Annotated in this window: 23 protein-coding genes (2 of these 23 cut by a window edge); 8 read left to right on the forward strand and 15 right to left on the reverse strand. The window is 41.4% G+C overall.

Annotation, left to right across the window (positions count from 1 at the left end; all coding sequences use genetic code 11):
• The 3 genes from H5203_RS01495 to H5203_RS01505 form a co-directional block, all read left to right on the forward strand.
• Positions 1 to 1,313, forward strand: the 3' portion of a protein-coding gene (locus H5203_RS01495; protein WP_182819244.1) for a TonB-dependent receptor. It extends 1,660 nt beyond the left edge of the window; the window shows 1,313 of its 2,973 coding nt (coding positions 1,661-2,973); its start codon lies beyond the left edge, outside the window; the stop codon is at positions 1,311 to 1,313.
• A 106-nt stretch (positions 1,314 to 1,419) separates the two neighbouring features.
• A complete protein-coding gene (locus H5203_RS01500) occupies positions 1,420 to 2,955 on the forward strand; it encodes a tryptophan halogenase family protein (protein ID WP_182819245.1) in 1,536 nt (511 codons plus the stop codon).
• A gap of 7 nt (positions 2,956 to 2,962) precedes the next feature.
• On the forward strand, positions 2,963 to 4,453 hold the full coding sequence (locus H5203_RS01505) for a tryptophan halogenase family protein (RefSeq protein WP_182819246.1): 1,491 nt from the start codon (positions 2,963 to 2,965) through the stop codon (positions 4,451 to 4,453).
• 66 nt (positions 4,454 to 4,519) lie between these two features.
• Here the strand turns inward: H5203_RS01505 and H5203_RS01510 are convergent, their stop codons facing one another.
• Complete coding sequence (locus H5203_RS01510) at positions 4,520 to 7,096, reverse strand: exo 1,3/1,4-beta-D-glucan glucohydrolase (RefSeq protein ID WP_182819247.1); 2,577 nt, start codon at positions 7,094 to 7,096, stop codon at positions 4,520 to 4,522.
• Positions 7,097 to 7,417: 321 nt separating this feature from the next.
• On the opposite strand from H5203_RS01510, the gene H5203_RS01515 reads away from it, so the two are divergent.
• The 3 genes from H5203_RS01515 to H5203_RS01525 are packed head-to-tail and all read left to right on the forward strand — an operon-like array spanning position 7,418 to position 11,376.
• A complete protein-coding gene (locus H5203_RS01515) occupies positions 7,418 to 8,746 on the forward strand; it encodes a GH1 family beta-glucosidase (protein ID WP_182819248.1) in 1,329 nt (442 codons plus the stop codon).
• A 43-nt stretch (positions 8,747 to 8,789) separates the two neighbouring features.
• Positions 8,790 to 10,316, forward strand: a complete 1,527-nt coding sequence (locus H5203_RS01520; RefSeq protein ID WP_182718893.1) for an MFS transporter — start codon at positions 8,790 to 8,792, stop codon at positions 10,314 to 10,316.
• 58 nt (positions 10,317 to 10,374) lie between these two features.
• Positions 10,375 to 11,376, forward strand: a complete 1,002-nt coding sequence (locus tag H5203_RS01525; protein WP_145233053.1) for a LacI family DNA-binding transcriptional regulator — start codon at positions 10,375 to 10,377, stop codon at positions 11,374 to 11,376.
• Positions 11,377 to 11,414: 38 nt separating this feature from the next.
• On the opposite strand, the gene H5203_RS01530 is transcribed toward H5203_RS01525, so the two are convergent.
• Positions 11,415 to 12,380, reverse strand: coding sequence for a LysR family transcriptional regulator (locus tag H5203_RS01530; RefSeq protein WP_182819249.1), 966 nt, complete (start codon positions 12,378 to 12,380; stop codon positions 11,415 to 11,417).
• A gap of 130 nt (positions 12,381 to 12,510) precedes the next feature.
• On the opposite strand from H5203_RS01530, the gene H5203_RS01535 reads away from it, so the two are divergent.
• The gene (locus H5203_RS01535) at positions 12,511 to 13,458 is read left to right on the forward strand and encodes a sodium-dependent bicarbonate transport family permease (protein ID WP_182718891.1); all 948 of its coding nucleotides are present in this window, start codon (positions 12,511 to 12,513) and stop codon (positions 13,456 to 13,458) included.
• Positions 13,459 to 13,503: 45 nt separating this feature from the next.
• Here H5203_RS01535 and H5203_RS01540 read toward each other — a convergent pair whose 3' ends face one another.
• From H5203_RS01540 to H5203_RS01550, 3 genes are all read right to left on the reverse strand, one after another.
• Positions 13,504 to 16,425 carry a UvrD-helicase domain-containing protein gene (locus H5203_RS01540; RefSeq protein ID WP_182819250.1) on the reverse strand — a complete coding sequence of 974 codons (2,922 nt, stop codon included), beginning with the start codon at positions 16,423 to 16,425 and terminating at the stop codon, positions 13,504 to 13,506.
• A gap of 86 nt (positions 16,426 to 16,511) precedes the next feature.
• Positions 16,512 to 17,021: a M23 family metallopeptidase gene (locus H5203_RS01545; protein WP_182819251.1), complete on the reverse strand. Its 510-nt coding sequence runs from the start codon at positions 17,019 to 17,021 to the stop codon at positions 16,512 to 16,514.
• Positions 17,022 to 17,041: 20 nt separating this feature from the next.
• Entirely contained in the window at positions 17,042 to 17,986 is a 945-nt protein-coding gene (locus H5203_RS01550; RefSeq protein ID WP_145233048.1) for a Gfo/Idh/MocA family protein, read from the reverse strand.
• A gap of 301 nt (positions 17,987 to 18,287) precedes the next feature.
• Here H5203_RS01550 and H5203_RS01555 point away from each other — a divergent pair, with 301 nt between their 5' ends.
• Positions 18,288 to 19,457 carry an MFS transporter gene (locus H5203_RS01555; protein ID WP_145233047.1) on the forward strand — a complete coding sequence of 390 codons (1,170 nt, stop codon included), beginning with the start codon at positions 18,288 to 18,290 and terminating at the stop codon, positions 19,455 to 19,457.
• A gap of 75 nt (positions 19,458 to 19,532) precedes the next feature.
• Here the strand turns inward: H5203_RS01555 and H5203_RS01560 are convergent, their stop codons facing one another.
• The 10 genes from H5203_RS01560 to H5203_RS01605 form a co-directional block, all read right to left on the reverse strand.
• Positions 19,533 to 19,940 (reverse strand): hypothetical protein, encoded by a 408-nt coding sequence (locus H5203_RS01560; protein ID WP_182718887.1) that lies wholly within the window; start codon positions 19,938 to 19,940, stop codon positions 19,533 to 19,535.
• Between the two features lie 258 nt (positions 19,941 to 20,198).
• Complete coding sequence (locus H5203_RS01565; RefSeq protein ID WP_145233046.1) at positions 20,199 to 21,311, reverse strand: prohibitin family protein; 1,113 nt, start codon at positions 21,309 to 21,311, stop codon at positions 20,199 to 20,201.
• Positions 21,308 to 23,011 carry a cyclic peptide export ABC transporter gene (locus tag H5203_RS01570; RefSeq protein ID WP_259401886.1) on the reverse strand — a complete coding sequence of 568 codons (1,704 nt, stop codon included), beginning with the start codon at positions 23,009 to 23,011 and terminating at the stop codon, positions 21,308 to 21,310. The genes H5203_RS01565 and H5203_RS01570 overlap by 4 nt, the downstream gene beginning before the upstream one ends.
• Positions 23,012 to 23,118: 107 nt before the next feature.
• A complete protein-coding gene (locus H5203_RS01575) occupies positions 23,119 to 23,292 on the reverse strand; it encodes a hypothetical protein (RefSeq protein ID WP_182731271.1) in 174 nt (57 codons plus the stop codon).
• Between the two features lie 87 nt (positions 23,293 to 23,379).
• Positions 23,380 to 23,937 (reverse strand): YcjF family protein, encoded by a 558-nt coding sequence (locus tag H5203_RS01580; RefSeq protein WP_145233045.1) that lies wholly within the window; start codon positions 23,935 to 23,937, stop codon positions 23,380 to 23,382.
• A gap of 271 nt (positions 23,938 to 24,208) precedes the next feature.
• On the reverse strand, positions 24,209 to 25,576 hold the full coding sequence (locus H5203_RS01585) for a serine hydrolase (RefSeq protein WP_145233044.1): 1,368 nt from the start codon (positions 25,574 to 25,576) through the stop codon (positions 24,209 to 24,211).
• 96 nt (positions 25,577 to 25,672) lie between these two features.
• Entirely contained in the window at positions 25,673 to 26,626 is a 954-nt protein-coding gene (locus tag H5203_RS01590) for a TauD/TfdA family dioxygenase (protein WP_182819252.1), read from the reverse strand.
• Positions 26,627 to 26,683: 57 nt separating this feature from the next.
• On the reverse strand, positions 26,684 to 38,845 hold the full coding sequence (locus tag H5203_RS01595; RefSeq protein ID WP_182819253.1) for a non-ribosomal peptide synthetase: 12,162 nt from the start codon (positions 38,843 to 38,845) through the stop codon (positions 26,684 to 26,686).
• A complete protein-coding gene (locus tag H5203_RS01600; RefSeq protein WP_182819254.1) occupies positions 38,845 to 48,822 on the reverse strand; it encodes a non-ribosomal peptide synthetase in 9,978 nt (3,325 codons plus the stop codon). Before H5203_RS01600 ends, H5203_RS01595 begins: the two co-directional genes overlap by 1 nt.
• 1 nt (position 48,823) lies before the next feature.
• Positions 48,824 to 57,671, reverse strand: the 3' portion of a protein-coding gene (locus H5203_RS01605; RefSeq protein WP_182819255.1) for a non-ribosomal peptide synthetase/type I polyketide synthase. Its footprint extends 1,211 nt past the window's final position; the window shows 8,848 of its 10,059 coding nt (coding positions 1,212-10,059); its start codon lies beyond the right edge, outside the window; the stop codon is at positions 48,824 to 48,826.

Here is a 57,671-nt window from a genome sequence, read left to right on the forward strand (position 1 = left end):
AAATTGGTTACTGGGCGGCAGATCAATACGGGTTCAATTTTGCGGCTGATGGCGCGTTTGCAACAAATCGCACTATTGAAGAAGATATTCAAGCGGCATTTGTACAATATAATTACAGTAACGAAATCAATGGCATGGTATTTAACCTTGTGATTGGTGCGCGCTACGAAACAACCGATATTACCTCAACTGCTAATATTGATTTACCTGATGCAGTTGCATGGGAAGGTAACAACGACTTTAATGTGCGTTACGGCACCAATAAAGATGACTATTCCTTGAGCTCAAGCTATAACCATTTTTTACCTAGCTTAGATTTTAACATTAACGTTATTGAGGATGTGACTCTTCGCGCCTCTTACAGTACCACTATTGCCCGCCCTACTTACGACAATTTAAGTTCTGCGGCAACAGTAGGTGTACCTACCGGCCCTTCGATCATTCCAGGCACCACTAATGCACCAGCAGCAACTGGTAACCCTAGCCTTGTCCCACTTGAATCGAATAATTTTGATGTATCTGCTGAGTTGTACTTCACTGATCTAAGTTATGTGTCGATTGGTTACTTTAATAAAAAAGTAGATAATTTTATTGGTCTATCACCAATGACTCAAAACTACTACGGCTTACGCGATGCATCTGCGGGTCCAAGAGCACAAGCAGCCAAAGCAGAGCTTGAGGCACAAGGTATTGCGTTTACCGATTCAAATTTATTCCAAATGGTTGCTGCAATGGAAAATGGTGTAGCATTTGACTCGATGAGCTATGAAGAATTTGAAGCCGCTTACGACGTTCTACCAAACAGTGATGACCCACTGATGGACTTTACGGCACAAGTACCAACCAACAGTAAAGATGCCAAAATTGATGGTTATGAATTTGCTATACAACACTTCTTTGGCGACACGGGTTTTGGCTTACAAGCTAACTACACCATAGTAAATGGTGATATTGATTATAATGTAGCCGCTGATCCAACCGTCACACAATTTGCCCTTGTTGGCTTAAGCGACACAGCTAACTTTATAGCCATGTACGAAAACGATAAGTTTCAGGCGCGTATCGCCTATAACTGGCGTGATAAATTCTTAAACAGTGCTGCCCGTTACGTTAACGAGCCGGGCTTTACAGAAGAGTATTACCAAATTGATTTTAATATTGCTTACAACTACAGTGAACAAATGTCGTTCTTTGTCGAAGGGCTTAACATTACTGAACAAAATATGCGCCAACATGGCCGGTATGAAGCACAGTTATGGAATTTAGAACAAAATGGTGCACGCTATAATATTGGTATGCGTTATAACTTCTAAGCAAGGGTTATTGACTCATTAACGCCATGAGTATTAAGCCGCTAGTTGTTAGCGGCTTTTTGCGTTGCAGGTTAATAGCAATTTTATTAAAACAACAGAGCACACAATGAATAATAAAATACAACACATTGTGGTATTAGGTGGTGGCGCAGCAGGTTGGCTAAGTGCAGGGCTATTAGCCGCTGAACACCCTAAAAAAAAGATTACCTTAATAGAGTCTGCAAACATTGCTATTTCAGGTGTAGGCGAAGGCACTTGGCCGTCTATGCGCAATACGCTCAAGCGAATTGGTATCGAAGAAATAGATTTTATACGTCACTGCGATGCTTCATTTAAGCAAGGTTCAAAATTCATAAACTGGCGTAACATAAATATAGGCGAAAACTACTATCATCCGTTTATGACTCCCGAAGGCTATTTAGAAACCGATTTACACGCTTACTGGCAACATCATGCAAGCACTCAAAAATATGCCGACGCCGTTAATATGCAAAGTTTTGTTTGCCAAGCAGCACTTGCACCTAAGCAGTTACACACACCAGAATACGCGGCGGTCACTAATTACGGCTATCATCTTGATGCCGGTAAGTTTGCCACATTTTTAAAACACCACTGCGTAAAAAAACTCAATGTGCATCATATTATTGATGACGTCATCGAAGTAAAAAATAGTCATGACGATTATATTCATTCACTCACCACCATAAAGCACGGTGACATAGACGGCGACTTATTCATTGATTGTACCGGTGCTCGGGCGCGTTTGATTGGTGAGCACTATGGCGCAACGCTTATCACACAAGAGCATATTCTTTTTAATAATAGCGCTATCGCTGCACATCTCCCTTATAACGATAATCAACAAGAGATCGCCTCAGCCACTTTATCAACGGCGCAGCCACATGGTTGGATCTGGGATATTGGTCTACCGAGTCGTCGTGGTATTGGTTATACCTATAGCGATAAATACTGTGATGAACAAACCGCTGTGAACACCTTAAAAAGCTATGCTGCGCTATCTGTTGGTGAACAAGTCGCCGAGCAAATACAAACTCGCAAGCTGAGTTTTATTCCTGGTTACCGCACACAGTTTTGGGTAAAAAACTGTGTTGCTGTTGGTATGTCGCAAGGTTTTATAGAGCCACTTGAAGCATCAGCACTGGCGATGGTGGAGCTTTCAATCAGCATGTTAAGCGAACAAATGCCGCAAAACCGTACTCATATGGACTTGCTGGCTAAACGGTTTAATGAGCGCTTTAGTTATCGCTGGCAGCGAGTAATCGACTTTTTAAAGTTACACTACATATTAAGTGAACGTGATGATAGTCAATACTGGCGTGATATAAAAAAACCATCGAGCATTCCTACTCGTTTGAATGAATTGCTGGCAATTTGGCAATATCAACCACCAAGCAGGTTTGATTTAATTGAAAACGAAGAGGTATTCCCCTCTGCCAGCTATCAATATGTATTGTATGGAATGGGCTTTCACACGCAAAATACAACAGCAGAAAATACCTTTAATAACTCTAAAGCTGGGCAGTATTTTTATCAGCAAAACCGTGAAAAAATTGCCAAATACTTACAAGGGTTACCAACAAATCGCGCATTATTAAATCAACTTTTAAACAATAAGGCTTAACCTGACAATGACACACAACAAACCTATAAAAAATGTGGTGATCGCTGGCGGTGGTACAGCTGGTTGGATGGCTGCGGCTGCGTTGAGTAAACTCGTTGGTAAAAATATCAATGTCACCCTTATCGAATCCGACGACATTGCTACGGTTGGTGTTGGTGAAGCTACTATTCCACCGATCCGCACTTTTCATAAATTACTTGGCATAAATGAGCAAGCATTTATGAAAGCTACCCAAGCAAGCTTTAAATTAGGGATCAGTTTTGAAAACTGGGGCGAAAAAAACACCGATTATATTCACTCATTTGGCATGACGGGCAAAGAATGCTGGGCAGGTGAATTTCATCATTTTTGGCTACACAGCTTAACATTAGGACTTGAATCCGAGTTTGGTGATTACTGTTATGAACTGCAAGCAGCTAAACAAGGTAAGTGTGCTTTTAATCAGCAAAATCCAATTAATTATGCATTTCATATGGATGCGAGTCGTTATGCATTATTCCTACGTGAATTTTCAGAACAACTAGGGGTTAAACGTCTAGAGGGAAAAATAATCCACGTTAATAAATGCGCCACTTCGGGCTTCATAAACAGCCTAACTCTTGCAGATGAAAGTATCATAAATGGTGATTTTTTTATTGATTGTACCGGCTTTAATGGACTACTTATTGAACAGGCTTTGCATACCGGCTATGAAGATTGGTCACACTTACTGCCGTGCGATAGCGCAATTGCAGTACAAACTAGAGCCATTAGCGATGATATAGTGCCTTATACCCGCTCAATAGCACATGATGCAGGCTGGCAGTGGCAAATTCCTCTGCAACAGCGCGTAGGTAATGGTCTAGTGTATTGTAGCCGTTATTTAAACGATACTGATGCAAAGCAGCTTTTACTCAGTAATATTCAAGGTGAAACTCTCACTGAACCCAGAGTAATTAAATTTAAAACTGGCCGCCGCCGCAAAGGCTGGAATAAAAACTGCCTTGCTCTGGGGCTTGCCAGTGGCTTTGTTGAACCACTTGAATCTACCAGTATTCATTTAATTATGTCGGGCATTATTCGCTTTATCCGGCTATTTCCATTTGATGGTATTACCGAACAAGCAATCCACGAATACAACAAACAGCTAAAAAGTGAAATTGAAAATATTCGTGATTTTATTGTCTTGCATTATAAAGTCACTGATCGCACTGATAGCGAATTTTGGCGTCATTGTAAAAATATGGAAGTGCCTGATACCCTTGTTCATAAAATTAGTTTATTCAAAGAAACTGGGCGGGTATTTTTAGATGACGGCGATATTTTTAGAGTCGACTCATGGGTGCAAGTAATGTTGGGTCAAGGTATCAAACCTAAACAATACCATTTAATTGCAAGCCTGATGAGTGATGATGAGTTAAGCCACTTTCTGATCAGTATCAAACAGCAAATTACTCAACGCGTGGCACAATTGCCAACACATAAAGCGTTCTTACAACAATATTGTTCTGCGGAGTAATCTGAGTGAGCAAAAAAAGCCCTTTAATCACTTAAAGGGCTTTGCACAACAAAATCAAAGACTAAGTTAACTATCTGGGCAGATAATTGTTGCCTGTTTTGATCCCTCTGGCACAAAGTTGATATTCGCCACAGAAACCGAACCGTTACCCGTGCTCTGTAATGAAAATGGGCTAATCACTCTTGAAAAATCAACGCCTTGCTCAGTAAAGCAGGTTAAGTCTATGCTGAATGTTTGCCATCTATTTAATGTAGCCTTTTTGAGTTCTGCGCTGATATCAACACGTCCACCACAACCATGCTCGCAACTCATAGCAACAAATAATGGAGCAGCAAATTCGCTATTTATCTTGTAATCAAAACTCAGCGCTGAGTTTGCTTCGATATAAGCCACTTTATCTTCAGTGAAGTTACTATTGATTTCGGCTGTAGTAAGGCCTATACCTGTAAATACAAATGCCATTGCATCTTCTTGAATATTTTTATCTTCAGTACGATAACTAATACCAGCTAATTCAACGCTATTGCTAGCTACTTGAACTTGCTGCTGTGCTGACTTTAAAAACAATCGCCATGGATCAGTCAGCACGCCATTAAAAATAGCCATATTAGGCAAACTAGCTATATCAACACCTGAGTCTTCATTTAAATTATCTGCCAGGGTATTTTTATCTGTATAGGTTAAACCAAAGCCATAAGGAAATAGTGGCGAATAATCTACATCATCTCTATTTACTGCGGTTTGCAGTGGTGATTTTGGCCATGAAAACGACAATTTACCAGTAAAGTCATGCTGAATATCACCTCCTGCGTCAGTTAATAATACATCGGCCACACCTTGTCCTTCTGTACCCGGTAGCCATGCGGCGACAAACGCATCAGAGGCATTTAACTCAGCGTTAACCCACATTGGTCGACCTGAAATGAATACCGATACGACCGGCACGCCTTTTGATTTAAGCTGTTTTAATAACGCTAACGACTTTTTATTATTACGCTCAAACTCAAGATTATCCCTGTCACCGTGGCCTTCTGCATAAGGTTCTTCTCCAAACACCACAATCGCCACATCAGGTTTTTGTGTAAAGTGTCCATCAGGACTTAAAATGGCCTCTCCACCTGCGGCCGTGATCTGCGCTTTTAAACCCGCAAAGATTGACGTAGCACCAGGGAAATCGGTATTTTCGTTATTGGTGCCTTGCCAAGTAATACTCCAGCCCCCCGCTTGCTTAGCAATATTATCTGCGCCATCTCCGGCAATTAATACTCGTGAATTAGCCGCTATCGGCAAAGTATTGTTGTTGTTTTTTAATAACACCAGTGATCCACGCACAGCTTGTCGCGCAATATCGCGGTGCGCTTGCGCGCCAATTAACTGCGTTTTACCTGAGAACTGACGTTTTGCAGGGCTCGGTTTATCAAATAAACCCGCTCTTAGTTTGACTCTTAAAATACGCGCAACAGCATCGTCAATTCGGCTCATGGCAATTTCACCGGCTTTCACTTGCGCTATCGTATTTTCATAAAGTGGTTTCCACGCCCCCGTAGGAACCATAAAAATATCAAGCCCCGCGTTTACAGCCTGTGGGCAGCTTTCGTTACTACAACCTACAACTTGTCCGTGGCCATTCCAATCACCAACAACAAAGCCATCAAAGCCCATTTTCGTTTTCAGTACATCGGTAAGCAGGTATTTATTGCCATGATTTTTCTTACCATGCCAGCTATTAAACGACGCCATAACAGATTGACTACCAGCCGACAAACCACCAATGTAGCCTTGAGCATGAGTATCAAACAAGGCTTGCTCTGAATCGATATTGTTACCTTGATCGTCACCATCGACGGTACCGCCATCACCTAAAAAGTGTTTAACTGTGCTAATGACTCGCTTATTACTTAAAAAATCACCATCGGCATGGCCTTGCAAGCCGTTAACAATGGCAACTGAGTACCGGCGGACAATCTCTGGATCTTCAGAATACCCTTCATAAGTTCGACCCCAGCGGTCATCACGTACAACAGCAACAGTCGGCGCAAATACCCAATCAATACCAGTAACCATCACTTCGATTGCCGTCGCAGCGGCTATTTTTTCTATTAAAGCGGGATTATTTGCTGCGCCTAAGCCAATGTTATGTGGAAATAACGTTGCACCAATCACGTTATTATGACCATGTACAGCATCGGTGCCCCACATGGTAGGAATATCGATGCCATCAAGAGAATCGTCAACCGATGCTTGATACATCTGTTCAGCAAGTGCAATCCAATCTTGTGGTGTGGCATGTTTATTCGCGTTCGGAAATGAGCCTCCGCCATTTAAATACGAGCCAAAACCATATTTACGCATATCATCAGTCGTTATATCGCGGATCTCAGGTTGAATCATCTGCGCAACTTTTTGCTCTAATGTCATCGTCTGCAAGTACTGAGCAATCTTAGACTCAATTTGCGGATCAGCTCGAACCACATTATTCAGCTTTGGCCAAATAGCTAGCAATTGTTGCTGCTGCGTTTGTTCAACAACTCTATTATTTTGAGACGTATCTTTATTTTCGCTTGCTGAACAACCAGCCAGAGTAACTAATCCAGCTAACAAACTTAGTGTAGGTAACTTAGCTGTGTGTAAGTGTGTTTTCATTTTTATATACCTATCTATTATCAACTCATTGCTGCTTAAAAGACTCTAAGTACCTGCTGTATTACAAAAGCGAGACCAAGCGGTTTATTCATCTAAGCAACGGTAGAACTATTTTTTGTCATCATTGAAATTAAAATTTAACTGTTGACCTGTTAAGAAATAGTCACTAACCTAAATATGGAAGCGCTTCCTTAAAGTCATTAAATACCATCTATTGGCATTAATCAAATTAAATATGGAAGCGCTTTCAGATATATTAGCTTTAAAAGCTAAAAATAACAGCATCACGGACTATAAAAAGAAAGCAGAGGTTTTCTATTAATGAAACAATTATCTTTACCTAAACACTCGCCGCTACTGAGCAAAGACTTCACTTTTGGCGTAGCAACTGCTTCATTTCAAATTGAAGGTGGTGCAGCAAATCGTCTGCCATGTATTTGGGACACCTTTTGTGCTCAAGACGATAAAATTGCCGATAACTCAAATGGTCTAATCGCCTGTGAACACTACACTCGTTGGCCTCAAGATATTGAGTTAATAGATTCTCTGGGCGTTGATGCCTATCGTTTATCAATTTCTTGGCCACGCGTAATGCATCAAGATGGTAGTTTAAACCCATTAGGTGTGAAATTTTATACTGATCTTCTAGATGAACTTAAACGCCGCAACATCAAGGTATTTGTCACTTTATATCACTGGGATCTACCGCAGTATTTAGAAGATCAAGGCGGCTGGTTAAATCGTAATACCGCCTATGAATTTGCTCACTACACAGATCTTATTAGCAAAGCGTTTGGTGATCGTGTTTATTCATATTCAACCTTAAATGAACCTTTTTGCAGCTCTTATTTAGGGTATGAAATTGGTGTGCATGCCCCAGGTATTGTCGGTCGGGAATTTGGCCGAAAAGCTGCCCATCACTTATTATTAGGTCATGGTTTAGCGATGCAAATGCTGGCTAAAAATAGCCCACAGACACTTAATGGTATCGTACTCAACTTTACTCCCTGTTACCCGGTAACACAAAGTGACGCAGATCTTAAAGCCACAGCCTTTGCTGATGATTATATTAACCATTGGTATATGCGCCCTGTAATGACTGGCAAATACCCAGATATTATTGAGCAACTACCAGTAGAGCAGCGTCCAGATATTCACCCCGGTGATATGGAAATTATTGCGCAGCCATTAGATTACCTTGGCGTTAATTTTTATACGCGTTTACATTACCAAGCAAGCGCTGATGATTTTTATGACGAGCGCCCACATCAAGGCCTATTAACTGATATTGGTTGGGAAATTTACCCGCAAGCACTTACTGAATTATTAGTATCGTTAAATGAGAAATATACCCTACCACCGATTTATATTACTGAAAATGGCGCAGCAATGGCCGACAAGATGATAGATGGTAAAGTTAACGATTCAGATCGCATAGCTTACTATCAGCAACACTTAAACGCATTGCATAACGCAACTGAACAAGGTGTGGTGATCCATGGCTACTTTGCATGGAGCCTAATGGATAACTTTGAATGGGCTGAAGGCTATTCAAAGCGATTTGGTATCGTTTATGTTGATTATCAAACTCAACAACGTACTGTAAAAGCCAGTGGCCTTGCGTATAGTAGTTTAATTACTAGCCGGTAAACTTAGCTAGTGCTCCTTTAAAAACAACAATAAGAAACACACAGTGAACAAAATTCCTTTATACGAAAAAATCGGTTATGCGATGGGTGATGCCGGAGCCAACTTGGTTTGGCGAGGTGCACTTGCCTACCTAGCAGTATTTTACACTGACACATTTGGCATATCGGCTGCGGCCGCAGCTATGTTATTTTTGGTGGTTAGGTTATCCGATGGTGTAACCGATATCATTATGGGAATGATTGCAGACAGAACCACCACTCGGTTTGGTAAATTTAGACCGTGGATTTTATGGTCTGCTCCTTTTTTAGGACTGTTCATGGTGTTGTGTTTCACCACACCTGATTTCAATGACACCAACAAGTTAATTTACGCCTACATTACCTACATAGGCTTAACGTTAGCTTATACGGTGAGTAACGTGCCTTACTCTGCATTAATGGGAGTAATGAGTCCAGACGATACCGAGCGCACGAAACTATCGAGTTTTCGCTTTGCCGGAGCCTTTGCAGGCGGTTTATTAGTGATGGGCTTTTTACCTGAACTGGTTGCTTATTTTGGCGATGGCGATAACGCCAAAGGTTATCAGTTAACCATGTACTTATTTGCAGCATTACTAATTGTTTTGATGGTGATCACTTTTGTTAGCACCAAAGAGCGGGTAATACCCCACAAAACAACCAGTGGTAATTTAAAATCAGAGCTCAAAGATTTAACTAAAAACTTACCCTTTATTATTCTGCCATTATTGGCAACTACCTTGTTCTTTTATTATCGCGAAATCTACAGTGGGCTATTTTTTGCATTTATCATGACTATGATGACTGTTGTGATAAAAAAATTACTCAACAAAGATCATCAAAATCTCACCGGAACTCAACGTGATATGGTTGATTTGCTCACCAACAAGCCTTGGTTAATTTTATTAGGCATGGGCTTTTTGACCATGATGTTCAACGGTATAAAGTATGGTGTAATTGCTTATTACTTTAAATATCAGGTTGGCAGCGAACTGATGGCAGGCCAATACTTCGTTGCGTTATTAGTGGTGTCTATCCTCGGCGCTCTTGCCACTGGTAAACTTGCCGAACTAATAGGCAAACGTAATTTATTTATCATCTCTTTAATATTAAGTGGCTTATTAACCACAGCATTTTATTGGGTGCCTGCTGACAACATTGTTGCCATATTTACTTTTGGTTGTGCAGCTGAATTTTTTGCTGCCATGATGCCTACCCTGTTTTTTAGCATGTTAGGAGATGCTGCCGATTATTCTGAGTGGAAAAACAAACGCCGCGCCACAGGCTTAATTTATTCAGCAGGGACGTTTGTGCAAAAAACTGGCGGCGGTTTCGCTGGGGCATTAGTATTAGTGGTATTGGCAGGCTATGGCTATAACGGCATGAACGAAGCAACCATTACGCAATCATTACCTGGCATGCAACTATTAATGAGTTGGATCCCCGCAGCATTTGCTTTTTTAGGTGCCGCCTTGATGCTTATCTATCCGTTGACACCCGCAATGACGCAGAAAATCACGGAAGACTTGGCTTTTAGACGCAGTAATGTGTAAATTATACTTCATTATCAATACGTTTTTATAAAGTGCGAATAATAACGCTAGGAAATTAATGGCTACAATTTATCAAGTATCAGAACTTGCAGGTGTCTCTCTCTCTACGGTATCAAGGGTTCTGAACGACAATGATTATGTAAGTAAAAAAACCAAGAAAAAAGTGCTCGAAGCAATGCAGCAACTTGGCTATCAACCCAGTTCTATTGCCCGTTCTTTAGCATCGAGTCGTACCAGTAGTGTTGGTGTTTTAGTCTCTGAACTAGACGGCCCGTTCTTTGGCCAAATGATGTCGGCGATAGAGCAGCAACTTCGTGCCGCAGGTAAGCATGTTATTATTACCGCAGGGCACAGTGACGAAGACAAAGAGAAAAATGGCTTTGAATTTTTAATCAGTCGTAACTGTGATGCCATAATTGCCCATGTGGAAATAGTATCCGACGAATATCTAATTGAACTTAGTAAAGGAAAAATCCCCATTTATTTAATGAGCCGTTATGTTGAGGAAATTAAAGACAACTGTATTAGTCTTGATAACGTTCTGGGCGGTTATCTTGCCACTAAAACGATGATCAATAAAGGTCACAAAAATATTGCTTATATTGCGGGTCCACAATTTAAAGTTGATGCGTCAGACCGACTCGTAGGACATAAAAAAGCGCTTGCTGAATACAATATAGCCTTTGATGAAAGCCTTTTTTACATTGGCGACTTTAAAGAAACCGGCGGCAATGATGGCTTAAAACATTTTATTGAAAATAAAGCGCAATTTAGCGCAATTGTCTGTGCCAATGATGAAATGGCCTCAGGTGCGATGAAGTTCGCCAGAGAACACGGTTTTAATTTACCGAAAGATCTCGCCATTATGGGCTACGATAACGTGATTTTCACCAATTACCTTTACCCAACTCTAACAACCATAGATAACCCAGTCCCAGAGATGGGCAGAATGGCGGCTAACCTTGTACTTAAAGACATTTACAAACGCCCTGGCATTACAATTAATCGTGTATTCCAGCCGACTCTCGTTTTAAGAGACTCCACGCCAGATATTAATTAATGCGGTAAAATCATTCGTTCACTAGGTTGAATTTTCAACTAACGAATTTGCTGATCAGCTAAACTTAGATTCAGCCCATGCAATTCATTACGTACCCATCGACCATCTAAGTATTGTTCAAGGTGGTCTTGGGCAAATGTTAAAAAACTACGCGCAGCATGAGCAATATGCCGATCAGTGCGGATCACAAAGTACCAATGACTTGCTAAGCTTGCATCACTTACAGTTAATACTTTGAAGCCATGATCTCCTATTGGCAACACATGGCGAGACAGCACACCAATTCCCATTCCTGATGATACTGCAACACGAATAGCCTCATTACTTGCCATTTGCACGCTGTTGCTCAGTACTAAACCGCGTCTTTGCAGTTCGCTCTCAAATAACATCCGGGTTGCAGAGCCAGGCTCCCTTAATAAAAAGCGGTATTTCACTAGCTCAGAAAGTGCAACGTGTTGTTGATTAGCTAATGGATGATCAGTAGGCACAATAAACTCAAGCGGGTTTTTTAAAAACCGTACCGCTTTTGCATGTTCAAGTGACGGTGGATGGCTAAATACATAAATATCATCTTCACCGCGTTCAAAGCGCGCTAACACCTCTGCTCTATTGCCAATCTCAAGAGGCAACTCAACATGAGGATGCAAATTACTATAGGGCCCGAGTAATTTTGGCAAAATATATTGTGCGGTATTCACCATGGCGATTTTACATCGCCCGCGCTCACCCCCTTTGAGTTCAGCTAAAAAATCGTTGTAATCATCAAAGTGGCCAAACACTCGTTGGCAAGTCCTAAATAACTCATGCCCGGCTTCTGTGACATGCAGTTTTTGTTGCTGCATAATCACCAGCGGCTCATCTACAGCCTCTTGTAAACGTTTAATTTGCAGCGACACCGTTGGCTGAGTTAAGTGTAAACGCCGTGCGGTTTCACTGATCGAGCCGGTTTTTACTACACTCATAAACACTTCAAGCAGCCGAAAAGAAATATGTCTTAAATCCATCGCTATCACATCCCCTCTGGTATTAATCAGTCCATAGATAATAACCTATAACTAACTACCAATCATTTTATTATTTACAATGCATGATTTTATCTACAATAGCGCAACTTTAAATTAATAGGAGAAAGGTGTGCCAGATATTGTTGTAATGTTTTTTGTTTTGGGTTTAGTTGCGGGGATTTTACGTTCTGATCTCGTTATTCCAAAAGCAACTTACGAGACCTTAAGTTTGCTGCTGATGCTGACCATAGGCTTAAAAGGCGGCATGGTATTACACGGCAATCTTAGTTGGCAATTATTGCCAGAAATGGGCTCGGTGATGCTGCTTGGCGCATTTATACCTTTAATGCTCTACCCTATTTTAAAATATGTGATAAAACTTTCGGTAGCGAACAGCGCAAGTATCGCCGCCCATTATGGCTCCGTAAGCGCGGGGACATTTGCAGTCGCCCTCGCTTATGCTGAATCGGCGCAGCTAGCAGTAGGTGCTGAAGTAACCCTGTATTTAGTGATGCTAGAGCTTCCCGCGATTATCGTCGGGCTGTTAATTTATCGACGACTTGATAAACAACATAGTGCCGATAATACCTTATCGCTTAAAGCGCTCTGGCATGAAACCTTAACCAATAAGAGCGTTATTCTCCTCGTAGGCGGTGTTGTTATTGGTATGATGTATGGCACACAGCAAGGCAGCCAAGTAACTGGATTATTAACCAATAGTTTTAAAGTCGTGCTTGCATTATTTTTACTCGAAATGGGTTTAACGGCAGCGCAAACATTACGCCCTATACCTTGGCATCACTGGAAACTGACACTATTTGCTATAATCAGTCCATTAATATTAGGCGCGATTGGGGTCAGTGTCGGCACTTTATTAGCGCTTGAGTTAGGCTCAATCGTTATCTTGGGGAGTTTAGTGGCCAGCGCATCTTATATTGCAGCGCCTGCCGCTATAAAAGCCGCAATCCCCAAAGCCGATATAGGTCTGGCTATGCTCAGTTCACTAGGCATCACTTTCCCATTTAACGTACTTATCGGTATCGGTTTGTATCATCAACTTGCTGTTGCGATGCAATAAATTAAACAATAGATAAGGGCTATTTAGCCCTTATCTATCTATAAGTTAAGCAAGCTCGGGCCATTGAATTGACTTACTGTCTTTGCCATTTTTACAGCTAAGTGGATCATTACCTTTATAATTTTTGCATCCCCAAAACTGCCCTTTTGCGCTATTGCGTAATACCATTTCAGCACCGCATTTATCACACGTTGGCACTAGATGGTTACAGGCTGTATTTATACATAATTTAAACCCTGTATAGCGACTGCGAGTCATTGGGCTTTGGCACTGCTCGCACGATTTTTCTTTATGCTCACAACGCGGAAATAACGAACAGCCGTAGAATGGCCCAAAACGACCACTGTGTTTTTTTAATACCCCGCTATCACAGCGCATACAGTTTATATCTGCGATATGTAATTGATCAACATCACTAGTAAATTCATCCAGTTCTATGTCATGTTCAGCAATTAACTCCGAGACAAAACAACTGCTATTGGTCATATCAGCAATGATGTAGGCGCGGTGTTTTGCGCGCGTTAGTGCAACGTAAAATAACCGTCGCTCTTGTGCGTAAGCGAAGTTTTCTGGCGCTGGTAATAAAGCTTCGATAATTGCGGGCGCAACTTTTTCAGATGGAAAACCATGTTTACCCTTTTGTAATCCGATAATAATAACATGATCGGCTTCTTTACCTTTTGAGGCGTGAAAAGACTGCGACTGAATTTTTAACAACGGGTATTTAACACTCATGGTTTTAATATCCGTATTTGTTGGTAGCTGAAACCAAAATCGCGCTAAAAAATACACGGTTGTGGGTTTACATGCCTTGCTGTGTATTGTGCAGAGTATGTCATCAATCGCACCATTTAATAGTTCAGGAATGTCACTGTAATAACTATTTTTATAACCAATAGACGCATTACTACTGCGCCTTAATAACGACACACTAGGATGTGAAACCTGAGTTAAAGAAGTAATCGTTTTATCAAGCTGCGCGGGATTTTTACTAATAAATGCTGAGGCAACTTCACCAATTTTATTATTGAAACGAAACGTAAGATCCAGCGCCGTTTGCGTAGTAAAGCCAAAATACGTTGCAAACTCAGTGGTCAACTTAATATCAGCGCCGCTGAATCGGTAAATTGCTTGCCAATCGTCACCCACTGCAAATACTGAACTACCCTTGTTGCTATCGCGAAGTGCTTTAACCAATCGTGCTCTTGGCTGTGATATATCTTGAAATTCATCAACCATAATATAACGCCAAGGCGATTTAAACTTGCCCGACTCAACATACTCGATTGCCTTGATAATCATATCATCAAAGTCAATTTCACCGCGCTGCTGCAAGTGAGCGTTGTAGTTAGATAAAATTGGTTTTAATAGCGCCAACGCTTGGGTTGTTTGTTTGGCGTCAAGGGAGCGTTTAATGACATCAACTTCATCAGCATCAGTTAAATAAGCCGCCTTATATAAACTCAGCAATTGACTAAATAACGCAGCTAATACGGTGATCCTGCCAGTTTCTTTTAAGCTTTCGAGCAGTGATTCTAAGGGCAATATCTGTGTTTTCACGCTCGCACTTAAAAGCGCTTGTTCAAGTTCGCTTAACAGCTTACCTTGTTTATGTTGCCCATAAGTCAAAGCTATACAGTGAGTGTTATTACTGGCATGAGTGGTATTTTTCCAATCAATTTCGCTATGGTATTGCGCTTTATCAATGTAAGGCGCAGTATTGCCAGCGTCATCGATGCCGTAATATTCAATGTAAATATCGTACTCAGGTAAATAAAAATCAGGCTTGTACTGTCTGCGTTCAATGGTTTTTACGTCAACTTTATAAGGCGCTTCGTATTGATAATCTATGCCGTGATAAAACAGCCAATTAGCTATATATAACTCACCAAAGCTTTTTACCTTGTCGCCTTTTAGGCTACGGATATCGTTATCATTTAAGTAGCTGTAATAATCACCCAATGTTTTAAAATCAAATTCATTTTTTTCAACATAATAGTATTTACTAAAATAATCTAAAACCAGATGACGATACTCGGCACTGTTTTCAATCAATGATTCAAAGCACTGCTGCACCCATTTTTCTTTCACTTTTTCGTCTTCTGCAAATACACTCATAGTCGGTTTAGCACGTTCAACTTGTGAGATAATCGCCAGCCCAACACTATGAAAAGTAGCGGCTTTTATTTTATCGGTGGCGAGCTTATCTTCGATCCGTTGATCCATTTCATCAGCAGCTTTGCGACCATAGGCCAGCAATAAAATATCACTGTAACTTGCCTGCTGACTTTGCACTAAAAACCCAGCCCTGCCAATCATAACACTGGTTTTACCGGTGCCTGCGCCAGCCAATAACAAGTTATTATCGTCATCAATCACACAAGCACGTCTTTGACTTAGTGTTAATGGATTTGCTTCAACACGGTCAAAAAAAGCGTGGTGTAGGTTAAGTTGCTTAGTAACGTATTTTTGTTGTAGATACTGCGTAAGTGCAGTATCCCAGTTTGCATATTGCTCTAATACGTTTATTTTTTTATCCACTAAAACAATTGCGGGGCTGTTTTTTATCCACGGCAACCAACGATCATGCTCTTGCTGTGCCAACCGCTGAATACGACTAACATAAGACTGGCGTAAATATCGCTGCTTGACTAGTTTTGTTATTTTATTAAGAAAAGTGTCAAGCTTAGCTTCATTAGCGTTCACCCAATAGCGTTCAAATTCAGCTTGAAATTTACGGTGAGCACCATATGCCAGCAGCGAAAATGTATGATTTTGTTGTGCCGTAACAAAAGAAATCGTTTGACCAAACAGGCCGTAAGCAAACGACGGCGGTGCCTCCAAATCACTCCAACTTATTTGTCTCGTTGAGTTACCTTGGCAAATGGTCAACATATGGTGATCAAACGCCAACATGGCTTTATTAGAAAACATCCTGCCAAACAGGCTAACTGCAATAGAATTCATTACTGCTGAATTCCTAAATAAAAAGAGTAAATTAACGGTATTTTAAGTTAATCAGCTGGATAAGTGTGAAAATAACGGCAATTATTTTAGCGTAGTTTTTCATCTGGATTTAAAAAGAACATTTTCTTCCAGCCTTGGCTTTGCGCGGTCATTAACCATGGGTACGGCAGTAACGATAAAATAGAGTAATGTACGTGAGGTTGTTTACCTGCCGCATTCCCCGTGTCTCCTAAGCTACCAATCACCTCACTGACTGCAACATAGTCTCCTGCACTTACCGAATAACTTTCTAAGTGGGCAAAGTAATGCAGTCGCCACTTAGGCCCAAGTAATGCCACCACTTTACCACCGCGCTTTAGTTCACCTGAATACAGCACCACACCACTTACCGAAGCAACCACTGCCGTGTGTTTTTTGCCAAAAATATCTATCCCTTTGTGTACACCTGATTTACCCCAAGGGCTATACCAAAAGGTATTATGATGCCAATCATTTGCTGTTGCACCTTTGACTGGGATCACTATTTTTTCAGGTATGAGCAGCCCAATAACAAGGACTGAAAAGAACGTTAGTCCCATGTACTTCATCACTTTCATTACAACTTCCTTGAAATAGTTTAACAGTGAAATAGTTCATTATTGTTTGATACGTGTGCAACCAGCCACTCACACAACTCATGTGTTAAACTATCTTTTTTAAGCTGTAATTGGTCTACCTGCTGCGTTTTAACCGCCGTTAGCCATGCCTCTAGCATTGACTCAAAGCCCCGTTTATATAGCGTTGCTTGCCAATCATTTTGCATCGCGCTCTGCTGTATTCCATTAACCATAGAGGTCATATTGGTTAGCGATTCAAACCGCCACTTTTCATTCAAACCGGTTATTTCAACCACTTCTTCATTGCAGCCACTTAATCTATCCATAGCGCCTTGAAATAACCGCCCCTCAAACTCAAAACTAACATGTATTGCTGCCAATAAGCCTTGTGGATCTAGCTGTGAAAACACCTGTAACTGGTTAAGTTGATCAAAACGCTCTACATTTGCAAAATGGCATAAACTATCAACCACATGGATGAAGTCATCAAAAATAAAAGTGCGCGGCTGTGCTGGTAAATTTAAGCGGTTTTTTTGCCATTTAAGATGGCGTATTTGTGGCTTTGCAATATCGGCCATAATTGGTAAAAAGCGACGATTAAAACCTAAAAATAATGGCGTGTTATGTTTAGTTGCTAACGCAATAAGTTCACTTACCTCACTAAAACTATACGCTAATGGCTTATCCACAAACGTAGCGATTTTTTGTTCAAGTGCCTGCTTCGCAAACGTAAAATGAGACTCAGTATTAGTGTGGATCATCACCCCATCGGGCTTACACGCCAGTACCGCTTGGTAATCTGTAAAGCACTTTTGAACCCGATACTGCTTCGCTAACTGCGTTAATGTTGTCAGGTTTCGTGTACAAAAAATAGGATCGATCTGTGCATGTTGCGTGGCAATAGGTAAATATGCTTTTTGTGCTATATCCCCAAGCCCGACTAAAGCGATTGTTAGCTGGTTCATTTTTACTACTGCCTCTTGATGAAAAATAAAAACACAGCATACCAAGTTATTATTTAGATTGATAAAACAACTACAAATTTTAAACAATTTCGCTAAAAAAATGATACCAAAATGACGTAAATAACCGGTTAATTTACCTAACTTAGCGTTCTAAATAAAATGTTGAGTAAATATTCAAATATAACTTTACTTGTGTTCAAAATCGGATTAAATTCGCCGCAAAATTAACCAACCAAAAATAATTGCCAGCTATTAAAACACTCCAACGCAATTATTTATGCCCTTTAAATCGGATTCTTTAATGGTTGAGCTCGCTGCCAGTCATAAACCAAATAACCCACTTGCGCCTGTTATTGGTTTGTCTTTTTTTGCTATTGCCTCAGGCTTTTTAATGAGCCTAATTCCTTTATCATTGAGCGCCTTTGGGCTTGATAATGAACTTGCCTCTTGGTTAGCTAGTGTCTTTTATCTTGGCTTATTAATTGGTGCTTTTTTTATTGAGCGTATTGTTGCAAGAGTAGGCCACCGTCATGCTTTTCTGGCATTTCTGGGGTTATTAATTTTCAGTGTTGCAGCACAGCTTATTTTACCTAATGCCAACGTGTGGCTTTTAGCCCGCTTTGTAGCTGGTATCGCCGTAGCTGGGGTATTTGTGGTGGTTGAATCTTGGTTACTAATGACTGACACTGCCAAAGCACGAGCTAAACGATTAGGCCTGTATATGACATCCCTGTACGGTGGCAGCGCCGTTGGCCAACTAGCTATCGATCCGCTTGGTACCAGTGGCCCACTCCCCTATTTGTTTGTTATTGCTCTATTATTTTTAGCGATGTTAGCACCGCTGCTGATTAAATCAGGGCAACCGCAAAGTCAGCACTCGCAAAAACTACAATTAACTGAGTTAAAAAAGCTCAGTCGCCCAGCAATTTTAGGCTGTTTGGTATCAGGATTAGTACTTGGCCCAATATACGGTTTAATGCCAGTATATATCGCTGCCCAAAGTGAGCAGGCCGCTTTTACTGGCACCTTGATGGCGGTGATTATTTTAGGCGGTATGTTAGTACAGCCGTTGGTGAGTTATTTATCAACACGAATGGCAAAAAGCTTATTAATGGCATTATTTTGTTTATTTGGCGCGATGGGTGTAGTTGGTATTATGCAAGCTGTACACTTCAACGTATTGATGGCCAGTTACTTTATTTTAGGGGCTGCAAGTTTTGCACTCTACCCCATTGCCATCACCTTAGCCTGTGACGCATTGCCAATCGAAAAAATAGTCTCAGCAACGGAAATTATGTTACTGAGTTACAGCTTTGGCTCGGTCTTTGGGCCTTTGCTTGCTGCCAACCTATTTGCTTCAGCTAACGGCATTATGTTGTATTTAGGCGGTTGTTTATTCACCACCTGTATTTATATGCTGATCAAAAGCCTTAAAGGCATCTCCACTGACAATACCCCTGTGGCAGGATAAGCCATAGCCTAATAACGCAAAAACCCCATGCTGAGTTAACAGTATGGGGCTTTAATTCAAGTAATAAGGCCTAATTTATAAAGATAGGTATTCTTTAGCACGAGTAAGGTTATGCGATACCATCGCGCTATCAGCCATTTGTGCAGCTTCATATAAATCTGAAAGACCAGCGGTATCATTTTTAGCCATCATACGTGATACACCGCGATTACTTAATGCAAACGATGTTAATTCACGTAATTTCATTTTTGGGCCTTCGCTTTGTTTTAGCAACGCAATCGCTTTAGTACAAATAGTTTCTGCTTGCGCGTAATTTTTTGATTTAACGTTTAGTGCGCAATTATTAAATGATTGTTCAACTGGCTGTGGCGCTGTTGCTGTCTCAATAACCATTAATTTGTAATCACTTTGATCAGCCAGAGCAACAGCTGAACATGTTAATAGTGAGCTAAGAGCAATAGTTTTGATAAGTGTACGTTTCATGATTATATTCCTATTTGATTATTTGCCTAAATCGTGTCGTATCTGGTGCCGACAATTGAACTTTAGAGTGTTAGCTCAATTTCAACAAACGATAAAAATAAACCTCATAGGTGAAGAAAATTAACTTATGGACTTTATAAAAATGAATTGTTACTGAAACTAGATTGAGCAACACAACTAAAAGGTGTCAATATCGACACCTTTTTAGCTATAAACAGCTACTTTATGTTTTTAATATGCGAGCTAATAATGCTGCTATTACTGATAAAATGTTTTTTCTGGGCTGGAAGGCGTTTGCACGAATGGTAAAGCAGGATCGTTCGTTAGCGTTTTTTCAGCTGTGGTACTAGGTATTACAGGGCTTGGGCCGACTGAGCCTTGCGTTGTTTCTGTGTTCAAAATTAATGGTAAACCATCTTTACCACCACCTATCACTACAACTTTACTATTGTTAGATTTGGCCAACTCCACTGTAGCTTCAATCCCTCGCCAGCGTAAATATGTTTCAGAAATACCACCACTGACTGTTTGCTGAAAATCTCTGATCCCTTCTGCTTCGGTCTTCTTACGCTGCGCTTCTTTTCTAGCAACAACTAAACGCATGTCGTATTCTTCGTTCAAATAATTTTGATTCACTTTTGCGATAATCGCATTATGTACCTTTTCTGGTATATTAACGCGCTTGATCAGCATATCATCCAAATTAACTAGCACTTGCCCTGAGTGCGTCGCTTTTTCTTGCTGTAAAATTGTCTGCTCTTGTAATTGCAGTTCCTTTAAAACTTCATCTAGAAGCTCATTTTGCACTTGTAAACGCATATTACCGTACACTTGCTCTGCCGTATAACGCGATACAATCATGATCACCGCAGAATTAACTTCTGGTAGTACTGTTTCTTTTAGGTAATCCGTACCAACTAACTTATGTAGATAAGGTATTTGTGAAACCACTGGCCGATAACGCACAGTCACATCTAACGAAATTTGTAAGCCTTGGGAAGTAATAGCGTGAATTGTTTCATCAGCAGTTTGAAACCGACTTGAATAAAGCGTTAGCGTATCCCAAGGCAGAACTAACACTGTTCCTTCATCAAACGGTTTTTCCAAATAGGTACCACCGCCTAAACGTTTCCACAAAACTCCGACTTGGCCTGAATCAATTTTAATAAACATCACTGGCACCAGCACCATGCCTAGAAACATAAAAACCAGTAATGTGATCCCAGCTCTAAAACGCCATGACAAAATACGTTTATGAAATTTAGGCTTATAACGTTTAATAAAACGCATACTGATATTTGTGATTATTAATGCAAGTAGTAAACCCGCAAGCACCAACAGAGTTAAATCGGGAGTAATGACAATATTCATGATGAGACCCCATTGCTTACAATATCGTTATTATCGGTTAACTGCCCTTCCACCATTTTAAAATGGGCATCAGCTAAATGAAAGTATGTATCATCATGGGTAATTGCAATCACTGTATTTCCTCTTGCTTTGAGTCGTGGTAATACTTGCTCGTAGAATTTACGCCTAAAAATAGGGTCTTGATCGGCAGCCCATTCATCAAAAATATATACAGGTCGATTTTCTAAAATTGTACTCAATAACGCTAAGCGCTTTCGCTGCCCTGACGATAAGTCAACAGTGCTAAATTGACCATCGACGATACTCACTTTGGTGTTCATTTCTAAAAATGCCAACCATTCATCAATTTCTTGTTGTTTTGTATCGTGAATACCATACAGCTGTTTAAATAAATGAAAGTCAGAAAATACCGCAGTAAACAAGCTACGATAACCTTGCAGTGAAGTTTCATTGAGCTGTTGACCATCGAGGAGTATTTTTCCAGCCTGTAACTCATATAGACCTGTGAGCATACGAATAAAGGTAGTTTTTCCGCTCCCATTTCCCCCAGTAATAAAAGTAATTTTGCCTCGCTGCAGCTGAAAATCAATGGGACCAACTACAAAGGCATGTTCACCAGGTGCACGATTATGCTGATAATATGCACCACTTAGTTGTATCTGTTCAAATGTTGCGAGCTCAGCATGAGCCGATTTAGTATGTTGAGTTTTTTCCTGTTCAGACTGTAACTCCTTTTCCAACGCTAACACATTTTGTCCAGCTTCACTGGCAGCGGTAAAAATAGGAATACCGCCGACAATACTGGTGATTGGGCCAATTAAAAACAGCGAAGCTGTGGTAACTTTAATAACCACATCGGTGTAGACATGCGATAACACCGGTACAATAAAAACCATAGCCCCAGTTGCCGCAAAAAAACTGATTTGCGATAAAATAAAATCGCTGGCAAACAAAGTTTGTGTTTTCGTCTTAGAGCGTTTAGCGCGCGCTGAGTCCATTGCAAACTCATATTCAAGATCATCCGCTCTTGGAACACTTAGCTTTACTTCTTTAAAGCCATCGAGTAAATCAGACAAGCGTTGAATTAATTTGTTTTCGCTCTCAAATGACTGCTGCATATTCTTTTGTATTTCGTCTGCCCGAAGCCGGTGAATGCTGCCGCCAAGCATAATCAATACGGCCAACACAATGAAAGCCACAAAGGAGTGATATGCAATATACATAGATGTAAAAAAAACTAAGCTAATTGACTGACCTATAATCACAAACAGTTGCGCAGACTGAGAAATAGTCTGTAATTCTTTGCTTAGCGTAGTAAAAATTTTCTCTTTACCAATCTTCTCTAAGGTCGCCAGTTCAGTATGACGAACACATTCAAACAACTCGACACGTAACCCATCTATGGCTTGTTCAACCATTTTTGCAGCTTTAGTCATTAATCTATGTTGGGTGAGACCATAAATAGCAATGGTTAACGAAAATAAAGCGAGATAATAAAGAATATGATTTTCGCGGTGAATATCAGCAATATTTTCCGCAACATTATTTATTAGCGCTAAAACGAGGGCATTTGCTAATCCGGAAATACAACCTAGCGCAGCAAAAGTTCTTTTTTTAACTGTGATGTTTCGACTAATTAAATCGTATAATACCATTTTAGAATCTTTTATTGTTTTTTGATGGTCTTTATCAACACTCATTAACGTACAGCTGAATAATATTACCACTGCTTTAAAACCAGTGGTTTAACTAAGCTATATAACTAATTGAGCGTTAAACGTTGTTATCCATGTCGCTGTATTACTTGTTATGTATCTTGGCTATGTGTTGCATCTTTTTTGTGCGCAAAAATTAATATTAATAAACCGACAAAAGGTGTCAGCATCAGCGACAGCAAAAAAAAGCCTACCGGGCCTGCAAAAGTGTTTCGCCCCCAGTAACCACACAATAAACATAATCCTAAATATAAAATGACGATCATTATTAATTCCTTTTCAGTTAAGCTGTAATCAATTGATAAATAAACCAGCAATAACTGCTGGTTTATTTAGGGTTTAGCTCATTCTACTTACACTGCAGCTTGGCTTTGTTGAGCACTTGCATCACCTTTGTCTTTACGATACTTCGCTGCGATCTCAGAGATATCACCTTTAATACTCGCTAAATTAAGGTCTATCAATGTACCGCCATTTTCAAAGTGTCGAATAAACGTAGAACCGACTGCATGCGAAGATGCCGCCGAGATCACTGGCATAAATGCAATGGAACTAAGCGTTCCAATGATAGGTATAGCTTTAAGGAAACTACTCAAGCCAGCCCCTCCCAATGTCTGTGGAAAAGAGCCACCAATTACCGCACTAATAGTGCCTCGCAGCTTATTCTCACTATAGGATTGGCCATATACCTTAGCAATCTCATCAATCATTTTTATTTGAATACCTGTCAAAGCTACCAAATCAACCACTGGAATTGGAATAAGTCCGCTGCCAAATGACCATTTGCTATACTTATCGACGATGATCTGCGCTACAGCAACTCGATTTTCTGCTTCAACGAGATCTGCTTGTTGCTCAGAAACGGTGTCAGTATTCGCCTTTTCGTCCTTCGCTGTTTTTGCCGCTGTCATATTTTTTCCTCTATGAATTAAATTAACAGTTGTTGAACCCACCAAATTACTGCTCTAGTAAAACTTTAGTCAGTAACTTGCCCTTTTTCACTTTTCTTTTCATATTCATGAAAAGAAAAGTAATACTTTGCATAAACATGCAAACAGTAATTGGACTACAACCACTCCTTGTTCAGGTTTGGTTCCAACTTTATTAGTACTTAGCCCACAGCCAGTACAAGAAACTAATCAATTCAATTCTTTTGACATTCACCAATTCATCGACACAACTTTACGCATCAATTAATATCGCTTGGCACTTATCTTCTCGGTGCTTATCACTGTAAAAAATTATATTTCTGATCTCACTTGCAATGCAGTCCGACTCGAATCCTGTTTTAACGTAATTACTAAAGACCATCACTGATTGATCCCGTTCCACTAAACGGTTAAAGCTTGTCACCCATGAATAAGGATAACTACCTGAGTACTGTAAAAATTTTTCATATTTTCGCAGGTTTGCATCAGCAGGATCTGATGGACAATCGGCAACTTTGCCAAACTGTAAAGGGTCAATAAATGTAACAAACCAACCATAACCATAGTATTCGCATTGCGTACTGTTACCGGTATTAGAATAAGGTGCAAATGCCACTAATTTTTGTGCCTCATCTAAAATTTTACTTGTGTATAATGCCTGATCCCACTTATGCATATCAGTCACTGTTGAGTACATATCACCAGCAGAATAAAGTACCAATGGATTGCTATAAGGATTCTTTAAAATATTCTCGTATGGCGCAGGGCCGCCAACTAATGGCGGTCTGCCATTGGCTAGTGGTAAATATGGGTTTTGATTTGAGATATAGCCTGTGGTCATATTTTGATACACGCCAATGGCGCTAAATGAACCACTATCGTTCATATTAATGGGATCTAATATCTGTTCTTTAAGAAGGTTTTCGAACCAAAAGTTACGGTCAATATCGCCTTGGCTACCCGCAGCTATTTGCTCAATAATATTGCCGACCAAATAATAATTACAATTACTATATTGATACTTAGAGCCCGGAGTAAATGTCGGTTTTTCATCTTGTTCTGTACAAGTACAAAAACGATTACTGAAATCTTCAGGCCCATTTAAATTTAGCGTTTGATCATAAAGAAACGGCCGCCAACCATAATTATCATAAACGTCTTCATTATCACTGTAATTATTAATGCCTGAAGACATAGTCAATAAATTGTGCAATGACACATCCGCACATTGATTTTTAGGAAACCAAGGTAAATAGTCACCTATAGTCTGTGTTCTTAAATCTTTTCCTTTGAGCATTTTCATTAACATGGTTGCCGCAAATGCTTTAGTGTTAGAACCAATTCGGTATTTTGACTCTGTAGTATTTGCAATATCATATTGCATATTTTGCGGTCCACAATTAGCCTCGTATACAACCGCATCAGCAGAAGTAATATACACAGTGCCAAAAAAGACTAAAGTGTCACAATATTCTTGCACTGTTGCAGCAATCATTTCTATCTGAGCCGCTGTGATAGTGACATTTTTTGCTACACTCTTTTTTTGCAAACAAGACGCTAAAATCAAACTTAATAAGCAGACAATCATGATTTTAAACTTTACATGCATAAGCCATTTCATTATTCTTCTCCTGTAAATAGCCACATCTCTTTGCCAAAATCATCACTGCTAACAAAGTGAAAATAGTCTTAGTAAACTTATTGTAATAACAACCAGTTAAGCCATGCCAACCAGTACTTTTCGAGTACCGCTATATGCTTCTCGTCCATGGGTGTACAGCATGTTATCAAGCAACAAAATATCATTACGCTGCCATTGATAAGAGAATGTAAGCCCACGATACACATCATTGATTGCTGCTATGTCTTGTGGGTCAATGTCCGTGCCGTCACCGTAGTACGCATTACGGGGCAAATTTGCTTCACCGATACTACTTCGCATTGATTGCACCACGGCACTGTCCATACTTGAACAATGAAAAAGATGGGCTTGATTAAACCAGACTTTTTCACCACTTGAAGGGTGAGTGACAACAGCAGGGCGGCATTGGCGTGTTTGCAATTTATCGCCATCGATCCATTCGAACTGTATGTCGTTTGCATGGCAATAATGTTCAACATCACTTTTACTCTGTGTTTGAAACACTTCTTGCCAAGGTAAGTCAATATCGCCGTAGTTTCGCACGTACATGACGCCTAACCGCTCAAACTTTTCTCTGATCCGCATGGGTATGTGGTTATACACCGCACGACTATCGGCCAAGGGAGTATTGCCCCCAGTCGTCGCTGGCACCACACAGAAAAACCCCATTCTCTTAGGCCAATTATTCGAATATGCATTTTCGTTGTGTTGTAAAATCACCTGATCTGCATGGTATTCTGTGGTGGTATAAATATTATTCTTCAACGCAGTGCGTGGCGATGAACGATAAACATACTGCTTTAGAGGCTCACCAAAAATAGTTTCTAAAATAGTACTAAATTGGTGAGTACTCACAATATTTAGCCCTCTCAGTAGCGCTAAACCATCTTGATTTACCCAATCATTTATTAAGTCAGTATTGGCTTTAACCCATGCCAAACCACTTTGCTTTTGAGCGCTCATATCATGCACACGGCAATCGCTATTGTCAGTGCAAAAATCCATATCTATTGCTAATAACTGATCCATTTCATTCCCGTCCTTTTATAGGTAGAGGTTTACTGTAGAACATTTTTCACCCACTTGTTAATAAAGTGTATATTTACTTGCAATTTGTTCAACGATTGCAGCAACAAACTGATGCTGTAAGATTGACAGATGATTACCTGTGATCTCTATTGCCGAAAGTTCAGGGTTAACTACTCGCCAGCCCATATCATCAGCAAGCAATTGGCCTGCAAACTCTTTGGTATCGTGTGCTTTTATAACCATAAGCGGCACCTCAAGTAACTCTCTATTTATTTCTACCTTTGCTTGTAACTGCGCTTTATATACGCATTGCAGTGTTAGCAATTGACGAGCACTGAACTGGTAGCCCGCAGCAGCTAAATGCTTACTTAACCACTTTGTTTGTTGTTCATCAGCAAGCGTGCAATATAACTGCTGCTCATCGTCAGTTAAGTTCAATTGAAAAAATTCACTCAGGTTCGCTATTAGTAACGCTGCTATTTGCCTGTCTTGCAGTTCTAGCACAGCTGAATTAGGCATAGGCGTATCAATTACTAGCAGTGAGGCTGGAGCTTTATTGCGCAGTACTAATTGCTGCGCCATTTGATGAATAACAAAGCTTCCAAATGAATGACCAACCAAGTGAATATTAGCGTCTATCCCCTGCTCAATTAATGCGTTGCAGTAATGGTGTGCGGTCAGTGACAATGAATTAATAATATCTGGCTCTAAAGCGATCAGATCTGGCTGCAAACCATAAACAGGAATACGTTGATCTAGTTGATTAACCAATGCTTGATAGATCATCAGTAACCCTCCCGCACCGGCGACTAAAATCACTGGCTGAAACCCTTGTTCACCGGCCTGTAAACAGACTAAAGTTGTAGGCTGAAAATCAGCAGCGTGGCTTTTTTGTAATTGCTCAATTGCCTCAGCTAAAGCGTTTACAGTACGGTGGCGAAATAACATATCAATAGATACCGTTAACTGCATCTGATAGCTCAATTTTGATACCAAGCGCATTGCCAGTAATGAATGACCACCCAGCATAAAGAAATCATCGTTGATCCCCACTTGCTCTATGTTTAACAACTGACTAAATTGTTCAACCAATAATTTATGCAATGGCGTGATCGGCGCACTATATGAAAAGTCATTACGACTACTCAATTGTTGCGCTGTTTTACTAAGCTGTTTTCGATCAATTTTGCCATTATTTGTACAGGGTAAACTGTCAACAAATTGAACATTTTGTGGCACCATATACTCGGGCAACACACCAACTAAAGCACGAATTAGTTGCTCACTGGCTCGCTCTAGCTCACCCACATCAACAAATGCAACTAGCTGCTCATTGCCACTTTTATCTTTACGAACCACTACAGCACAGGCGTTTATTTGTGGCAACGCAAGTAAATGACGTTCTATTTCGGGTAACTCAACACGATAGCCGCGAATTTTAACTTGTTCATCTAAACGCCCTAAGAACATTACTTCTTGGGTATTTGTACAACGCACTTTATCACCCGTTTTATATAACCTAACGCCGCTTTTTGGTTCAATAATAAATGCAGCAGCCGTTTTCTTTACATCGTTAAGGTAACCCCTTGCTAACCCTTTTCCACTGAGGTAAAGCTGCCCACTAACATAATAGGGAACCGCTCTTAAATATTTATCTAGAATGTGTAATTGTAGCCCTGCCACTGGTTGGCCAATCGGTACTTCAGAACCTGTATAATCAGTTACCTCAATTAATGTTGCAGAAATAGTTGCTTCTGTTGGTCCATAAGCATTGATCAAAATAATATTATCACTGTAATAAGCTTGCCATTGCTGCAACATTGCGGCTTGCATTTGCTCTCCACCAATTGTGATAATGCGTAACTGATCGGCAAGTGTTACTGGTGCTGCAGCTAATTGATGCCAATAGGCTGTAGGTAAACTCATTAAGGTCAATTGACTATATTGCGATAGTTTAGCTAAATACTGGGTATCGAGTAATTTTTGTTGATCGGCCATCACTAAAGTTGCACCGCTTAGCAAAGTACAAAAAACCTCCTCTGCAAATACATCAAAGCTGCAACTTGCAAACTGTAAGTAATTATCTTGCGAAGTGATCGCATAATTTTTTTGTAAGCACTGCACATAGTTAATAACACTGTGTTGCTCAACCATAACTCCTTTTGGCACCCCTGTTGTACCTGAGGTATAGATCACATAGCATAAATCATGCGGTGTGTAAGTTACTGTTGGGCTGTAATTAGGTTGTAAAGCAAGTGCCGCAGCACAAGTATGAAGATCGATGTTAAGTGTTGGCGGTAATGCGCCCTGCCAGTCTTGTTCGCACGTTAGCAATACTGCAAGCTCTGCATCAGCGGCCATAAACTGCCGCCTTTTTAATGGTAAACTAGGTGCAATCGGTACATAAGCCGCACCGATCTTTAAACTCGCTAAAATAGCGACAATCAAATCACAACCTGGGCTCAAACAGATCCCTATGGTCAAAGCTCTGTCAGAGCCTAGCGTATGTGTGAGTAAGTAATTAGCCAGTCTGTTAGCGGCTGCATCCAACTCATTATAACTCATTGTTTTAACTGGTAGGTTATTGTCATCATTATAATATTTCAACGCTGTTGACTCACCATAACTTGCTACAATTTGTGTAAATCGTTGTTGTAATGTTGTTGCTATATCCCAGCTTACATCTGCCACTTGATTAGCTGATAAACTAAACTCAGCTACCTTATCTATACCTGTTGTAAATCGATGATCTACTAAATCAATTGCTAAGCTAGACAATGGTTGCTCAGGTGCCATTACAAACGATTGTAATAACTGCTGCAACATAGCCAAGCAATGACTGGCAAGCGGATCATTAAATAGTGCGCTTTGATAACTCAAGGTCAATGAGAGTTGCTCAGCTTGGCCAACAACTAAAGTCATTGGATAATGAGTGAGATCTTTACTGTCATTCGCTAACACCTTAAATGGCATATTTGCAATTTCAGCCAATGGATCTGTCGGGAAATTTTCAAATACATACAAAGCATCAAACAATGGACTGCCATTAGCAATATTACTGTAGTTATGTACTTGGGTTAATGGAGTATGTGCATAATCAGATACAGCTAATAAGCTTTGCTTAACTGACTTTAAATACGCTAACACCGACTGCTCACCCGATGTGGTTAACAACACAGCTTGGGTATTAATGTATAAACCAACCCGTTGCTCAACGTTAGTAAGTTGGCTAGGTCGCCCAGATACTGTTTGCCCAAATAAGGCGTAATCTGAATTGCAACAAACACTCAGCCAGTAACCCCAGGCACCTTGCAGTAAATGATTAACTGTTAAACCCTGTTGACGAGCAAACTCAACCAATTGTGAACCCAATTCAGGCTCAAGCACTAAGGTTTGCTCAGACACCGTGTTGATATCATCGCCTTGCTTGCGCTGCGCAATATGCTCAACCAATAATGTTGCCTGATCTATATTGGCTAGATAACCTTGCCAAAATTGTTGCTCGGTTGTTTTATCTTGTTGCTGTAGATACTTAATATAGTCGCTATAGTTATCTTTTTTTAGAGATAAACCATGCCCTGCAAGGCGAGCCTGATAATGCTGTAATAACTCTGAAAACAATACAGGTAATGACCAGCCATCCATGATCAAATGATGGTATGTCCAAATAAATGCCATTTTTGTATCACTCAGAGCAAGCAAACGTAATCGCATACAAGGCGCCGCAGCTAGATCAATACCTTGTTGATATTCCTGATCTGCAATAGCAGTAATATAGGCTTGCTCATCAAGTATTGATTGTTGTTGCTGCTGCATAATTGCTTCAGTTACCAACTCAACCTGCAATGGTACATGGTATTTATCAACCACGATTTGCACTGGTCCCACTGGGCTTGCTACGAACGCAGTACGTAATATGCTATGTGTATCAAGTAGCTGGTGCCATGCATACTCGAAAGCTTCGATGTCAAATGCCCCCTCAAGTAACAGTGTCGTTTGTTCATAATAAGCACTATGTTGTGATACTTCACCAGTTCGTTGACTGTGAAACCACATACCTTCTTGCAGTGCACTTAGCGGGTAAATATCAACAATGGCTGATTGCTTAAAAGGGGCTAATAAATGCTGTAACTGATGATTTGCCATCGTTGGCAAGAGTGGAAAATCACTTACCGTATGGCGCTTAATGTCGTCTTGTATGCAATGTTCAAGCACCGTCATAATACTTGCTTGATAATGCGTCATTAATGAAGCGACATCGGCTTCAGCTATACGGGCACCATCATACTCCACATGCATCGACAATTGCTCATTGACTATTGCTGCTGTTAATTGCAGACCATAGTAGGCGTGATTATGTTGGCTATGCAAACTGCCCGCGGATTCTGGCGCATCATCTAATAAACCATTATGTTGCAGCGCACTATCTAGCTGGCCTAAATAATTAAAAAATAGATGATTCTCCGTCGTAATAGTCAACGATTGGCGGGTCTTCTCATCTGGATGATAATAACGTAAGGCTCCATATCGACTAGCTTTAGTCGATAAATTGGCTAATTGCTCTTTCATATCACAGATCAAATCGGCAATATTTTGCGTATTGCTAAATAATCGAAATGGATACATAGCAGTAAGCCAGCCAAGCGTTCGAGTACTATCAAGTTGATTATTAAGTAACTCTCGGCCATGTCCTTCAAGGACAATAAGATGATCGTCCAAGTCATAATGCCTAACTGCAGACCATTGTAACGCGGCCAACAGTAGCGTTTGGATACTGGTATTATAAGGTCTATTTGCTGTCGTCAAGAGCTGCTGCGTAGCTGCACATGGGAGTGTTAATGTATGTTGTTGCAGTTGTTTTTTGATTGGCTCTTGCTGCCTTACAAAACGAAAAAAGCTGGGCTTAGTCGCCACAGCAACCAATGCTTGCCAGTGTTTTAAATCATATTCATCTTTACCTTGCGCAATTAAAAATTGACTAATGTCATATAAATTAGCAGTACGAGAAGCAAAACAAATATTCTGCTGTAATTTTGCAGCTGACAACGCTTGGTTAATATCTTCAAGCAAAATGCGCCAAGATACACCATCAATTAATAAGTGATGGGCGATGATCAGCAAGCGGTTATCACTTTGCTGAGCTGGGGTTTTTATATGGCAGATTTGCAACAATGCAGTGCCATCAAAGCGAAAAGCTCCTTGTTGCACTTCACACACTTTCTCTAATGCTTGAGACCAATCATCATTGTGCTCAGCTAGATCAATAAAATGGCAAACGTGATCTGCACTAAGATGCTGTTTTATAAAAAATTGCTTTTGTAGGCCTTTATCATCAACGACTAACCGCAAACTATCATGGTGCGCTAATAAAGCGCATGTTAACTCTTTAATATGTTGCACAGTCACTGTTTTATCAACACTGAGTAAGAGTGACTGGTTCCAATGATCAGCTGCTACAAATTGTTGTTCAAAAAACCAATGTTGAATGGGAAGTAATGGCAATGCGCCTGAAAAGCTTTGCTGTGGCTCAACCTGTTTCCGTTGTGGCTGTTTGTGTACCAATTGCTCAGCTAGCACTGCAACGGTACTAAAGTTAAAAATATCAGCTACTGACAAACTAATATTTTGCGCTCTTGCCCGACTGGCAATTTGAATACTGAGAATTGAGTCCCCTCCCGCCGCAAAAAAATCATCATCAACTTGCAGCATCGGCTGATTTAATACTTGTCGATACAAAGTGAGTAGTAAGCTGCTTAATCCGCTTGCTTGTTGTGCTGCAGGTCCTTGATTTAATTGCTGTGTAACAATTTGTTCGCTTGGTGTGCGTAGGTGTTTATGTAATTGCAGATGATCTATTTTGCCATGTGCCGTCAGGGGAATTTCATCTACGTGAATAAGCTCACTCGGTATCATGTGATCCGGTAACTTAACTTTAAGACTTGCTATACTTTGGCGCTTAAATTGCGCTTGGAGCGAATCACTTATCTGTGGCGTGACAATAAAAGCCAACAGCTGCTTATGGCCTTCAGCCAATTCACTCACGCTAACAACACAATCCGTTACGCCAGCAATAGCACGTAAGTGATACTCAATTTCAGACAGTTCAATACGGTAACCGCGTAATTTAACTTGTGCATCATTGCGGCCAATGTAGGCAATACGACCGTTATTTAATTGCCTAACTAAATCACCAGTTTTATAGGCTCGCAGTTGTTGCTCTGCAACTGTCGTTAAGTAAATAAAACGCTGTGCTGTAAGCTCTGGACGGTTCAAATAGCCTCGCGCTAATCCTGCACCAGCTATATATAATTCACCAATCATGCCAGACACAACCGGCTGCCCCTGCTGATCAACAATTAATAACTTTACATTATCAATCGCATAGCCTATATCTGGAGCCATGCCCAGCTCTTCCGTTGTTTTACCAACCTCAGCCGAGGTGGCAACAACTGAGGTCTCTGTAGGGCCATAATTATTAATAATACAATACGGTTTTGCAGCTGAGGGGCATGTTTTTAACTTGTCGCCGCCAACCAGTAAATAACGCAAAGTAACAGGCGTAAAAGCGTGATCTGCCAACATTATTTCAGCGATTGGGGTGGCTAAAAAGCAATGACTCACATGATGTTCATCAAGTAGTTGCGCTAATTTTTGCGGGTTATCTAAACTTTCTCGCGGCACAATTACCAGCTTTGCTCCGGCGCTTAAATAAGGCCAGATCTCCCAGCTTGCAGCGTCAAACGCGATATTTGCTGTTTGACTGGCAATACTTGATTTATCAACAGCAAATGCGCGTTGATGCCAACGGCATAAATTGCTCAGCCCTTGGTGGGGGATCATTACCCCTTTAGGGTTACCCGTTGTGCCTGATGTATAAATGACATACGCTAATTGCGCCGCCTCTATTTTGGGTAATTGCACTTGACTTAGTGTATTATATGCAAGGTTTAAAGTGTACTTAAATTGCTCATTATCAAGGTAAATAAGCTGGCTGTTCGCACCACAATTATCTTCTAACAGCGCTGCAAATGCAGTGTGAGTGATAAGCCACTGCGCACCACAATCATTAATAATATAAGCAATTCTAGATGCTGGATAATTCGGATCAACAGGAACATAACAGCCACCCGCTCTCATAATCGCTAGCAATGAAACTATTAAGTCAATGCCGCTTTGCATGCTTACAACAACAGGCTGTTCAGCTTGTAAGCCTTGCTGTATCAAGTATTTTGCCAATAATTCACTACGCTGATGAATTTGCTGATAACTCGCAAATTGCCCTGAGGCTGCCTCAATAATGCCAGTGTCAGTTTTAGCATGCTGTTCGGCTACAGCAGTAAATGCATCTATGACGGTTGCAACTGGCTTATTTAGCCGTTGCTCACCTTTGAGCACGCAGTTATGCAGCTGTTTATCTGTCAACATTGTAGCTGACTGTATAGCAACCTGCGGATCGGCTGTGAATGACCTAATTAAAGTGCATAATGCCGTAGCCATGGTTTGAATTGTTTGTGGGGTAAATAACGCCGTGTTATAAGCCCAGCTAAAGCGTAACTCATCGTCATCTTCACTGCATGCCAGCTCAATATCAAATTTTACTTGCGGTGGCTGCTCATCAATCGCTGTAACCTGTATATTAGGTAATTTAAACTGTGTATTTAACCTTGGGTTTAACGAAAATGTAAGCTGAAAAACACTCTGTTGACTCATGCTAGGCGGTAACTGCAAAGCATCAACAATTTTTTCAAATGGCATGGCTTGATGCTGACCAACGGCAACAATTAATTGTTTTTGCTGTGCGAGTAGCCCTTCAAAACACATATCTTCGCGCAATTGACAACGGATCGGCAGTGTATTAATAAAGAATCCAATTAAGGGAGTTAGTTGCGTTTGTGAACGCCCTGAAAATGGCGCACCAATCACAACATCATCACACTGACTATACCTAGCTACAAATGCAGCATAAGCACTATGCAGCCACATAAATAAGCTCACATCAAACTGCTGGCATTGCCTGTGGATCGCCGAAACCGTGGTTTTATCTAGCTGTATTTGATAGCTCGCACCAGCGGACGTAAGCTGTTTAGGACGTATTTTATCCAGCGGTATTTGATGTATCGGTGGGGCATCTTGTAACTGTTGTAACCAAAATGCTTGGTGTTTATCTAACTGCTGCTGGTGTAACTGACTACGCTGCCAATGAGCATAATCCCCGTATTGAATTGATAAAGGTTGCGCAAGCTGTTCAGGCAACCGAGTTTGACTCGTAAAGCTTTGATAAAACGCTTCAAATTCACTCGCTAATATTGCTAAAGAATGTGCATCAGAGGCAATATGATGCATATTTACCCGTAACTTCCAATGCTTTGCATGCAGCTTAACTAAAATAATACGCAGCGGTAACTGGCACCTTAAATCAAAGGCTGCTTGGCTGTCATCGCGCAGCGTTTTTAACCACAGTCGTTGCTGTTGCTCATCGTTAAGTTCACTGGCATCTATGATCTTTAACACCGATGGAAATGTGTCTTGGACCACTTGCTGAGGTAAGTTTGCTTTACCGACTGTGATAAACGTACGCAACACTTCATGACGCTGCACGATAGCGTCACACACGCGTTGAAATGTATCAACATCAAGCAAACCATGCAGTTCAAAATTAGCTGGCATATGATATTGCACGTTTCCCGGCTGCAATTGATCTATGGTCCATAATCGTTGTTGAGCAAAAGATACCGGTAATTGCGTTACTGATTGCACTTTCGGGATAACTGCTGATGCTACAGTGTAATTGGCAGCTTTATTGCGCGCAGCCGCTAACGCGAGTGTGTGGACCTGCGGCGCGTAAAACAGATCAGCTAAAGTAATCGACAACTGAGCGTGTTGCGCTAAGTGACTGACTAATTGGCTAGCTAATAATGAATGCCCACCCAATTCAAAAAAGTGCCCTTGCCTACCCACGTTTGAAACCTTTAATATCGCCTCAAATGCCGCAGCGATTGCTTGTTCGTCATCCGATCCTGGAGGCTCATCTGCAGTTGCTTTAAGCTGTAATTGATCCAGCGCTAAGAGTGCTTTTTTATCAATTTTACCGTTCACCGTTAATGGCATCTGCAGCACGGCAATAACATTCGTTGGCAGCATAAATTCGGGTAATGTGGTGCGTAAAAACTGTTGTACTTCGCTTGTGAGTGCAGCAAATACGGCATCACTTTTGACGATAACAAATGCTGTGATCCGTGGATTAGTCGGCTGTTGAGTATTCAGTAACACTGTTGCGCTACTCAGCTTAGGGTGGCCACGTAACTGGTTTTCTATTTCACCCAGTTCAATACGGTAACCGCGTACTTTAACTTGGTCGTCAATACGGCCCATATAACTCAATTCGCCAGTTGCTAACTGACGTACTAAATCACCCGTTTTATATAGTTTTTTAGCTGCGTTAGCTGAAGAAAATGTATCTGCCACAAAGCGCTCAACGTTGAGCTCATCACGGCGCCAATACCCCCTGCAAACCCCATCCCCACCTACATATAACTCACCAACTGCGCCAACAGGTAGTAACTGACGAAACTTATCCAAAACGTAGCAACTGGTCGTTGGTATTGGCCGACCAATATTGTTTGCACCAGATACCAGATCTGCGTCATGTAAACGCTTGAAAGTCACATGAACCGTTGTTTCAGTAATGCCATACATATTGATCAGTTGGCAGTCGCTAAAGCGTTTTGCCCAAGGTGTCAACTTAACGGGCTGTAATGCTTCGCCACCAAAAATGACGTATCTAATTTTGCTCTGCTGTATACGCTGCGAAGGCTTGGTTAACATTACTGTTTGTAGCGCATAAAAAGCACTGGGGGTTTGATTTAGCACGCTGACGTGTTGATCTAGTAATAAATTTGCAAATGCATCACTGTCTTTTGCGGTATCTGCATCCACAATAACTAAGCGGCCACCAAAAAGTAACGCGCCGTACATTTCCCACACCGAAAAATCAAAACAAAATGAATGAAACAGAGTCCATACATCATGCTCATTAAAATCAAATAAACTCGGCTGTACACACAATAATCGGATCACTTGGCGGTGTTCAATTTGCACGCCTTTAGGCCGTCCAGTAGTGCCAGAGGTGTAAATCATATACGCTAAGTGGGATGGACAAATAGCTAACTCGAGGTTTTGTGTATCACTAATCTGATTAATAGCTGTGTAGATCGCGCAATCATCAATATTTATGCACGTTAAGTTATGCTGCGAAAACAACCCGAGACTACTGTTATCACACAACACTAAGTTACTCTGGACATCGTCTACAATATAACTGATCCGATCGCGAGGATAATTGGGATCAATAGGCACATAAGCAGCGCCAGCTTTTAGCACCGCTAATAACGTCACCACTAAATTAACATTGCGGGTTACGCTCACTGGCAGCATATCTTGCGCTTCAACACCCTGACTTAATAATACTCTGGCGAGTAGATTTGCCCGTTCATTAAGCTGTTTATAAGTGAGTGCTTCGTGCTCATCGACTAGCGCCAACTGGTCAGCAAACCTGATTGCTTGTTGTTCAAATACACTCACTATACTGGCGCTTTGATCCCAACTTGTACTATCCGCTTGCTGCGATGTGGCAGCGTCAGTTAATGCCTGTAGCTGCTGTTCATCAAGCAATGCCAATTTTGATATTTGGGTATCCGGTGCAGCAACAATGTTTGCTAATAATACGGCAAAACTATCTGCCCAGTGAGTAATTGTCGCAAGCTCATAAAGTGCTTCATCAAACTTCCAAGTAACTGTTAAACCTTGGTTGTCGATAACTGCATTAAGCTCCAAATCACATTTTACTGCGCTGTGGTGCTCTCGTGCTTCACTGCGAGCCTCCGCTATTTCAACACCCGGTAACTGAAAGGTTGGTTGCTCATCAACAGTTAGAGTGAAGAAAATTTGTACTAAAGGATGATGACTTAAATCGCGTTGACAATTGAGCCCTTCAACCAGTTTATCAAATGGCATATTGCGATATTCAAACGACTGTAAAATACGTTCTTTTTGTTGCTGCAACCATGCATTAAAAGTTAATTCATCCGGCAATACGGCATGCATCACTAAGGTATTAACAAACAAACCGATTAAATCGTTTAGCTGTGGATGCTCACGGCCCTGAGTTGGCGTGCCGATCAGTACCTGTTCCGTTTGTTTAATACGGCCAATAAATAACATAAAACTACTTAACAACCACATAAATGGTGTGACTGATTGACTCGCCGCATGTTGTTGTATTTTTTCAACTAACGAGCGACTTAACCGTTGCCGATAAACTAAACCAGACTGCTTTTGAACGCTCGATCTAACTTTATCCGTTGGTAGTGATTGCAACGGTTCAAGATCGCCAAGTGTTGTACGCCAATAATTAATTGCTGCTGTAAAGTACTCTGCTGTTAAGGTATTTCGTTGCCACGCAGCGTAATCAGCATATTGAATTGGTAACGAGTCTAATTCGACATTACCTTGCAGTAGTTGCGTATAAATGGTTTGTAATTCTTGAGCAAATATTTGCATTGACGCGCCATCACTAACAATATGATGCATATTAAATGCTAAATAATGTTGCTCATTATCGGATACCAATAGCACCCGTATTAATACATCTCGACTCAAATCAAATGGCTGAGCTTGATGTTGTATCAGCGCAGCTTTTATTTGGCTTTGTCGCTGCGTAACTGGGAATGTTGACGCATCCAGCCACTGAAAAGGCGTCACAAAGGTGTCTGTTACTTGCACATACGGTATACCTTGCGGATCAGTTATAAACTGACTGCGTAATATTTCATGGCGACCAACAATGTGTTTGATTGCCGCGCGTAACAACGGCACATCTATATGGCCTTTTAGAGTAAACTCAGCAGGCATATAATATTGTTGGCTGCCTTGTAACTGCTCAATAAACCATAAGCCTTGTTGAGCAAAGCTCAAAGGCAAACACCTATCTCGCTCAGCGATGGCAATTACGTCCATATTACTTTGCAACGTAACCACTGACTGTTGTTGCTGAAAATAGCGGATAATCGCCGCTTTATGCTCAATGATCCGAGCTTTAAGTTCACTTGGAAAACCGTTACTTTGTTTAAATGCTAAAGCACCTTGTTTTTCATACAAAGTAACACCTGCTCGTAAAGCATCTGCGATTAACTCTTCAATTTCTAGCAGTTGATTTTCCATCACAAAAACATCTCTTCTGAGTTATCATTTTCACTCATGGCGTTATTAGCGGCTTGATGAATGGCGTACCAGCTAGCAATAGCCGCAATTGTCGGCCTTTCAAACAGAACTCTCACTGGAATATCAGCCTGTAACCGCGCCTTGAGCAACGCCATACATTGTGTTGCCAATAATGAATGCCCCCCGAGCGCAAAAAAGTTATCGGTGATGCCAACAGAGTCAACTTGTAACTGCGCAGCAAAAATATCGACCAAGGCAGCTTCTAAGTCATTACGCGGCGGTACATTTTCAGTTGCTACTGCGACTGATTGGCCCCATTGCAGTAGTTGTTTACTGTCAACTTTTGCGTTAGATGTCAGGGGAATAGCGCTTATCGCATACCATTTTGTTGGCACCATATAAGCAGGTAAATAGCTCGCCAGGTAGTTGCTAAGCATAGCCTGTTGCTGTGCGCCTAAGAGTGTTATTTGCTGCTCTTGCCCAAACGCTGTGATCACTGAGCTGTGTGGCGTAAGCACTAAGTAAGCCTCAAGGTTTTCAGTGTCTTTATTTAATATTACACATGCCTCACTAATCTCTTTATGCTGGACTAACTGTGCTGTAATTTCGCCCGGCTCAATGCGATAACCGCGCAACTTAATTTGTTCATCGACTCGTGCACAAAATAGCAGGTGTTCTGGTTGGCCATGTTTATCAAGCAACCAACGCACTTTATCCCCAGTACGATAAAATCGCTGCACAGTTTGCTGATGCCCAAAAGGTAACCACACAAAACTTTGCGCCGTTAAACTCGCTTGATTTAAATACCCTTGAGCAACATTGTCACCGGCAATATAAAGCTCGCCAATGGCACCCATTGCGGTTAATTGCTGATGTTCATCTAATATCACCAACTGACTATCTGCAATCGCCCGACCAATTGGCACTTGGGCCATTTTACGCCGTTCAAGCTCGCTAATTTGCTTAAGCTCGCAATGATAAACACTGCAACCTACCGTCGCTTCAGTTGGGCCGTACTCATTCACCCACTGGCAATTAGGCAAATACTGAGTTAACGATTTGAGCAACTGAGTGGGTAATGCTTCACCACCAATGACAACCACATGTGCAGTTGCTACTGCAGCAGCTGGAGCAAACGCAAGTAAGCCTTGTAAATGTGCAGGAGTAACTTTAAATAAGCAGGCTTGAGAGCTGAATATCTGCTTTGCAAGCTGCTCAAGCATCTGCTCATCATCAGCAAGTAGTGTAATATTGATACCCATTAGTAATGGTGCCCACAACGAAGTGACCGTAGCATCAAATGCCAATGGCGTACTCACCACACTGGTTGTTAACGCAGCTGATAGATACTCACACTGCGCATGTGCTAAGTAACAAGCTAAATTACCATGGCTGATCATCACCCCTTTTGGGGTGCCTGTGGTTCCTGATGTATAAATAATATATGCAAGATCATCCGCCGAATATGACGCAGGCAGTGCACTTTGCGAACCATTGAGTGAGCCATACTGCCAACTGTTTGGCTCATCAAGCAATACACATAATGGCGCAATAAGACTCCCGAGCTCATCCGTTAGATGCTGTTTAGCAAACGCTGACTGTGTGATCAAACACTGTGCTTTACTGTCATCGATAATAAATTGCACTCTGGATACTGGTAATTTTGGATCAATCGGCACATAGGCACTGCCGGTTTTTAAAATCGCTAACATGGCGACCAGCATTTGTGCCGTTGCGCTAACACATAAAGCAACTTTACTTCCGGCGGTTATCCCTTGTTCTTGTAAATAATTGGCTAACAGCTGTGACTGAGTCTGTAATTCAACATAACTCAACACTTCACCATCAGGGCCAACGACCGCATTACGTGTTGGATATTGTTCAGCTTGACGTGCGATTTGCGTGACAAGGTTAAGTGGCTGAGTGTGCCTTGCATAGGGTGGCGAAGATAAGTTAAGCAGCACATTTTCTTTGGTTGCTGACACTACAGGTAATAGCTGCAACTTCATAAGAGGGTCACTTAGTATCGCATCAATCAAGACCTCGAATGCTGCTGCATATTCAGTAATACTACTGGCATTAAATAATGTCTCACTAAAATTCCACTGCAGCTCAATGCCATCGCCTTGCTCAATTGCATTGACCTCTAAATCAAATTTCATTTTTGGTGCTGCGTGTGGCTGCATTTCAATATGTAAACCTGGCAGTGAAAAATCACTCGTTTCATTGTTTTGCAGTGCAAATAAAATTTGAAATAAAGGATGATGTGCTAAGTTTCGCTCAGGCTGCAGTACTTCAACTAATTGTTCAAATGGCACTTGTTGATGTTTAAAAGCATCTAAAATCACCTGTTTTTGCTGCATTAATAACTGCGTGAAGTTTTGCTGTCCTTCACTGCGGGTGCGGATCACTAAGGTATTAACAAAAAAACCAATTAGATTAGCTATTTGTGGCTGTTCACGACCAGCAACTGGAGAGCCAACTAAAATATCCGTCGCTTCACTCAATCGCATCATTAACAAGGAAAAGGTTGTGTGTAACCACATATATAAAGTAACACCGTGTGTGGCACATTGTTGGTGGATAGCTTTAGTCGTTGCAGCGGACAAATGCTGGTTAAAACATTGCCCTTGCAACTGCTGTTGGATTGCTCGAGGCTGCTCTATTGGTAATTGATGAACAAAAGGGGCACCTGTTAACTGAGTACGCCAATAAGAAAGTGATTCATGCAAGGCACTTTCACTGCATACTAAACGCTGCCAATAAGCGAAATCGGCATATTGGATAGCTAATGGTTGCTGTAATAATGCAGGTAAAACAAATCGCGGTTCAGCACTTGCAGCTCGGTAAAAAGCAATAAACTCGCGAACTAAAATTGCCATTGACCAGCCATCGCTTGCAATATGATGCATATTAAAATGCACAAAACTTTGCTCATTGCTAATTTTAGCAACCACCACACGCAGTAAAACGTCGCTTGCCAAATCAAACGCTTTACTACTTGCATGTGACGACAGTAATTGCCATTGGTGATCTTGCTGTTCACGATTAAGCATACTTAAATCGTGCAGCTCAAGTGGGATCTCAAAGTGTTCATTAATACACTGCTCAGGCGCTGAGCCTTGGTCGCGTGTAATAATAACGGTACGCAGCACTTCATGGCGTTCAATAAGTGCATATAACGCGCCCGACAATGCAGTCAGCTCCAACTTCCCCGTAAACACAAAGCTAGCTGGCATATGATATTGCACACTTTCATTATGTACTTGATCAATAAGCCATAATCGTTGCTGTGCATAGGAAAGAGGTAGCGCTTGCTGGCGAGATATTTTCACAATCTCTTGGTGTGACTGAATTTTTTCACAGTTTTGTAATGCTTGCGCTAACGTTGCAATCGTTGGGGTTTTAAATAATTGCGGTAATGTTATGTCGAGCTGCTTACCTTCACGAATCTTACCAATCAAGCGGATCGCTAATAACGAGTGCCCCCCTAAATCAAAAAAATTATCGTCTAAACCAATATGTGTAGTGAGTAAAATCTCACTAAACAGCTGTAACAAATATTGCTGTAATGGTGTTTGCGCGTGCTTGCTGTGTGTTGTGCTAGTTGGCTGTAAACAACTAAGTGCGTCAGCTATCAATGTGGCTTTATCAATCTTGCCGTTTTTCGTCAGTGGCATCACAGTAATAGCATAACAGTGTGCGGGGATCATATACGGCGCTAAGTAATGCGATAAATGCGATTTAATGGTGTTAACGGCTAATGGCTTTTCATGTTGATGGTAAACAATATGTGCCGCTAACGTTTGCTGCTTGCTATCAACCGTCACCGCACAATCAGCCACTTCAGGGAGTTCCAGGATCAGCTGCTCGATCGCGGCTAAATCAACTCGAAAACCGCGCAGCTTGATCTGTTGATCCTTACGTCCACAGTATCTTAAATAACAAGCAGCACCTGTTTCATCAGCTTGCCATAACGCTATGTCGCCTGTTCTATAAAAACGCTTGGTCACTTTTCCACCCTGTTGGCTAGGCAGCTGCAAAGTAATAAAGCTGGTATTATTAAGCTCAGTCTGATTAATGTAACCTGGGCTGACAACAGGTCCTGCAATAAGTAATTCACCACGCATATTCACTGCTGCTGGCTGATCAAATTGGTCAACCACTAACAGCGTTACATTATCGTTAGCTAAACCAATTGGGACATCATTATGACGCAGTAAAACCTCATCACTGGTACTGTGATCAATTACAAAAGTACTTGAACCGACTGTAGTTTCTGTTGGTCCATATTCGTTAATCCAACGACACAGTGGTAACTTTGCACGGATCGCCAACAACAATTCAGTTGTGAGTGCTTCACCACCGATCACCAATGTATGGGTAACATTGCTTACACAATAGTGCTGCGATAATGCCAAAATGGCACGTAAATGAGCTGGCGTGAGCTTAAACAGTTTAGCGTCTGTTGCTGTAAAGAGTAGTTCCGTCAGCTGGGTTAACTGTTCACCCCCTTGCGCAATAATTTCCACCACGCCACCTTGCATCAAGGCTGGATATAACGCCGTGATCGTTGCATCAAACGCCAAAGGCGTACTCAATACGCTGCTACAAAGGGCTGAATTATCGGGCATATAATGCGCAACCGCATGCTGTAAATAAGCCGCTAAATTGGCATGGTTTATCATCACCCCTTTCGGCCGTCCGGTCGAACCAGAAGTATAAATAATGTAACTCAAATCATCATCTTTGACATTGAGGCTGAGTTGTTCATCTGGCTGCTCCACTGGGTAGCCGTCGAAGTTAGAATCGTCATCAAGAAGATCATCAACGAGCAAAAAATCTGCGCCACTGTTGATCAGCGTGTCGGCATTCTCACTCAATGCTAAAATCATCATCAACTCAGCATCTTCAACAATATAACTTAACGTTTTTACTGGTGTATCTTGGTGTATCGGCACGTATACATGACGTGCCTTTAAAATAGCGAGTATCGCCACCACCATAGCGGCACCTGATGGCAGCAAAATAGCAATTCGACTTTGCGCAGCAAAATCCATTTCGAGTAAACAATGCGCAAGCTGATTAGCACGTTGTTCAAGGGCGAGGTAACTATAGGTTTGGCCATTACATCTTACTGCGGGGTGTTGCGGGTGCTGCTTTGCAAAATGCGAAAAACACACATGTAAAGACGATGGTTGGGTATTTTGTATATCAATTGAGTCACTATGAGATAATGCCGCTGCGTGCTGGCTCGGGCTCCACAGTATTAACTCTGCGAGCTTGACGCTTTGATCAGCCAAGCATTGCTGCAACACATAACTAAATTGAGCAAAGAATGTCACTATATTCGCTTGATGCCATAGTGCGGTATCGTATAACCACTCAATTTCTAGCACGTCACCGGTATCTATAACTGAGACTTCTAAGTCAAGTTTAGCGCTACGCACCTTGCTCTGTGAGGCTTTAATTGATAGCCCTGCTAGCTGTAAATTTTCATTTATCGTATTGTTTACTCTAAAGATGACTTGTACTAACGGCGGAATTGCTAAACTGCGTTCGGTGGCTAATTCATCCACTAAGAGATCAAATGGGATCTGTTGATGAAGCAGTGCTTCACTCAACGTTGCTTTTACATCAGCTAATGCTTGGTTAAAGCATGTATCCCCTGACACCTTATTACGTAACACCAGCGTGTTAACAAAGTTGCCAATAATAGGTTCAAGCTCTGCGGCAACTCGCCCTGCAACTGGCGTACCTAGCACACAATCTGATTGCCCAGAAACTCGACTAAACCACAAAGTAAATACAGTTTGTAAGGTTACAAACAAAGTGTCACCTTGGTTTGCAATAAACAATCTTAATTGTTCAGTTAATGCAGGCGACAACACGGTTTTATATAAACCGCCGCCGCTGAGCACATCGTTACCTCGCTCGTACTGTGTAGGTAACTCATGCACTGTAGGTAATTGCGCTAACTGTTGACGCCAGTAGTCAATACTTATTTGCCACTGAGGATCAGCTTGCATACGATGCTGCCAATGTACAAAATCAATATAATTATGCTCTAGAGTTTGCAAATCAGTGGCGTTTGTCATACCAATATGCTGATTATAATTGCTAGCGAGTTCACGGCATATCAAGCCAATAGACCAGCCATCGGCAACAATATGATGAACAGTAACAAGTAACTGATAATGGTGATCGGCTATTTTAATCAAGCTTGCCCGTAACATCAGCTGTGAGGTTAAATCAAATGACTGATTATAATCTTCCACTATCATCTTCTGTAACAGCTGCTGTTGATCTGCTTGTGTGCAAAGGTCTATCTGTTGCAATGAAAAAGCTAAATGGCCGTTAAAATATTGGCATGGCTGCGCATCAGCTGTACTTTTATAGTTATAACTTAGGATCGTATGGCGCTTAATGATATCTTTAAATGCCTGCTGCAATGCCGCCACATCAACATCACCGCGCAGCGTAAACACGCCCTGTAAATTATATTGACGGCTGTGTCCTTGCAGCTGATCAACAAACCAAATACGCCGCTGAGAAAATGACAACGGGTGTTCCCCAGCTAAATCAATATGTGTTAATTGCACCTTTGAGCTAGCTTGTTCACTACAGGTTAAATACTGGGCTAACTCCTCAACGGTTGCATGATTGAAGATGTCTTTAAGTGACAATGAAACGCCAAACTGCTGACGAATTTGGTTAAGTAATCTAATTGCTAGTAAGGAATGCCCACCGATTGCAAAAAAGTCATCTTCTAGACCAACCCTAGCAAAGCCTGTTAACTGTGCAAATAACGCCGCTACTTGCTGCTGCATTAGCGTTTTTGGCGCTACAAAAGTATCGCTGCTGCGTACCATTTGTTGTTGTAAGAATTTACGATCAACTTTGCCATTTTCAAGATAAGGTAATTGCTCTTTCAGCACAAAGAAACTGGGGATCATAGGCTCTGGTAATACACACTTTAAGTCCGTTTTGATCCGTTGTTGTAAGGCCTCAGCAGTTAATTGCTGGCCTTCATTAGATGCCACATAGTACGCAACTAAAGTATCTGCAGAAGCAATTTCGCGACAAATCACAGCACTATTTTTAACCACTGATAAAGCCGTTAACTTTGCCTCGATATCAAGTAAGTCAACTCTAAAGCCTCTGATCTTAGGTTGCTTATCTAAACGCCCTAAATATTCCAGCGCACCGTCTTTGCGCAAACGTACATTATCACCAGAGCAATAATAGCGTTGTTGTCCCTTGGTCGTGTTAATCACAACAAAACTTTTCGCAGTCTGATCCGTTGCACGAATATAGCCTGTTGCTAAACTCTCACCACCAATATAAAGCTGTCCAGGCATGCCCATGGCAACGGGCTCGTGGTGTGCATCTAGTATGGCAAGTTCAACATGCGCAAGTGCGCTACCAATAGGATAACTCATCTGCTCAGCAGTTTGATGATCCTCAATTTCATAGGTAGCCACCCCAATGCAGGTTTCTGTCGGCCCATAATGATTGATTAATTTAGCGCTTGGATAGAGCGCCCGAATTTGCGCTACTAATTGCGCTGTTAATGATTCCCCCCCTAACACCCACTGTTGAAGAGGTGCGCGAGGTGCTTGACTCGCAGCAATAGTGGCTAATAGTTCAGCAGCAAAGCTGGGAGTGATCTTTAAAAAGTTAATTGCTTGCTCACTGAACGTATCGACAATCGCAACAGGATCACTTTTTACATGTGGTGAAATTAATACCACAGTGCCGCCACTCGCCCATACCGGGTATATCCCAGTTAAACAAAGATCGGTCGCAAGCCCTGTAACCACAGCTGACTTGGTATCATTATTCAATTCAAGTCGCTTAGTAATACTTTGAACATAGTGCGCTAGTGCAGCATGATTAATTTCAACCCCTTTTGGCGCGCCTGTTGAACCGGAGGTAAATATCACGTACGCGCTGTCATTAAGGTTTAAATTGGGTAAGCCAGTTAAATTAACCGCCGCTTTTGACAGCTGCGCAAAAGGCCATAATGTAATATGTTGCTCATTTAATACCGTAACTGCTTGCTTTTCGAGCGCTGTATCATCAAATGTTACTAAATATTCACAGCCTGCCTGCTGTAAAATTTCCGCAATACGCGCCACTGGAGTGCCTTGCTCAATCGGTAAGTAAGCACGGCCTGTTTGCAATAGTGCAAACATCGTTAATAAGGCATCGATTGAGCGAGATACCAATAATGCAATGGGTGCTGCAGTTGTTTGTTGATGATGAGTTTGCAAAGCTAAAATATGGCTGGCGAGTGCTGCGCTTTGTTGCACTAATTGTTGATAACTCAAACTTCGTGCGGTTTTTCCATGTTGGTCAGCTTCAATACAGGCTGTTTTTTCAGCACTAAGCTCAGCCTGCTTTATCACCTGTACAGGTAATGCAATCACATCACTGCTGACTTTTTCATGATCTTTTTTACGCCCTAACAACTGGCTGGCATAACACGCAGAGGGTAACTCAACGGTTGCAATAGTTTGTGCTGCGTTATTGCCAAGAGATATAACTAACTCATTAAAATCATTGCTCATTTGCTGAATAACATGGTCATCAAATAGCGCACTGCAATAATCAAAACTAATATCTAAGCCCTGCTCTGATTCACTTACATTCAAGGTTAAATCAAATTTTGCAGTACCGTTATCTAATGGCAATAATTTAGCCGACAATGTTGCGGTTTCCACAGTACCGGTATCTACACCGTTATAATTAAACAGTATTTGAAACAATGCTGAATGTGCTGACGATTTAGCTAAGCCAAGTGTTTCGATAATATCTTCAACTGCCACACTTTGATTTGCTAGCCCTTGCGCCACTAACACTTTAGTTTGCGCTATTAATTGTGCAAAAGAGCTCTGCGGTGACACCATTTGTCGCATAGGTAAGGTATTGATAAAACACCCTATAACATTCTCAAATTCGGGCTGTTCACGATTCAATACAGGCACCGCCACCGTAATATCCTGTTTTTGGCTATAGCGCTGTAATAGTACATAAAACACACTTAACAACCCGACAAACCGAGTAGCACTTAATTGCTGACAGCAACTGTCAAACTCACTAACCAGCCGTGTCTCGATAACACTGTGCTGGCTCTTGCCTTGATAGGTTTTTTGTTTATCACGAGGATAACTCGCTGGCAGCTCAAATAACTCCATCCCTGTTAGCGCTTGTTGCCAATAACTTAGCTGCTGTTGATATATAGGTGATTGTTTAAACTGACCTTGCCAATGTACATAATCTAAATACTGTAAAGGTTTACATGCAGCCGCATTATTAACGGTATTATTATTATTTGTCAGTATCGCCAATAATTCTTGCACCAAAAGCCGCACAGACCAACCATCGGCAATAATATGATGCATCGCAATGTATAACCATTTACCTTCACCTGAGTGGCCAATTAACGTTGCACGTATCAGTAAATCATTTTCCAGATCAAAGCGGTAACTTAATTCATCGTGTAATTTTTCAACTATTTGTGTGGGTGTTTCATGCCGTGCTATCTCAAGTGTATTCAATGCTAAGCGCAACTGGCTATTAACTCGCTGCACAACACCTTGATCAGTGTTAAAAAATTGCGTTGTTAATATTTGATGGCGAGCCAACAATTTGTCAAATGCCCGCTGTAGTTCATTTATTGTCAATGAATCTGACAGCTGCAACAGACCACACATATTGTATGCAGTTGACTGCTGTTCATATTGATCAATAAACCAAATACGTTGTTGCGCACTTGATAAATCCCCTTGTTGCTGATGATGACGTTGCATATAGGCAATCAGCTCATCCTTACATGCTTTGATCTTTGCCAGTTCTGGTGCTGGGACTGTCGTTAACTTACTTCGTAACTTTAACCGCCCATCTTGCAAATAAACGAAGATACCTTGTGCGTCCAATTCGGCCAGTAAAGTTTTAATTGCTACATTATCCATGTTACAAGTCCATTTCAGTCATGCTGCTATCATCAAGGGCTTTACTAATATCACGGCCGCTCACTATATCGCTCACAACAGTAACCTGAGGCTGACTTTGCTCGGTACTTGCTGCTCGCGCTGATAATAAATCGTCAATTCGTAGCGCTAATTGCGCCACGCTAGGGTAGTCAAAAATATCGCCTACCGTCACCCGTACTTTAAATTGCAGATTAATTCGTGACACAAGCTGCATCGCGAGTACAGAGTTACCACCACAATCAAAGAAACTTTCTTGGGTACCTAACACTGCAACCTTAAGTAATGCTAAATAATGTTGCAGTAAGCTCGTTTCAGTCGCGCAGCTGGGGGCAATACGTACTATTGCCGATTGCATAGCCGCAGTCGGAAGCGGTAATGCTTTCGTGTCTAATTTTCCATTTGGTGTGGTTGGCCACTGCGTTAACCAACAGATTGATTCTGGCACCATATAACTTGGCAATGATTGTGATAGCACACGACGTAATTCACTCACACTCCAAACACTTTCCAAACTGTCGTCCTCAAGGCTATAAGCACATAAACTCGGCTGGTCGTGATTGTTTGGTTTGATAAAAACACGTACATCTTGGTTCGCAAATAACAAGCGCAGGTGGTGTTCAATTTCACTTAATTCAATACGATGCCCGTTTAGTTTAACTTGTTGATCTAACCGCCCTTGTAGTTCAATACGGCCATCGAGTAAACGCCTTGCACGGTCGCCAGTTTTATACAAACGCTGATGCGATTGACCATTAAAAACATGACTAACAAAACGTTCAGCTGTGAGTGCTGGTTGCTGTAAGTAGCCAGTCGCTAATCCTAAACCACCGATCCATAACTCCCCCCACACGCCAATAGGTAGAGGTAAACATGGACTTTGTGCATCCTCAGCCATAACATACAAGCTCGTATTAGCAATTGCTGAACCTATCGTAATATCATCACTGTGCTGAATATGGCTAATTGCAGACCAAATGGTGGTTTCGGTTGGACCATACATATTCCATAAATCCCCCTGCTGCGACAGCACCGCCTGAGCAAGTGCTGGATCAAGCGGTTCGCCACCACACAAGACCTTGATACCAGCTAAACAATCAGGTGCTGCATTTATTATTAATCGCCATAACGTCGGAGTCGCTTGCATAATAGACACTGGGAAATGTGCTATTAGATCGGTAATTGCATATGGGTCACTGCATGTTTGCTCACTCGCAAGCAGTACATTAGCCCCAACAATTAAGGGCGAAAACAGCTCTAACATCGCGATATCAAATGCAATAGTGGTAACTGCCAACAAGCAATCGGTTGGCTCTATTCCAGGCTGTACCGTCATAGCGAGCAACAGGTTTTGCAGCCCTTGGTGATTAATTTCCACACCTTTAGGTTGCCCCGTTGAGCCCGATGTATATATAACATAAGCGGTTGATAAAGGAGCAATAACGCGATCTGGATTACTGCTTTGCAAGCCTGTAAGTACCACAGTATCAATATCTAATACGGGCAATTTGTTGCTCGCAATAATTGGGCTACTATCACTAAAACTGTCACACAACAGTAAATCAGCTTGTGCATCAGCCAGAATATATTCAATGCGTGCTTGCGGAAAAGTAATATCGAGTGGCAAAAATGCAGCCCCCGTTTTTAATACCGCTAATAAGCTAATAATCAGCTCCGCACGCCTTGGTAGTGCAATTGCGACTAAGCTGCCGACCCCAATACCTTGCTCAATAAGATAATGAGCAAAGGTATTTACTCGTTGATTTAACTGTGAATAGTTAAGGCTTTGGCCATCACAGGTAATAGCAATATTGTCAGGGTATTGAGTCGCAGCATATTCAAATGAAACGATACAAGAATCGACACAAAGTTGTTTATCAACACGCTCACATTGTTCAGTAACCAGTGTCGCTATTTGTAAATCATCTAACAATGAACAGTTCGCACTGTTTAGTTCGTCTGTCCCAACAGCGTTGCTAAACAACCCTATTAACCCAGATAACCAATGATTTACCTGTTCATATGTAAATTTATCTTTTTGATATTCAAGGGTGAGTGACCAACTGTTAGCAAACTGAGTTAAGTTACAACTTAATTGGAATTGGCTATAACAGGTGTTGCTTGGCATGGTATTTAATTGCAATTCAGTAAATGCCGGTAAGGCAGTAACTTTATCTAAATTAAATAAAGTATTAGGTAAATTAAGCGATTCATTTGCTAACGCTGAATAAGGGAAATGTTGATGTTCAAATGCAGTTAATAATTCAGATTGCACTGTTTTGATTAACTCTCGAACACTGCTGATGTTTGTAACATCAATGCAAATTGGTAAAATATTCGTGCAATACCCGACTAATTCGCTATCGGAAGATTCTGCGCTATCAGCTTGAGGGAGTAATTGTCGATCAGAGCAAGGGATCCCAACGGTGATCATTGACTGCTGGCTAAGCTTACTTAACCACGCTATATATAACCCCAATAAAGTGGCAAATTGACCGCAGCCCTGCTGTTTAGCCAGATCAGCAATATTTCCTTTGGTGTGCTCATTAAGCTCAACAGTCAATACCGATACTGCATAGTTCGTTGTCGTTGCAATCGCAGTGTTTGTTGGTAGTTGCAACGGCATACTTGGCGCTAGTTGTGCCAACCAAAATGCCTTATCTTGCTGGTAATTAGCAGACTCTTTATAGTGGTCAAGTGCTTTAACATATGCACTAAAGTCTACCTGTGCTGCCAACGCCTCTGTTGTGGTGTTGTTATAGTGTTGGCCAACTTTACTCAAAATAATCTGCAACGATACGCCATCACAGAGTAAATGATGCGTAACCACACTTAAGTAAGCAGTATTATCATTTTCTCTTAGTAGCGCAAAGCGACATGCAACTTCATTATTAAAATCAAAAGCATGGTAACGTAACTCCTGCAACTGAGTTGCTACAGCGATATTATTATCTGAGTGTTGTAGATTAATAACTAACAATTGAGGACGATGCTCAGCCACTAACCTATGGCAAAGCGTATCGCTATCAATTGCATACTGTAAAATAGTGCACTCGCGTACTGTTTTATCAACTGCGGTAACTAAGCGACTTATATCTAACTGACCTGTTAATTTAAGTACGGCTTGTAAGTGATACGCAAAAGCCCCCTCAGGTGACTTTGATGCTAAGGCAAGTAATTGCTGCTGCGCCTCGGTCAATGGAAATGTCGCCGCTAAGGTGGCCAAGCTCATCTTATCATCACGCTCACTACCAAAATAACCTGCCGCCTTTAAGCTCAAGGCACTGTCTTTAACTGCGGTAATAATGATCTCTATATCTGCATCTGTATGTGCTGCTGATAAAAAGCAGTTACGTCCTTCCCAAATAAAGATGCCACGATTAAGCATTTCATAAAAAAACATATCTAGATTTTGGCTAAATCTAAAACGAAATAAAGAGCTAAAAGCTTCAATTTGAATTGGGATCATTGCATCAGCAAAAAAGCGATTAAGGGTTGTTTTCAGATAATTGGTTTTATCACTTAGCCTTTGTTGTAACTGTGGTCCTTGGCGTTTAATTTCGCTTAAAACCGCTTTTGCACTGGCCATTGCCATTGGGTGTTTACAAAATGTTCCAGCAAAAAAAGTCGTATCTGCCTGTGGATAAGACTGATCACCATATTGCCATACACCACCATCAATACCGTCTAAGTAATCGGCACTGCCGGCAACAACTCCGATTGGCAACCCTCCACCAACAATTTTGCCATAGGTTGCCATATCAGCTTGGATCCCCACTAATCCCTGTACGCCGCCTGGATGAGCGCGAAACCCGGTGATCATCTCATCAAAAATCAGTGCTATTCCATGCTCTGTGGTTATTGCTCTGAGCTCTTTTAAAAATTCCCACGGTTGTATTGCTGGGTATCTGCTTTGAACCGGTTCAACCAATACCGCAGCAATTGTATGTGCATTTACACGAATAATTTCCAGCGCCTGCGCGCTACCGTAATCTAATACTAAGTTGTCATTAACTGCGCCTTGGCGAACACCTGCGCACATAGGCTCGATGTCTCCTTGGCCCACAGAGTGCGCCAAAGTACCATCATAATGACCATGGTATGCCCCACTAAACTGCACAATTTTGTCACGTTTTGTATAATTGCGTGCTAAGCGCAGTGCGGTCATGACCGCCTCGGTGCCTGAATTACAAAACGTCACACGCGCCAAACCAGTTAATTCGCTGATCAAAGCAGCCACTTCACACGCTAAAGGACTGGCTAAGCCTAATTGAATACCTTGATCTACTTGTTGCGCTAAAGCATCAGTCACAAATTCGGCTTTATGGCCAAATAAATTAACTCCAAAATCCATTGTAATATCAATGTATTCATTGCCGTCTATATCCCATAATCTGGCTTGCTCGCAGTGGTCTGCATAAATCGGATAAAGCATTTCCTTGCTTGATAACCTAAACCCCGCTGAGGCTCTGCAATCAGCTAAGTTGCCACGATGTTGAGCAACCAGCTTTTTCGATGCGCTGGTTTTTGCGCAATAATCAGCTTTTAGTTGTTCAAAATGCTGCTGCATAGCGGGTGACTGATGCTGCATGTGTAATTGTCTACTTTGCGATGCAGGAAGTTCTGTGGCGCGCTTATTTACGGGCATTGCAACTGTTTTTACTTGCTGCTGAGGCATATTGTCTGGCGTTACACTTGCCGAGGAGGTTATAGCACTGCCCTGTAGAAAACGTAATTGTTGCGCTGTCACCGCGGCAATGCTTTGACGGCCAAAATCATTAGTTACACTCGCGGCAGCTTGCAGCTGCTGCTGGCAAATTGCCATGATAGTCTGTTGATCAAACCCCATATTGGCTGAAGAAGTTGTTGTATCAGAGTACGAAGGGGTATTCTGCTCTACAATTGCAATATCCGAGGTTAACTGGGCATCTTCAGTGTGTGGGTAAAAGTCACTATGTTGCGCAATATAATCCAATAAACTATCCACTGTGCTTAGTTCTTCGTAAAACTGGCGTACGCTAAACTCTAAGCCAAATTCTCTTTCATAGGTGCGTACGGCTTGCATTATCATTAATGAATCAACCCCCATTTCAAGTAAGGGAACATTCGTTTTTATAGCATCAACTGGTAATGATAATAAATTTGCAAGATTAGAGAGTACGATGTCACGAATAAGCTCAGTTCGTGCAACAACTTGGTTTATGTTTGTTACCGATTTATTGGCCTGCATATTTTCCTGCATTGCAGTACTTTTTAGCGCTGGTTGCTTTGCTGTTGGCACTATCCAATGTGCATTTTTTGCAAACGGATAAGCGGGTAATGGCTGTTTTTGAATATTTATTTGTGGATAAATATGCGCCCAATTTAGCTCAATACCTAGTTCAAAAATACGCCCTAAACTGGTTACTAAACGTGTTTTATCAGCACCTTGACTGTGCAATATAGGTAAATACTCAGCATCTAAATGGGGCAAGTTTTCTTGCAATAACACCATCAAAACAGGTTTTGGTCCAACTTCTACCGCGCACAAATGCTCACGTTTATCTAACTCGCTCACGCATAAATCAATGCGAACAGGTTTAGTGATCTGCTCGATCCAGTATTGAGGTGTTGCTAAGGCGTCAGTTTCTAGCTGGCCAGTCACCGACGACAACAAGGGATAACAAGGTTTTCTATAGTTTACTTGCGCTGCTATAGCAGCAAAATCATCAAGCATCGGATCCATAAGTGGTGAATGAAAAGCACGTGCTGTGTTGAGCTGTTTAATCGTCAGATTTTGTTCTTTTAATAACTCAATGGCAATCTCAAGCGCTGAGTTTTCGCCCGAGAACACCACGCCAGAAGCACCATGATAGGCTGAAATTGCAATTTGAGTCTTGCCATTATCATGGCATTTTGTAATGACTTGCTGGGCAACTTGCTCACTACAACGCACTGCAAACATGCCCCCATTATCAGCAAGTTCATGCATGAGTTGGCCACGCGCAGCTATCAATAAAATAGCATCAGCTAACGAAAACACCTGAGCAATGCATGCGGCTGCATACTCCCCAACACTGTGACCTAATAACAGCTTAGGAGTGGCGCCAAAGTGGATCATTAATTTGGCCGTAGCATACTCAACCGCAAATAAGCCGACTTGAGTCCAGCTAGTTTGTTCTAAAAACTGTTTATGGCTTTGCTGATACAGAACCGTTAGCAATGACTCGCCGAGTCTATCGCCAAGTAAATGAGCACATTCATCAATCGCGTTTTTAAATACAATTTGCGTATCATACAATTGTTTTGCCATTGCAGGATATTGCGAGCCCTGACCAGTAAATAGCATTACTAACTCATAATTTGTCGCAGCTTTATCATTTTCAGCCGCACTTAAATGCGAGGTTGTATTTAAGCCACGCATCGCACGTAATAAACCTGCACGATCTTCGCCGCATACGGCACGTTTTGCTTCTTTAAACTTAGTCAGATGTGCTGCTGTGTAGATCAGCGCATCAAATTCATTATCAGATAAACTCTTTAATCTCGTTTCATAACGCGTCAGTAAATTGGCTAACGCATCTGGAGTTTTAGCTGATAACGGTAACAGATAAAATCCCGTTTGCGAGGCTAAATCAATGGTATCGACCGCACGTTGAGGTGCACTCGCACAGATAATATGTGCATTGGTGCCACCAAAACCAAACGAGCTAACACCAGCAATACAACCATTGTCTGAACCAACAGGCCACGGCTGTAAATCACGATTAATTTTTAACGCAATTTTATGCCAAGCAATGTGTTTGTTAAGCTCTTTAGCATGAGCTTGGCCGGGTATTTTTTTATGCTGCATGCATAACATGGTTTTGATCACACCAGCAATGCCTGCACCCGATTCCAAATGGCCAATATTCGCTTTCACAGCGCCCACAGTAAGTGGCTCAGCTAAGCTTGTTTGTGGCCTATAGACTTTACTCAGCGCCGATACTTCTATTGGATCACCAAGCTCTGTACCAGTGCCATGGGCTTCAACATATTGCACGTCATCTGCTGCAATTTGTGCATTAACTAACGCCGACTTAATAACACTTTGCTGTGACAAGCCATTAGGTGCTGTAATGCCATTACTGCGGCCATCTTGATTGACTGCACTGCCTTTTAGTACCCCGTAAATAGGGTCGTTATCCTGTACTGCCTGCGCTAACGACTTTAATAATAAACATCCCACCCCTTCACTTCGTACATAGCCATCTGCAGAGTCTGAAAACGTTTTACAACGGCCATCTTTTGCAAGCATTTGCGCGTTTTCACAGGCGTTCGTTACCTCATCACTGAGGATCAAATTCACCCCGCCCACCAGAGCTTGGGCTATTTCACCACTGTGAATACTTTGCATGGCTAAATGCAATGCAACTAACGAAGATGAGCATGCTGTATCAACTGCAACACTTGGCCCGCTGAAGTTGTAATAATACGATAACCGATTAGCCGCAATACTCAGCGCAGTACCAGTACCTAAATAAGCATTTTGCTTTTCATATTGCTGAGAAAGTAAGAAGTAATCATTTTGCGAGATACCAATATAAACCCCTACTTTTGCACCCGATAATTGCATCGGCGCATAACCTGCGGCTTCAATGGCATGGTAACTGGTTTCTAGCAACAATCGATGCTGAGGATCTATATGCTTAGCTTCGGTTGGAGAAATACCAAATAGATTTGCATCAAATTGTTCAATGCCACTGATGTAACCACCTAAACGGGTATTATCCAAATGTGGGCATAACATGCCGCGACTTTCGTTTGGCAGTCCAATTGCATCTTGTTGGTTACATAATAGCTGCCAAAACGCCTCTATACTTTCAGCTTCAGGGTAACGACATGCCATCCCTATAATGGCAATGTCTTTGTCCGTGCAGTCCCTTAGAGACGGAGCAGCTTCATTAAGTGTGGGTATAGCCGCGGGCATAGTGACTGTATTTGATGATATAGCAGCGGTTCGGATCGCAGCAAATTGCCATAAATAATTAGCAAGCTTTGAAATAGATGGATAGTCATATAAAACTGTCGGCTCTAACTCAATATCATGCAATTCCATTAACTCACCCGAAATACGCACCGCCTTCATTGAATCAACCCCTAAAGATTGAAATGAAGCATCAACAGCAAGTGATTGCGGGTCCGTATCAACTTCCTGTGCAACGACGCTTTGCAACAAGCTAAGTAAATTTGCATGTTGTTCATCTTCAAGTGCACAGTGGCTACTGAATATATCTGCTGATTGTGGCTCAAACGTTTCGCTCTCAAAAGAACCACGCAATTGATAAAGTGGCGTTAGCTGCTGCGCTAAGTAATGACGTTTGTTTTCTTGACGTTGAATTTTTCCGCTAGATGTTTTTAATACTCGCCCAGGTTTTATCAGTACAACATCATAGGGCGTAATACCATGCTGCTCTGTAATCGCTTGGATCACATCTTTACATATCGCTTCAGGATCAAGTTTACGAACCGCAGTACGTTTTACTTGTTGCACAATGACAAGTCGCTCTTGCTGTTCGCACATTATTGAAAATGCCGCACCACCGTTATTATCAAGTGCAGCATTTGCGTTACTTACCGTCAATTCAATATCTTGTGGGTAATAATTTTTACCGCGAAAAATTAATACATCTTTAGAGCGCCCAGTGACGAACAACTCATCGCGATATACAAAGCCTAAGTCGCCAGTGCGTAAGTATGGGCCATCGTTATCATCAACATAGGCCTGAAATATTTCTTTTGTTAATGCGGCTTTTCCCCAATAACCTTGTGCAACACTTGCACCTTTGATCCAAATTTCGCCGGTTTCGCCA

The sequence above is a fragment of the Pseudoalteromonas sp. SG41-1 genome (genome assembly GCF_014164575.1).
GTDB classification, from domain to species: domain Bacteria; phylum Pseudomonadota; class Gammaproteobacteria; order Enterobacterales; family Alteromonadaceae; genus Pseudoalteromonas; species Pseudoalteromonas rhizosphaerae.

Coding starts and splice junctions, on each gene's coding strand:
- H5203_RS01500 (WP_182819245.1), top strand. CDS start 1,420: ATGAATAATAAAATACAACACATTGTGGTATTAGGTGGTGGCGCAGCA.
- H5203_RS01505 (WP_182819246.1), top strand. CDS start 2,963: ATGACACACAACAAACCTATAAAAAATGTGGTGATCGCTGGCGGTGGT.
- H5203_RS01510 (WP_182819247.1), bottom strand. CDS start 7,096: ATGAAAACACACTTACACACAGCTAAGTTACCTACACTAAGTTTGTTA.
- H5203_RS01515 (WP_182819248.1), top strand. CDS start 7,418: ATGAAACAATTATCTTTACCTAAACACTCGCCGCTACTGAGCAAAGAC.
- H5203_RS01525 (WP_145233053.1), top strand. CDS start 10,375: ATGGCTACAATTTATCAAGTATCAGAACTTGCAGGTGTCTCTCTCTCT.
- H5203_RS01530 (WP_182819249.1), bottom strand. CDS start 12,380: ATGGATTTAAGACATATTTCTTTTCGGCTGCTTGAAGTGTTTATGAGT.
- H5203_RS01540 (WP_182819250.1), bottom strand. CDS start 16,425: ATGAATTCTATTGCAGTTAGCCTGTTTGGCAGGATGTTTTCTAATAAA.
- H5203_RS01545 (WP_182819251.1), bottom strand. CDS start 17,021: ATGAAAGTGATGAAGTACATGGGACTAACGTTCTTTTCAGTCCTTGTT.
- H5203_RS01550 (WP_145233048.1), bottom strand. CDS start 17,986: ATGAACCAGCTAACAATCGCTTTAGTCGGGCTTGGGGATATAGCACAA.
- H5203_RS01555 (WP_145233047.1), top strand. CDS start 18,288: ATGGTTGAGCTCGCTGCCAGTCATAAACCAAATAACCCACTTGCGCCT.
- H5203_RS01560 (WP_182718887.1), bottom strand. CDS start 19,940: ATGAAACGTACACTTATCAAAACTATTGCTCTTAGCTCACTATTAACA.
- H5203_RS01565 (WP_145233046.1), bottom strand. CDS start 21,311: ATGAATATTGTCATTACTCCCGATTTAACTCTGTTGGTGCTTGCGGGT.
- H5203_RS01570 (WP_259401886.1), bottom strand. CDS start 23,011: ATGAGTGTTGATAAAGACCATCAAAAAACAATAAAAGATTCTAAAATG.
- H5203_RS01575 (WP_182731271.1), bottom strand. CDS start 23,292: ATGATCGTCATTTTATATTTAGGATTATGTTTATTGTGTGGTTACTGG.
- H5203_RS01580 (WP_145233045.1), bottom strand. CDS start 23,937: ATGACAGCGGCAAAAACAGCGAAGGACGAAAAGGCGAATACTGACACC.
- H5203_RS01585 (WP_145233044.1), bottom strand. CDS start 25,576: ATGAAATGGCTTATGCATGTAAAGTTTAAAATCATGATTGTCTGCTTA.
- H5203_RS01590 (WP_182819252.1), bottom strand. CDS start 26,626: ATGGATCAGTTATTAGCAATAGATATGGATTTTTGCACTGACAATAGC.
- H5203_RS01595 (WP_182819253.1), bottom strand. CDS start 38,845: ATGGAAAATCAACTGCTAGAAATTGAAGAGTTAATCGCAGATGCTTTA.
- H5203_RS01600 (WP_182819254.1), bottom strand. CDS start 48,822: ATGGATAATGTAGCAATTAAAACTTTACTGGCCGAATTGGACGCACAA.